This is a genomic window from Isoptericola sp. MSGPD8_1_ISO-PGPR-S23-394 (genome assembly GCF_058072785.1).
The window spans coordinates 1,369,334-1,424,728 of record NZ_CM176517.1 but is presented as its reverse complement, the minus strand read 5'-3'; the positions used below and the strand labels follow the sequence as shown (position 1 = coordinate 1,424,728).

The 55,395-nt window shown below is 73.6% G+C and carries 56 protein-coding genes and 1 tRNA gene (2 of these 57 only partly in view); 19 read left to right on the top strand and 38 right to left on the bottom strand.

Annotated features, from left to right (window positions below):
- Positions 1-682: the 5' end (the start) of a Re/Si-specific NAD(P)(+) transhydrogenase subunit beta gene (gene pntB / locus AC3RJ8_RS06320; protein WP_489715059.1), read on the bottom strand. The gene continues 722 nt to the left of window position 1, outside the view; only the first 682 of its 1,404 coding nucleotides appear in the window; it begins with the start codon at positions 680-682; the stop codon falls past the left edge of the window.
- Positions 679-2,262, bottom strand: a complete 1,584-nt coding sequence (locus AC3RJ8_RS06315; RefSeq protein ID WP_489715058.1) for a Re/Si-specific NAD(P)(+) transhydrogenase subunit alpha — start codon at positions 2,260-2,262, stop codon at positions 679-681. Before AC3RJ8_RS06315 ends, pntB begins: the two co-directional genes overlap by 4 nt.
- A 153-nt stretch (positions 2,263-2,415) precedes the next feature.
- Between AC3RJ8_RS06315 and AC3RJ8_RS06310 the strand changes: the two genes are divergently transcribed.
- Entirely contained in the window at positions 2,416-2,745 is a 330-nt protein-coding gene (locus AC3RJ8_RS06310; protein ID WP_489715057.1) for a cupin domain-containing protein, read from the top strand.
- 36 nt (positions 2,746-2,781) lie between these two features.
- Here AC3RJ8_RS06310 and AC3RJ8_RS06305 read toward each other — a convergent pair whose 3' ends face one another.
- Genes AC3RJ8_RS06305 through AC3RJ8_RS06295 form a run of 3 tightly spaced genes read right to left on the bottom strand, consistent with a single transcriptional unit; the run spans position 2,782 to position 6,689 of the window.
- Positions 2,782-4,164, bottom strand: coding sequence for an aldehyde dehydrogenase family protein (locus AC3RJ8_RS06305; protein WP_489715056.1), 1,383 nt, complete (start codon positions 4,162-4,164; stop codon positions 2,782-2,784).
- A gap of 11 nt (positions 4,165-4,175) precedes the next feature.
- A complete protein-coding gene (gene doeA / locus AC3RJ8_RS06300) occupies positions 4,176-5,423 on the bottom strand; it encodes an ectoine hydrolase (RefSeq protein ID WP_489715055.1) in 1,248 nt (415 codons plus the stop codon).
- Between the two features lie 21 nt (positions 5,424-5,444).
- Positions 5,445-6,689 (bottom strand): aspartate aminotransferase family protein, encoded by a 1,245-nt coding sequence (locus AC3RJ8_RS06295; RefSeq protein WP_489715054.1) that lies wholly within the window; start codon positions 6,687-6,689, stop codon positions 5,445-5,447.
- Between the two features lie 165 nt (positions 6,690-6,854).
- Here AC3RJ8_RS06295 and AC3RJ8_RS06290 point away from each other — a divergent pair, with 165 nt between their 5' ends.
- Together AC3RJ8_RS06290 and AC3RJ8_RS06285 are read left to right on the top strand one after the other, a co-directional pair.
- Positions 6,855-7,184 carry a nuclear transport factor 2 family protein gene (locus tag AC3RJ8_RS06290; protein ID WP_489715053.1) on the top strand — a complete coding sequence of 110 codons (330 nt, stop codon included), beginning with the start codon at positions 6,855-6,857 and terminating at the stop codon, positions 7,182-7,184.
- A 256-nt stretch (positions 7,185-7,440) separates the two neighbouring features.
- A complete protein-coding gene (locus tag AC3RJ8_RS06285) occupies positions 7,441-7,647 on the top strand; it encodes a PEP-utilizing enzyme (protein ID WP_489715052.1) in 207 nt (68 codons plus the stop codon).
- Between the two features lie 473 nt (positions 7,648-8,120).
- On the opposite strand, the gene AC3RJ8_RS06280 is transcribed toward AC3RJ8_RS06285, so the two are convergent.
- The 11 genes from AC3RJ8_RS06280 to rplU all read right to left on the bottom strand — a co-directional run bounded on the left by AC3RJ8_RS06280 (position 8,121) and on the right by rplU (position 16,201).
- Positions 8,121-8,193, bottom strand: a tRNA-Ala gene (locus tag AC3RJ8_RS06280).
- Between the two features lie 78 nt (positions 8,194-8,271).
- The gene (locus AC3RJ8_RS06275; RefSeq protein ID WP_489715051.1) at positions 8,272-8,958 is read right to left on the bottom strand and encodes a histidine phosphatase family protein; all 687 of its coding nucleotides are present in this window, start codon (positions 8,956-8,958) and stop codon (positions 8,272-8,274) included.
- Between the two features lie 7 nt (positions 8,959-8,965).
- Positions 8,966-9,406: a ribosome silencing factor gene (gene rsfS, locus AC3RJ8_RS06270; protein WP_407317285.1), complete on the bottom strand. Its 441-nt coding sequence runs from the start codon at positions 9,404-9,406 to the stop codon at positions 8,966-8,968.
- A complete protein-coding gene (locus AC3RJ8_RS06265) occupies positions 9,403-10,545 on the bottom strand; it encodes a hypothetical protein (RefSeq protein ID WP_489715050.1) in 1,143 nt (380 codons plus the stop codon). Before AC3RJ8_RS06265 ends, rsfS begins: the two co-directional genes overlap by 4 nt.
- Entirely contained in the window at positions 10,538-11,143 is a 606-nt protein-coding gene (gene nadD / locus AC3RJ8_RS06260; protein WP_489715049.1) for a nicotinate-nucleotide adenylyltransferase, read from the bottom strand. Before nadD ends, AC3RJ8_RS06265 begins: the two co-directional genes overlap by 8 nt.
- Positions 11,144-11,158: 15 nt before the next feature.
- Positions 11,159-11,311, bottom strand: coding sequence for a hypothetical protein (locus tag AC3RJ8_RS06255; protein ID WP_489715048.1), 153 nt, complete (start codon positions 11,309-11,311; stop codon positions 11,159-11,161).
- Positions 11,312-11,373: 62 nt separating this feature from the next.
- Positions 11,374-12,702: a glutamate-5-semialdehyde dehydrogenase gene (locus AC3RJ8_RS06250; protein WP_489715047.1), complete on the bottom strand. Its 1,329-nt coding sequence runs from the start codon at positions 12,700-12,702 to the stop codon at positions 11,374-11,376.
- A gap of 10 nt (positions 12,703-12,712) precedes the next feature.
- On the bottom strand, positions 12,713-13,867 hold the full coding sequence (proB, locus tag AC3RJ8_RS06245; protein ID WP_489715046.1) for a glutamate 5-kinase: 1,155 nt from the start codon (positions 13,865-13,867) through the stop codon (positions 12,713-12,715).
- 25 nt (positions 13,868-13,892) lie between these two features.
- On the bottom strand, positions 13,893-15,416 hold the full coding sequence (gene obgE, locus AC3RJ8_RS06240) for a GTPase ObgE (RefSeq protein WP_489715045.1): 1,524 nt from the start codon (positions 15,414-15,416) through the stop codon (positions 13,893-13,895).
- 154 nt (positions 15,417-15,570) lie between these two features.
- Positions 15,571-15,831, bottom strand: coding sequence for a 50S ribosomal protein L27 (rpmA, locus tag AC3RJ8_RS06235; protein WP_106268511.1), 261 nt, complete (start codon positions 15,829-15,831; stop codon positions 15,571-15,573).
- Positions 15,832-15,892: 61 nt separating this feature from the next.
- Complete coding sequence (gene rplU, locus AC3RJ8_RS06230; protein WP_489715595.1) at positions 15,893-16,201, bottom strand: 50S ribosomal protein L21; 309 nt, start codon at positions 16,199-16,201, stop codon at positions 15,893-15,895.
- A gap of 304 nt (positions 16,202-16,505) precedes the next feature.
- Here rplU and AC3RJ8_RS06225 point away from each other — a divergent pair, with 304 nt between their 5' ends.
- Positions 16,506-17,123: a protein-L-isoaspartate O-methyltransferase family protein gene (locus AC3RJ8_RS06225; protein ID WP_489715044.1), complete on the top strand. Its 618-nt coding sequence runs from the start codon at positions 16,506-16,508 to the stop codon at positions 17,121-17,123.
- A gap of 141 nt (positions 17,124-17,264) precedes the next feature.
- Complete coding sequence (locus AC3RJ8_RS06220) at positions 17,265-18,365, top strand: fatty acid desaturase family protein (RefSeq protein WP_489715043.1); 1,101 nt, start codon at positions 17,265-17,267, stop codon at positions 18,363-18,365.
- A gap of 15 nt (positions 18,366-18,380) precedes the next feature.
- Here AC3RJ8_RS06220 and AC3RJ8_RS06215 read toward each other — a convergent pair whose 3' ends face one another.
- A complete protein-coding gene (locus tag AC3RJ8_RS06215; RefSeq protein ID WP_489715042.1) occupies positions 18,381-18,962 on the bottom strand; it encodes a thymidine kinase in 582 nt (193 codons plus the stop codon).
- A gap of 34 nt (positions 18,963-18,996) precedes the next feature.
- A complete protein-coding gene (locus tag AC3RJ8_RS06210) occupies positions 18,997-22,500 on the bottom strand; it encodes an Rne/Rng family ribonuclease (protein ID WP_489715041.1) in 3,504 nt (1,167 codons plus the stop codon).
- Between the two features lie 388 nt (positions 22,501-22,888).
- On the opposite strand from AC3RJ8_RS06210, the gene AC3RJ8_RS06205 reads away from it, so the two are divergent.
- Genes AC3RJ8_RS06205 through AC3RJ8_RS06180 form a run of 6 tightly spaced genes read left to right on the top strand, consistent with a single transcriptional unit; the run spans position 22,889 to position 30,758 of the window.
- Positions 22,889-24,388, top strand: a complete 1,500-nt coding sequence (locus AC3RJ8_RS06205) for a cytochrome ubiquinol oxidase subunit I (protein ID WP_489715040.1) — start codon at positions 22,889-22,891, stop codon at positions 24,386-24,388.
- A 32-nt stretch (positions 24,389-24,420) separates the two neighbouring features.
- Complete coding sequence (gene cydB / locus AC3RJ8_RS06200) at positions 24,421-25,470, top strand: cytochrome d ubiquinol oxidase subunit II (RefSeq protein ID WP_489715039.1); 1,050 nt, start codon at positions 24,421-24,423, stop codon at positions 25,468-25,470.
- Between the two features lies 1 nt (position 25,471).
- Positions 25,472-27,247, top strand: a complete 1,776-nt coding sequence (cydD, locus tag AC3RJ8_RS06195) for a thiol reductant ABC exporter subunit CydD (RefSeq protein WP_489715038.1) — start codon at positions 25,472-25,474, stop codon at positions 27,245-27,247.
- Positions 27,244-28,989, top strand: coding sequence for a thiol reductant ABC exporter subunit CydC (gene cydC / locus AC3RJ8_RS06190; RefSeq protein ID WP_489715037.1), 1,746 nt, complete (start codon positions 27,244-27,246; stop codon positions 28,987-28,989). Before cydD ends, cydC begins: the two co-directional genes overlap by 4 nt.
- Positions 28,990-29,025: 36 nt before the next feature.
- A complete protein-coding gene (locus tag AC3RJ8_RS06185; RefSeq protein ID WP_489715036.1) occupies positions 29,026-29,955 on the top strand; it encodes an ABC transporter ATP-binding protein in 930 nt (309 codons plus the stop codon).
- On the top strand, positions 29,952-30,758 hold the full coding sequence (locus AC3RJ8_RS06180; RefSeq protein ID WP_489715035.1) for a hypothetical protein: 807 nt from the start codon (positions 29,952-29,954) through the stop codon (positions 30,756-30,758). The genes AC3RJ8_RS06185 and AC3RJ8_RS06180 overlap by 4 nt, the downstream gene beginning before the upstream one ends.
- Positions 30,759-30,764: 6 nt before the next feature.
- Here the strand turns inward: AC3RJ8_RS06180 and AC3RJ8_RS06175 are convergent, their stop codons facing one another.
- Genes AC3RJ8_RS06175 through AC3RJ8_RS06165 form a run of 3 tightly spaced genes read right to left on the bottom strand, consistent with a single transcriptional unit; the run spans position 30,765 to position 33,556 of the window.
- Entirely contained in the window at positions 30,765-31,937 is a 1,173-nt protein-coding gene (locus tag AC3RJ8_RS06175; protein WP_489715034.1) for an outer membrane protein assembly factor BamB family protein, read from the bottom strand.
- Complete coding sequence (locus tag AC3RJ8_RS06170; RefSeq protein ID WP_489715033.1) at positions 31,937-32,800, bottom strand: cytochrome c biogenesis CcdA family protein; 864 nt, start codon at positions 32,798-32,800, stop codon at positions 31,937-31,939. Before AC3RJ8_RS06170 ends, AC3RJ8_RS06175 begins: the two co-directional genes overlap by 1 nt.
- A 3-nt stretch (positions 32,801-32,803) precedes the next feature.
- Entirely contained in the window at positions 32,804-33,556 is a 753-nt protein-coding gene (locus AC3RJ8_RS06165) for a DsbA family protein (protein ID WP_489715032.1), read from the bottom strand.
- Positions 33,557-33,698: 142 nt separating this feature from the next.
- Here AC3RJ8_RS06165 and AC3RJ8_RS06160 point away from each other — a divergent pair, with 142 nt between their 5' ends.
- Positions 33,699-34,082, top strand: coding sequence for a BlaI/MecI/CopY family transcriptional regulator (locus AC3RJ8_RS06160; RefSeq protein ID WP_489715031.1), 384 nt, complete (start codon positions 33,699-33,701; stop codon positions 34,080-34,082).
- A complete protein-coding gene (locus tag AC3RJ8_RS06155) occupies positions 34,079-35,050 on the top strand; it encodes a M56 family metallopeptidase (protein ID WP_489715030.1) in 972 nt (323 codons plus the stop codon). The genes AC3RJ8_RS06160 and AC3RJ8_RS06155 overlap by 4 nt, the downstream gene beginning before the upstream one ends.
- Positions 35,051-35,065: 15 nt before the next feature.
- On the opposite strand, the gene AC3RJ8_RS06150 is transcribed toward AC3RJ8_RS06155, so the two are convergent.
- A complete protein-coding gene (locus tag AC3RJ8_RS06150) occupies positions 35,066-36,703 on the bottom strand; it encodes a phytoene desaturase family protein (protein WP_489715029.1) in 1,638 nt (545 codons plus the stop codon).
- 41 nt (positions 36,704-36,744) lie between these two features.
- On the opposite strand from AC3RJ8_RS06150, the gene AC3RJ8_RS06145 reads away from it, so the two are divergent.
- A complete protein-coding gene (locus tag AC3RJ8_RS06145) occupies positions 36,745-37,689 on the top strand; it encodes an NAD(P)-dependent oxidoreductase (RefSeq protein ID WP_489715028.1) in 945 nt (314 codons plus the stop codon).
- Positions 37,690-37,716: 27 nt separating this feature from the next.
- Here AC3RJ8_RS06145 and AC3RJ8_RS06140 read toward each other — a convergent pair whose 3' ends face one another.
- Entirely contained in the window at positions 37,717-38,001 is a 285-nt protein-coding gene (locus AC3RJ8_RS06140; RefSeq protein WP_489715027.1) for a hypothetical protein, read from the bottom strand.
- A 56-nt stretch (positions 38,002-38,057) separates the two neighbouring features.
- On the bottom strand, positions 38,058-38,822 hold the full coding sequence (locus AC3RJ8_RS06135; RefSeq protein ID WP_489715026.1) for a DUF3995 domain-containing protein: 765 nt from the start codon (positions 38,820-38,822) through the stop codon (positions 38,058-38,060).
- Positions 38,823-38,881: 59 nt separating this feature from the next.
- Between AC3RJ8_RS06135 and AC3RJ8_RS06130 the strand changes: the two genes are divergently transcribed.
- The gene (locus tag AC3RJ8_RS06130; RefSeq protein WP_489715025.1) at positions 38,882-39,472 is read left to right on the top strand and encodes a TetR/AcrR family transcriptional regulator; all 591 of its coding nucleotides are present in this window, start codon (positions 38,882-38,884) and stop codon (positions 39,470-39,472) included.
- On the opposite strand, the gene mutM is transcribed toward AC3RJ8_RS06130, so the two are convergent.
- The 10 genes from mutM to AC3RJ8_RS06080 form a co-directional block, all read right to left on the bottom strand.
- Positions 39,426-40,355, bottom strand: coding sequence for a bifunctional DNA-formamidopyrimidine glycosylase/DNA-(apurinic or apyrimidinic site) lyase (gene mutM, locus AC3RJ8_RS06125; protein ID WP_489715024.1), 930 nt, complete (start codon positions 40,353-40,355; stop codon positions 39,426-39,428). The two genes, AC3RJ8_RS06130 and mutM, sit on opposite strands and share 47 nt — an antisense overlap.
- Positions 40,348-41,091, bottom strand: a complete 744-nt coding sequence (rnc, locus tag AC3RJ8_RS06120; protein WP_489715023.1) for a ribonuclease III — start codon at positions 41,089-41,091, stop codon at positions 40,348-40,350. Before rnc ends, mutM begins: the two co-directional genes overlap by 8 nt.
- 1 nt (position 41,092) lies before the next feature.
- Complete coding sequence (gene rpmF / locus AC3RJ8_RS06115; RefSeq protein ID WP_106268541.1) at positions 41,093-41,287, bottom strand: 50S ribosomal protein L32; 195 nt, start codon at positions 41,285-41,287, stop codon at positions 41,093-41,095.
- Positions 41,288-41,289: 2 nt separating this feature from the next.
- Positions 41,290-41,841 carry a YceD family protein gene (locus tag AC3RJ8_RS06110; RefSeq protein WP_489715022.1) on the bottom strand — a complete coding sequence of 184 codons (552 nt, stop codon included), beginning with the start codon at positions 41,839-41,841 and terminating at the stop codon, positions 41,290-41,292.
- A gap of 195 nt (positions 41,842-42,036) precedes the next feature.
- Positions 42,037-42,627, bottom strand: coding sequence for a hypothetical protein (locus tag AC3RJ8_RS06105; protein ID WP_489715021.1), 591 nt, complete (start codon positions 42,625-42,627; stop codon positions 42,037-42,039).
- Between the two features lie 15 nt (positions 42,628-42,642).
- Complete coding sequence (gene coaD, locus AC3RJ8_RS06100) at positions 42,643-43,134, bottom strand: pantetheine-phosphate adenylyltransferase (RefSeq protein ID WP_489715020.1); 492 nt, start codon at positions 43,132-43,134, stop codon at positions 42,643-42,645.
- Between the two features lie 173 nt (positions 43,135-43,307).
- Positions 43,308-43,889 carry a 16S rRNA (guanine(966)-N(2))-methyltransferase RsmD gene (gene rsmD, locus AC3RJ8_RS06095; protein WP_489715019.1) on the bottom strand — a complete coding sequence of 194 codons (582 nt, stop codon included), beginning with the start codon at positions 43,887-43,889 and terminating at the stop codon, positions 43,308-43,310.
- 24 nt (positions 43,890-43,913) lie between these two features.
- Positions 43,914-44,810: an endonuclease/exonuclease/phosphatase family protein gene (locus tag AC3RJ8_RS06090; RefSeq protein ID WP_489715018.1), complete on the bottom strand. Its 897-nt coding sequence runs from the start codon at positions 44,808-44,810 to the stop codon at positions 43,914-43,916.
- A 237-nt stretch (positions 44,811-45,047) separates the two neighbouring features.
- The gene (locus AC3RJ8_RS06085; protein ID WP_489715017.1) at positions 45,048-47,303 is read right to left on the bottom strand and encodes an ATP-dependent DNA helicase RecG; all 2,256 of its coding nucleotides are present in this window, start codon (positions 47,301-47,303) and stop codon (positions 45,048-45,050) included.
- Positions 47,300-49,057 carry a DAK2 domain-containing protein gene (locus AC3RJ8_RS06080; protein WP_489715016.1) on the bottom strand — a complete coding sequence of 586 codons (1,758 nt, stop codon included), beginning with the start codon at positions 49,055-49,057 and terminating at the stop codon, positions 47,300-47,302. The genes AC3RJ8_RS06085 and AC3RJ8_RS06080 overlap by 4 nt, the downstream gene beginning before the upstream one ends.
- 166 nt (positions 49,058-49,223) lie before the next feature.
- Here AC3RJ8_RS06080 and rpmB point away from each other — a divergent pair, with 166 nt between their 5' ends.
- Together rpmB and AC3RJ8_RS06070 are read left to right on the top strand one after the other, a co-directional pair.
- A complete protein-coding gene (rpmB, locus tag AC3RJ8_RS06075) occupies positions 49,224-49,415 on the top strand; it encodes a 50S ribosomal protein L28 (protein WP_407317240.1) in 192 nt (63 codons plus the stop codon).
- A gap of 151 nt (positions 49,416-49,566) precedes the next feature.
- Entirely contained in the window at positions 49,567-50,094 is a 528-nt protein-coding gene (locus tag AC3RJ8_RS06070; RefSeq protein WP_489715015.1) for a GNAT family N-acetyltransferase, read from the top strand.
- 293 nt (positions 50,095-50,387) lie between these two features.
- Here AC3RJ8_RS06070 and AC3RJ8_RS06065 read toward each other — a convergent pair whose 3' ends face one another.
- Positions 50,388-51,428, bottom strand: a complete 1,041-nt coding sequence (locus AC3RJ8_RS06065; protein ID WP_489715014.1) for a thiamine-phosphate kinase — start codon at positions 51,426-51,428, stop codon at positions 50,388-50,390.
- Positions 51,429-51,480: 52 nt separating this feature from the next.
- Here AC3RJ8_RS06065 and AC3RJ8_RS06060 point away from each other — a divergent pair, with 52 nt between their 5' ends.
- Positions 51,481-51,948 carry a DUF3515 family protein gene (locus tag AC3RJ8_RS06060; protein WP_489715013.1) on the top strand — a complete coding sequence of 156 codons (468 nt, stop codon included), beginning with the start codon at positions 51,481-51,483 and terminating at the stop codon, positions 51,946-51,948.
- Positions 51,949-51,954: 6 nt separating this feature from the next.
- Here the strand turns inward: AC3RJ8_RS06060 and AC3RJ8_RS06055 are convergent, their stop codons facing one another.
- From AC3RJ8_RS06055 to AC3RJ8_RS06045, 3 genes are all read right to left on the bottom strand, one after another.
- Entirely contained in the window at positions 51,955-52,368 is a 414-nt protein-coding gene (locus AC3RJ8_RS06055; protein ID WP_489715012.1) for a VOC family protein, read from the bottom strand.
- A 52-nt stretch (positions 52,369-52,420) separates the two neighbouring features.
- On the bottom strand, positions 52,421-53,557 hold the full coding sequence (locus AC3RJ8_RS06050) for a D-alanine--D-alanine ligase family protein (protein ID WP_489715011.1): 1,137 nt from the start codon (positions 53,555-53,557) through the stop codon (positions 52,421-52,423).
- Positions 53,558-53,622: 65 nt separating this feature from the next.
- Complete coding sequence (locus AC3RJ8_RS06045; protein ID WP_489715010.1) at positions 53,623-55,176, bottom strand: AMP-binding protein; 1,554 nt, start codon at positions 55,174-55,176, stop codon at positions 53,623-53,625.
- 151 nt (positions 55,177-55,327) lie between these two features.
- Between AC3RJ8_RS06045 and AC3RJ8_RS06040 the strand changes: the two genes are divergently transcribed.
- Positions 55,328-55,395 carry the 5' portion of an acyl-CoA dehydrogenase family protein gene (locus AC3RJ8_RS06040; RefSeq protein ID WP_489715009.1) on the top strand. Its footprint extends 1,123 nt past the window's final position, so only the first 68 of its 1,191 coding nucleotides appear in the window; it begins with the start codon at positions 55,328-55,330; its stop codon lies beyond the right edge, outside the window.

Here is a 55,395-nt window from a genome sequence, read left to right as displayed (position 1 = left end):
TGAGCATCGAGACCACGACCGGCATGTCACCGCCGCCGATGGAGGCCACCAGGTGCCAGCCCAGCGCCAGCGCCACGACGGCTACGAGCACCAGCGCGGTGAGCGCCTGGGCGTCCGACCCCGTGCCCGAGGCGGTCAGGAACCAGGCGAGCAGGGCCGCCGCCGCGAGGACCAGGCCGAGGTTGACGAGGTTGCGGCCGGGCAGCCGCAGCGGCGCGGAGCGGATCCGTGCCGCCAGCTTGAGGTTCGCGACGATCGACCCGGTGAAGGTCACGGCGCCGATGAGGATCCCCAGGAAGACCTCGACCAGGTGCACCGTGTCCGAGGCCGGCTCCGTGAGGTACGACCCGAACCCGACCAGCACCGCCGCCAGGCCGACGAAGGAGTGCAGGAGCGCGATGAGCTCCGGCATCTGCGTCATCTCGACCTTGCGCACGCGCCACGTGCCCACGGTCGCGCCGACGACGAGCACCACGAGGATCAGACCGGCCGTGACCTGCCACGGACGCTCGGACCGCTCGAGGGCCAGGGCCACGGTGGCCACCAGCGCCAGGGTCATGCCGAGCATGCCCAGCACGTTGCCGCGCCGGGCGGACTCCTGGCGGGACAGGCCGGCGAGCGAACCGATGAACAGGATCCCGGAGATCACGTAGGTGGCCTGCACGACCGACAGCACCGTCATCGGGCCACCTCCCCCGTGGCCACGACACCGGCCGCGTCCTTGCGGAACATGCGGATCATGCGGTTCGCGACGAGGAACCCGCCGAACACGTTGATCGACGCCAGCGTGGCGGCGACGACGGCCAGGGACGTGACCAGCCAGTCGTCGACGCCGATCTGCAGCAGCGCGCCGACCAGGATGATGCCGCTGATCGCGTTCGTCTGGGCCATCAGCGGTGTGTGCAGCGCGTGCGTGACTGCGGAGATGACGTAGAAACCCACCACGACGGCGAGGGCGAACACCGTGACGTGGCCGACGGCGTCGGGCGGCGAGGCCGCGATCGCGAGCCCGGCCAGGACCGCGGCGACGACGGTGAGCACACCGCGGCGGCGAGACCGCGCCCGCTGCGCGACAGCCAGCTCCTCCGGGCTCGGCCCGGGTGACGGCGGCTCGGGCGCGGGTGCGGGCGGCGCGGCCGAGACCTGGACCGGCGGCGGCGGCCAGAGCACCTCGCCGTCCCGGGTGAGCGTCATGCCCCGCACGACGGCGTCGTCGAGGTCGATCACCAGGTGACCGTCCCCCGCCGGTGTCAGGAGCGTGACGAGGTTGACGACGTTCGTGCCGAAGAGCTGGGACGTGTGCTGCGGCATGCGCCCCGGCAGGTCCGTGTAGCCGAGCACGACGACGCCGTTGTCGCTCACCACCCGTTCGCCCGGCACCGTGAGCTCGCAGTTCCCGCCTCCTGGCGCCGCGAGGTCCACGATCACGGACCCGGGCCGCATCGCGGCGACCATCTCGGCGGTGATCGTCGTCGGTGCGGTGCCCCGTACCAGGGCAGTGGTGATGACGACGTCCGCCGCGGCCGACTCCACGGCGTAGGTCCGGCGCGTCGCGACCTCCTGGTCCTCGCTCAGCACGCTCGCGTACCCGTCGGCACTGACCTCCTGGGCCGCGCCCGCCGCCTGGACCGGCGTGGCGCCGAGGGACTCGATCTGCTCGGCCACCTCGGGGCGCACGTCGAAGGCCCGGACCCGGGCACCGAGCGACGACGCGGTGCCGATCGCCGCGAGCCCCGCCACCCCCGCACCGATGACGAAGACCGTCGCCGGGGTCGTCGTCCCGGCCGCTGTCACCTGACCGGTGAACATGCCTCCGTACTCCTCCGCCGCCTCCACCACGGCGCGGTATCCCGCCACGTTGGACTGCGCGGACAGGACGTCGAGCGCCTGCGCCCGGGAGATGCGGGGCACGGCGTCGAGCGCGAGCGCCGTCACGTGGCGCTCGGCCAGGGCGTCCGTCAGCTCGGGTCGCGCCGCCGGCGCGAGCTGGGAGACCAGCACCGCACCGGGGCGCAGGAGGTCCAGCTCGTCGCCCGACGGCGCGTTGACGCAGGTGACGACGTCGGCGGCCCAGACCTGGCCGCGATCGCCGAGGCGCGCACCCGCCGCGACGTACGCCTCGTCCGGCCAGCTCGCGCGCTCCCCCGCGCCCTGTTCGACGACGACGTCGTACCCCCGGGCGACGAGCTTCTCGACGGTGGCGGGGGTGCCGGCGACGAGCCGCTCACCGGGACGTGACTCGCGTGGGACACCGATCAGCACGGGCTCGGACCTCCTGTGGTCGAAACTCCTGCAACCTACCCGGTGTCTCCCGGCAGGACGAGGCCGACACGGCTCCCGAGACACGGTCTCGCCCGGCTGCCGCGTCCGGCGGAAGGCGGATAGCATCCAAGGGCGGCGACGAACGGAGGGACCATGTCCAACCTCGAGGCCCTGACCTCGGTCCACCTCGCGAAGGCCCGTGCCGCCGAGAACGGGCGCAGCGCCGAGGTCCTGGTCCACGACGGCACGCTCCGCCAGACCGTCCTGGCCCTGGCGGAGAGCACGGAGCTCGGCGCGCACAACGCGCCGCCGGCAGCCTCGGTGCTCGTGCTCCGCGGCCGGCTGCGCGTCACCGTGGCCGACGGGCACGACGAGATCTCGGCCGGCGAGCTGCGCGTCCTCACCCACGACCGGCATGCCGTGCTGGCGCTCGAGGACTCCGTGTTCCTGCTGACCACCGTGACGAGCGTGCCCAAGCCCTGACCGCCGTGGGTTCCGTGCCGGTTCAGCCGTGCCCGTTCAGCCGCGCCGAGGCCCGACCCACACCTGCTGGGCGTTGACGAACTCACGGATCCCGTGCGGCCCGAGCTCGCGGCCGTAGCCGGACCCCTTGATCCCGCCGCTCGGCAGACGCGGATCGGTCTTGACGATGCCGTTCACCGCGACCTGTCCGGCGGCGATCCGGCCGGCCATCGCCTCACCCCGCTCCGGTGTCGACCAGACCGACGCCGCCAGGCCGTAGTCGGTCCGGTTCGCCATCGCGAGCGCCGCCTCGTCGTCCGCCGCCTGCATCACGACCATCACCGGCCCGAACGTCTCCTCGCGGCACGCCGTCATGGACTCGGTGACGTCAGCCAGCAGCGTCACGGGGTAGTAGTAGCCGGGACCCTCCGGCAGCTCTCCACCCAGCAGCAGGCGGGCCCCGGCGTCGACGGTCTCGGTGACCTGCCGGTGCAGCCCCTCGCGCAGGTCGGCGCGCGCGATCGGCCCGACGTCGGTGCCCTCCGAGCGCGGGTCGCCCACGGTCAGCTTCTCGAGCCGCAGCCGCAGACGTTCGACCAGCTCGTCGTAGACCGACGACTCGACGATGATGCGCTTGGCGGCGATGCACGACTGCCCGGCGTTGATGATGCGGGACAGCGTGATGGTGTCGGCCGCGGCGTCCAGGTCGGCGTCGGCGAGCACGATGCACGGGTCGGAGCCGCCGAGCTCGAGGACCGTCGGCTTGATCTCGCCGGCCGCCACGCTCGCGACCGCGGCGCCGCCCTTCGCCGACCCCGTGAACGAGACCGCGTCGATGCGGCGGTCCCGGATGACGTCGGCCACCGCCGGGGTCTCCAGCGGCAGGTCCGCGAACACCCCCGCCGGCGCCCCCGCCGCCGCCAGCTCGGCGGCGACCACCTCGGCGATCGCCCGGGCGCACCCCGGGACGTGCGGGTCGTGCTTCATCACGCAGGTGTTGCCCGCCATCAGCGCCGGTGCGGCGAACCGGGCCGCCAGCCAGAACGGTGCGTTCCACGGCAGCACGCCCAGCACCGTCCCGAGCGGCAGGTGCTGCACGTAGCTGTGGGTCGCGTCGGACTCGATCGTCTGCGGTGCGAGGTACCCGGCACCGTGGTCCGCGTAGTGCTCGAAGCACCAGGCCGCCTTCTCGACCTCCCCGCGCGCCTCGCGGACGGGCTTGCCCATCTCCTCGGTCATCAGCGGTGCCAGGTCCTCCACCTGCGCGCGCAGGCGGGCGGCGACCGCACGGAGCACCTCCCCGCGACCGTCGAGGCCCCGGGCCGCCCAGCCGCTCCGGGCGGACTCGGCCGCCTCGAGCACCGCCTCCGTCCGGGCGGCGTCGGCCGGCTCCACCTCGCGGACGACCTCGCCGGTGCTGGGGTCGATCACAGTGAGCATGGGTGCTCCTCTCAGGCGACTTCGGGACGGATGGGCGTGGCGCCCTCGTGCTCGTGCTCGTGCTCGTGCTCCTGCGACACCGAGGCGGCGGCGTGCTCCGGCTTGACGGTGAAGTCCTTGTCGAGCGTGAAGAAGGACTGGCAGCCGTCGGCCGTGACGTGGACGGTGTCGGAGATCCCGACCGTCTTGTCCCCGTCGACGCCCCACATCCACGGCAGGATGTGGAAGGTCATGCCCTCGCGCAGGATCGCCGGGTTCCCCTGGTTCAGGCTGACGATGTAGCCCTCGTCCCAGCTCGGCGGGAACGCGATCCCGATCGAGTATCCGGACCGCGTGACCAGCCGGGCGCCCACCCGGTTGTCGCTGATGATGCTGCGCACGATGTTGTCCGCGTCAGAGACGGTCAGGCCGGGGCGGATCGCCGCCTCGACCTCGGTGAGCGCCAGCTTCATCCGCTCCTGCGCCTCGAGCATCGAGTCGGAGAGGTCGTCGAGGACGGCGGTACGCATCATGGCGGTGTGGTAGCGGCGGAAGCACCCACCCACCTCCAGGAAGACGTGCTCGCCCGGCTGCACCGTCCGGCCCTCCCAGGTCGCGTGCCCGATCATGCTGCGCGGCCCGGAGGTCACGTACGGCATGACGGCCGGGAACTCGCCGCCCGCACGGAACATCGCCGAGCTGATCTCCGCGGCGATGTCGTTCTCCGTCACCCCGGCCGCGCACGCCTCGAGACCCGCGCGCATGCCGGCCTCCGTCGCCTGGGCCGCCTTGCGCATGATCGCGATCTCGGCGGGCGACTTGCACACCCGCCCCTCCTCGACGATGCCGAAGCAGTCGAGCAGGCGCCCCTCGGTGAACGTCGCGTGGATGTAGTCCTGGTGGTAGGCCGGGAAGTAGTAGCTGTTGCGCTCGTACCCGACCTCCTTGGTGTGCAACCCGAACTCACGCATCGCCTGGACGAGGCCCTGGATGGCGTCCCCGGTGTCGGGGTAGGGCCGGGTCTTCTCGACCCAGGTACGGGCGTGGACGTTCGACTCCTCCATCGCCCGCGTGATCATGAACGGTTCGGCGTCCAGCGGGACGACCAGCGCCTGGAAGAACGAGTACCCCGTCGTCTGGTAGTCGGTGAGGTACATGAGGTTCTCGGGGTCGGTGATCACCACCGCGTCCAGGAGCCGGTCGGCCATGCGTCGACGCAGGTCGCCGACCCGCCGCTCATACTCCTCGAACGGGAACGTCATGTCGTCGCGTGGGTTCATCCCGGCCTCCCGGCGGTCAGGTCAGAGAGCGTGTCGTACTGCCTTGTCGAGGATCTGGAGGCCCTCGTCGAGGTCCTCGTCGGAGATCGTCAGCGGCGGGATGAGCTTGAGCACCCGACCGCCGCTGCCGCACGCACCGATGAGCATGCCGGCGGCGAAGCAGTCGGCCACCACGGCCTTCGCCACGGCCCCGTCGACCACGTCGAGACCCTGGATCATGCCGCGGCCGCGCACGTCGACACCGGCGCCGACGTCGTCCGCGAGCGAGCGCAGCGCGCTCTCCATGCGGGCACCCTTGGCCCGGACCTCGTCCATGAGCACGTCGTCGTCGAAGTACGTCAGCGCCTCGCGCCCGGCCACGAACGACAGCCCCTGGCCACGGAAGGTGCCGGTGTGCTCCCCGGGCGACCAGTGCGCGTCGTGCTCGGGCTTGGCCAGGTTCATCGCCAGCGGAGTCCCGAACCCGCCGATCCCCTTCGCCAGGCACACGATGTCGGGGTCCAGACCCATGCCGTCGAAGCTGAAGTAGCTGCCGGTGCGGCCGCACCCCACCTGGATGTCGTCGATGATGAACAGCGCGCCGACCTCGTGCGCCAGGTCCTGGACGGCCCGCAACCACTCGGCGCTCGCGACGTTGACGCCGCCCTCGGCCTGGATCGTCTCGACGAGGAACGCCGCCGGTGGGACGAAGCCGCTGGACGCGTCGGTGAGCAGCGCCCGGAAGTCCGCCAGCTGCGACACGCCCCCGCCGGGCGCCGTGTCGAACGGCAGCCGCACCACGTGGTCCAGCGGCACGCCCGCCGCGTTGCGGAAGTAGTCGTTGGCGGTGGCGGCCAGCGCGCCCAGCGTCATCCCGTGGAACCCGTGCGTGAACGCCACCACGTCGCGGCGGCCGGTGACCCGCCGGGCGAGCTTCAGCGCCGCCTCCACGGCGTTCGTGCCCGTGGGCCCCATGAACTGCATCTTCATCGTCATGTCGCGCGGGACCAGCACGGTCTCGACGAACTTCTCGATGAAGTCGCGCTTGGTCGTGGTTGCCATGTCCAGGCTGTGCGCCACGCCGTCGGCCTCGAGGAACTCGATCATCGCGCGCTTCATGCGCGGGTTGTTGTGACCGAAGTTCAGGACTCCCGCGCCGGCGAAGAAGTCCAGATAGCTGCGTCCGGCCTCATCGACCTGCCGGGCGTTGGATGCCGACGCGAAGACCGTCGGGTACGTGCGGCTGTAGCCGCGGATCTCGGATTCCCACTTCTCGAACGCCTCCATTGACCACTTCTACGTGTCCCCCTCAGGGCTGTCAACAGATACGACCCAGGATTTACCGCGCCGACATCCCGCGCCGCCGCGGTCCCGCCGAAGGAGCGGGCGGACGGGCCGGGTCCGGCGCCTGGCGGTACCGTCGGCACCACGCCCACGACCGCAGGAGGCACGATGACCGAGCTGCAGATCCCCGCACCCGTCGCGTCGTTCATCGACGCCGTCAACCATCACGACGAGGACGGTTTCCTCGACGCGTTCACACCGGAGGGAGCGGTGGACGACTGGGGGCGCGTCTTCACCGGACGCGCAGCCATCAAGGAATGGAGCGACGAGGAGTTCATCGGCGCCCGCGGCATCCTCACCCCGGAGGAGATCTCGGAGGACGGCGACGTCGTCACTGTCGTCGGCGACTGGCGCAGCAACCACGCCAACGGGCGCAGCAGCTTCACCTTCGACGTCGACGGAGACCGCATCACCAGGATGACCATCCGCGAGGGCTGACCGCCCCTGCTCGGGCCGACCGGACGCGGCTCAGGTGTCGTCGTGCCGATCGATGCCCAGCGTGGCGAGCAGGTCCTCGTGCAGTTGGCACCAGACGCGGTGGCAGGAGTCGATACCGGTGCCGTCGACCCACTCGCTCCGGCCAACCGCAGGACATCGAGTGGGCTCGCGCGGGCACCACGCTCTGGGTGCTCCAGGCCAGACCGATCACCGCACCACTCCCCCCTTGGCACACCGCCGTCCCTGATCCGCCGGGGTGCCTCCTGGTCGGCACACCCGGTTCCGGGTCGCGGCGGGCGTCGTCACCGAGGTCGGCGGAGCGCTCAGCCATGCCGCGATCGTCGCGCGTGAGCAGGGCATCCCTGCAGCCCTGGGGGTCCGCGACGTCACCACCACGATCCCCGACGGACGTCCCGTCACCGTCGACGGCACGGTGGGCACCGTGCTCCTCGAGCTGTCCTGACACCCAGGGCGGAACCACGCACCACGCGAGCAGGAGGCCGGGCGGTCCGCAGTCGCTCCCGGACGACCATGGCGACACGATCCGTCGACATCGCGCGGCACGATCGCGCGGCACGGCCAGCCTGACGCCCTCGGTGAGCTTACGGACGTCGGGGGCGAGCAGGCTCGCCTCCTCGGCTGCAGGCGCGCGCACGTGCCGGTCGATGCCGTCTGACACTCGCCGTTGCCCCGCGCGGCCGCCAGCGCCCGGGAGGTCGCCGCCGGGGACCGGCTCGGCGCTGACCGTCATCGAGGTCCGACCCGGCCAGCCACCCGCCCTGGAGATGTTCAACGACATGGGCCACCTGCCCGCCGCGCTCCGCTGGACAGGGTTTCCCGCGTCGGGCCGGCCTGAGCCCGGGGGGCCCGCTCCGCCGCGGCCGAGACACGACGAAGGCCCCGCCTTGCGGCAGGGCCTTCGTCGTTCTTCTTCGGTGGAGCTGAGGGGACTCGAACCCCTGACCCTCTGCATGCCATGCAGATGCGCTACCAGCTGCGCCACAGCCCCGTGAACCTGACGCGAGCGTCGGATTCGGGATGTTCGTGCACTTCCTGCGGGCTTGCGCCCCTCGGGAACGGAGATATCTTAGGCAGACTTCGGTTCAGGCTCCAAATCCGCGTGCGGTCCCGCCTGCCAGCGGTCCAAGGGGTAGCCGGCACCCACGTTGTGGGCCACGAGCCGCCACTCGGGCACCGCGCCTCGAGCGGATCGGTGCAGGTGGGACCAGTGCACGTTGTTCATCCCGGAGATGCCGCGCCAGCCGGCGGCGTCCAGCCCGAGCAGCCCCGTGATGGCCAACGAGATCGCCGCGCCGTGGGAGACCACCACGAGACACTCGTCACTGCTGAGATCCTCCGCGTGCTCGAGGACGGCGTCGACCATGCGGGCGGCCACCTCGACCTTGGTCTCCGCCCCGATGCCGCGCGGCTCGCCGCCGCGGCGCCACTCGTCCCGCTCGGCGGGCCACCCGGCCGCCATCTCCTCGGGCGTGAGCCCTTCCCACTGCCCGAACGACCGCTCGCGCAGCCGCGGGTCCGTGGCCACCGGCGCGCCCACGAGCGCCGCGTAGGCGCTGGCGGTGTCCACCGCACGGACCAGGTCGGAGGACACGATCCGCGCCGCGCGGTGCGAAGCGATGAGCGCTGCGGCCCCCTCGGCGGCCTGCCAGCGGCCCACCTCGTCCAACGGGATGTCGATCTGCCCCTGCAACCGCATCGCCGCGTTGTACGCGGTGCGGCCATGGCGCAGCAGCACGATGGTTCCAGCCGTCATGCTCGCCTCACATCCCACCGAGGTGGATCGTGCCGTCCGACGAGCTCTCGCCGAACTCGGCACGGGCCGCGGCACCGTCACCGCCCCGCGCGTCCTCGGGAAGCTCGACGGCCGGGCAGTCCTTCCAGAGGCGCTCGAGGGCGTAGTAGACGCGGTCCTCCGCGTGCTGGACGTGCACGACGACGTCACCGAAGTCGAGCAGCACCCACCGCCCCTCGGCCTTGCCCTCCCGACGGATCGCCTTGGCGCCGGCAGCGAGCATGGCCTCCTCGACGGCGTCGACGACGGCCACCACCTGGCGCTCGTTGGTCCCGGAGGCGATGAGGAAGACGTCCGTGAGGACGAGCTGCTCGCTGACGTCGAGGGCGATGATCTCTTGCGCCTTGCGGCCCGAGGCGGCACGCGCCGCGACGATCGCGAGGTCGACGGCCCGTTCCGTCGCGGTCATCGCGGTCCTCCCGGGTCGGACGCCGCGGTGGACGTCGCGACGGGTGCGGCGGCCTCCTCGGTGGCGAAGTCCTCGTCACCCGGCCCGTCGAGGAGCAGGTTCCACAGCAGCAGGCCCAGCACGAACGCCACGACGACCAGCACGATGTAGTGCAGCCAGGTGTAGGACGGCTCCGCCTCGTCCCATTCCTCGTCCTCGTCGGCGTCGGGGGCGAGATCGATCCGCGCGGACTGCCCCTGACCGACGACGGCGGCGAACGGCGACGCTCCGGCCTCGTGGTGCGACGGCGCCGGCTCAGGAGCCGCCGGTCCGGGTGCGGCAGCGCCCGGACCTGTGGTGCCCCAGGGCAGCGCCGGAGCCACAGCCGTCGCGTCGGGGTCTGCCGCCGACGCCGAGCCGCCTGCCGACGGACTCGGGGCACCGGGCCACGCCGGCGCGCTCCGTGACGGCGTCGGCGGGGCGGGGGCCGGCGTCGCCGGCGACCTCGTCGGTGCCGGAGCGCCGGAGGCGTAGGCCGAGCGGCGACTGGGGCTCGCACCGTCGAACGGTGAGGGGACGGGTTCGGCGCCCGACGGTCCGGCCGGGGGCGAGCCGGCGCGTGAGGACGACGCACCACCGAACGGCGGGCGCGGCGGTTGGCCCCCCGGACCGGCCGCGGGACGCGACGACGTCGGGGAGCCGCTCTCGGCCGGCGAGAACGGTGACGACGGTCGCATCGAGGTGCGCGTCGGCGTCCTCGGCGGTGCCGGCGGAGCGGAGGCCGACGGGGCCGAGGAGGCGCTCGACTCGCTGCCGGTGCGGCGGACGGGTGCCAGCCGGCCGGTCTCGTCGAGCCCGCGGACACCACCGGACGTCGACGGGGGCCGGACGGTCGGTGCCGAGGGAGCTGCCGGGGCGGGCGGCGGCCCCTGCTGCTCTCGCATGGACCGCCGCGAGGGCGCCGCGCCGGTACCGGGTCCCGGCGGCGCGGCCGGCGGCGAGGACGCGCTGGGCGCACCGCGGCCGAAGGCGGCCGGCCCCGCGCCGGGGACAGGTGCCGAGGCACCGGGGGAAGCCTGCCGGGCCGCTGCCTCGGCGGCGGCCTGCTCGCGTTCGCGGATCTCCCGGCGCGTCAGCGGCCGGGACGTGTTGTCACTCATCGAGACCTCGATACAGACCGTGCTTGGCGATGTACTGAACGACGCCGTCCGGCACCAGGTACCAGACCGGCTGGCCCGCCTCCGCGCGTCGACGGCAGTCCGTGGACGAGATCGCGAGCGCCGGCACCTCGAGCGTCGTGACGCCCTCCGGCGGCAGTCCGTCGACCGTGAGCCGGTGGCCGGGCCGGGTGACGGCCACGAAGTGGGCCATCTCCCACAGCGACCCCGCGTCCTTCCAGGTCAGGAGCTGTTCGATCGCGTCCGCACCCGTGATGAAGTACAGGTCGGCGTCCGGACGATCCTGACGCAGATCCCGCAGCGTGTCGACCGTGTAGGTCAGTCCCGGCCGGTCGATGTCCACCCGGCTCACGGTGAACCGCGGGTTCGACGCCGTGGCGATCACCGTCATGAGGTAGCGGTGCTCGGCCGGGGACACGCGGGTCTCCTGCTTGAAGCTGGGCTTGCCCGTCGGGACGAAGACCACCTCGTCGAGGCCGAGCAGCGCGGCCGCCTCGCTCGCCGCCACGAGGTGACCGTGGTGGATGGGGTCGAAGGTCCCACCCATCACCCCGATGCGGGGACGACGCTGCTGGCTCACCGGTCGGCGGACCGCTCAGTGCTTGTTGCTGGCGTTGCGGAATGCGAACGTCGCGAGCAGCGCCACGACGAAGCCACCGAAGGCGAGCACGCCCAGCACGATGGGCGAGATCCCGGTCGACGCGTGCTCGGCGGCTTCCTCGGCAACCTGGACGGCGGTGTGCAGCACGGTGGCTCCTCAAGGGTGGTCGGGTCGGGTCGGGTCGGGGCACAGTCTCTCACGACGGACGATCAGGGCCGTACGTGACCGTCACCGTGCACCACCCACTTGGTGGTGGTGAGCTCGGCCAGCCCCATCGGCCCCCGCGCGTGCAGCTTCTGGGTGGAGATGCCGATCTCCGCGCCCATGCCGAGCTGGTTGCCGTCGGTGAACCGGGTCGAGGCGTTCACCATGACGGCGGCCGAGTCGACCTCGGCCACGAAGCGCTCGGACGCGGCGAGGTCCTGTGTGACGATCGCCTCGGTGTGCCCGGAGCTCCACGTGCGGATGTGCTCGATCGCCTCGTCCAACGAACCCACCACCCGTACCGCGAGCTCGGCCGCGAGGTACTCGGTGGCCCAGTCCTCGTCGGTCGCCGGAGTGATCTCGACGCTCTCGGGAGCCTGGGCGCGCGTCCCCTCGTCGCCGTGCAAGACGACACCGGCGCCGCTGAGCGCAGCCAGCGCGGCGGGCAGGAACCTCTCGGCGACGTCGGCGTGCACGAGCAGCGTCTCCGCCGCGTTGCACACCCCGACGCGCTGCGTCTTGGCGTTCATCACGATCTCGACCGCCGTGGGTACGTCCGCCGTGGCATCGACGTAGACGTGCACGTTGCCCGTGCCGGTCTCGATGACCGGCACGGTCGACTGCTCCACGACGGTCCGGATGAGGTCCGCACCCCCGCGCGGCACGAGGAGGTCGACGAGTCCTCGTGCCTGCATGAGGGCCACTCCGCCGGGCCGGCCGAACCGGTCGATCGACTGCACGAGGTCCGCCGGCAGCCCTCGCGCCTCCAGCGCCCGGCGCATCACGTCCACGATCACCGTGTTGGACGACGCCGCCGCGCTGCCGCCGCGCAGGATGACCGCGTTGCCGGACTTCAGCGCGAGGCCCGCGGCGTCCACGGTCACGTTCGGACGCGCCTCGTAGATCATGCCGACCACCCCCATGGGTACCCGGAGCTGACGCATCCGCAGCCCGTTGGGCAACGTACTGCCGCGCACCACCTCTCCCACCGGGTCGGGCAGCCCCGCGAGCTCGCGCAGGGCGTCGGCGATCGCCACGACGCGCTCGCCGGTGAGGGCGAGGCGGTCGAGCAGGCCGTCGCTCATGCCGTTCTCGCGGCCGCGCGTCACGTCCTCGGCGTTGGCCGCCACGATCTCCGCCGACGCCGCCACGAGCGCGTCGGCGACCGCGTGGAGCGTCGCGTCCTTCTCGGCGCGGGTGGCGACGGCCAGCGCCCGCGACGCGGTCTGCGCACGACGGGCGACGTCCTGGACGGCCGCTGCGACCTCGGCGTCCGGCTGCAGTCGCGCGGAGCCGGGCGTCGTGGGCGGTGTGGTGTCGAACGTCGTGGTCATGCCCCCGAGACTACGACGCCGGGCCGGGCGAGGACAGGCCGTTCCGCCCTTCGAGCACGAGATCGTCCCGGTGCACCACCTCGCGGTCGTAGCCCTCGCCCAGGTCGTCGCGCAGCTCGTAGGTGGACCGTCCCAGCAGCGGCGGGAGCTCGGCGGCGTCGTACGCGACGAGGCCTCGGGCGACCACCGCGCCGTCCGGGCCGACCAGCTCGACCGGGTCGCCGGCCTCGAACTGGCCCTCGACGCGCGTGATCCCTGCGGGCAGCAGCGAGGCCCGCCCGCCGAGCACGGCACGGGTGGCACCGGCGTCCAGGTGCAGCACCCCGGCCGCGCGGGCCGCGTGCGCGATCCACAGCCGGCGGGCCGTCGTGCGCTTGCGGCCCGCCGCGAAGAACGTGCCGACGTCGTCCCCGGCCAGCGCGGCGGCGACGTTCCGCGCGGCGGTGAGGACCACGGGGACCCCGGCCTGGGTGGCGATCCGCACCGACTCCAGCTTCGTGACCATCCCCCCGGTGCCGACGGTGCTCCCCCGTGCGGTCACCTCGACGCCCGCGACGTCGCCCAGGTCGGCCACCTGGGCGATCCGTCGGGCGCCCGGGCGGCTCGGCGGGGCGTCGTGCAGGCCGTCGACGTCGGTGAGCAGCACCATCGCGTCGGCGCGCACCAGGTGCGACACGAGGGCGGCGAGCCGGTCGTTGTCGCCGAAGCGCAGCTCGTCGATCGTCACGGCGTCGTTCTCGTTGACGACCGGCACCACACCCAGGGCGAGCAGCTTCTCCAGCGAGCGCTGCGCGTTGCGGTACCGCACGCGGCGCACCGTGTCCTCGGCCGTCAGCAGCGCCTGACCGACCCGGATCCCGTGCGCGGCGAAGGCCTCGCTGTAACGGGCCACGAGCTGCCCCTGGCCGAGCATCGCGCAGGCCTGCATGGTGGCCAGGTCGCGCGGCCGAGTCGTCAGCCCCGCCGGCCCGATGCCCGCGGCGATCGCCCCCGAGGTGACGAGCACGACCTCCTGCCCCTGCGACCGACGGGCGGCGAGCACGTCCACCAGGGCGCGCAGCGCCGTCACGTCGAGGTGCCCGTCCGGTCGTGTCAGTGACGACGAGCCGATCTTGACGACGATCCGGCGGGCGGCCGGCAGAGCGGAGCGGGTCAGGGCGTTCACGGGGCCATCATCCCCGCATCGGACGTCAGTCGTCGCTGGGGTCCGCCCAGTGGCCCGACTCCCGCTCGGTCCACAGCTCCTCGCGCGCCGCCGTCTTGGCGTCCATGCGTTCGCTGTGCTCCTGGCGCTTGCTGGCGCGCGTCGGCCGCGAGGGCTCGTCGAAGCGCAGGTCGGTGCCGCGCGCCCCGAGGAGCTCCGCGCCCGTGCTCATCGTGGGCTCCCAGTCGAACACGACGGCGTCGCGGTCGGTGCCGATGCGCACCTCGTCGCCCGCCACCGCACCCGCCTTGAGGAGCCGGTCCTCGACGCCGAGCTTGGCCAGCCGGTCCGCGAGGAACCCGACGGCCTCGTCGTTGTTGAAGTCGGTCTGGCGCACCCACCGGTAGGGCTTGCGGCCCTCGACCAGGAAGTACACGTGCCCCGTGGAGCCGTCGGTGCGGCGGGTGACCGTGAACCCGGCGTCGTCGACGGCGCGCGGCCGCAGGACGACGCGCGCGGGCTCCGGCGGCGGCGCGGCGGCACGCGCCTGGGCGACCAGCTCGCCGAGCGCGAACGTCAGCGGCCGCAGCCCTTCGTGGGAGGCGGTCGAGACCTCGAAGACGCGCAGCCCGCGCTCCTCGAGGTCCGGGCGGACGAACTCCGCGAGCTCGCGCGCCTCGGGGACGTCGATCTTGTTGAGCACGACGAGCTGCGGGCGCTCGGTCAGCGGTACGCGGCCACCTTCGATGCCCAGGTCGCCCGCGTAGGCCGCGAGCTCCGCCTCGAGCAGCTCGAGGTCGCTGATCGGGTCGCGGCCCGGCTCCAGCGTCGCGCAGTCGAGGACGTGCACGATGACGGCCGTCCGCTCGATGTGGCGCAGGAACTCCAGCCCCAGCCCCTTGCCCTCGCTGGCGCCCGGGATCAGCCCCGGCACGTCGGCGATCGTGTAGCGGGTGTCGCCCGCCTGCACCACGCCGAGGTTCGGCACCAGCGTCGTGAACGGGTAGTCGGCGATCTTGGGGCGGGCCGCCGAGACCGCGGCGATCAACGACGACTTGCCGGCGCTCGGGAAACCGACCAGCGCGACGTCGGCGATCGACTTGAGCTCGAGGACGACGTCGCGCTCCTCCCCCGGCTCGCCGAGCAGCGCGAACCCGGGCGCCTTGCGCTTCGGCGAGGCGAGCGCACGGTTGCCGAGGCCGCCGCGTCCGCCCTCGGCGATGACGTACTCGGTGCCGTCGCCCACGAGATCGGCGAGCACGTCGCCGTCGCGGTCCTTGACCACGGTGCCGTCCGGCACCCGCAGGACCAGGTCGGCGCCCTTGGCACCGTCCTTGTCGTCACCCATGCCCTGTCCGCCCTTGGACGCGCGCCGGTGAGGCGAGTGGTGATACTCGAGCAGCGTGGTGGTCTGCGCGTCCACGACGAGGCGGACGCTGCCGCCGTCGCCGCCGTTGCCGCCGTCGGGCCCGCCGAGCGGCTTGAACTTCTCGCGGTGCACGGAGGCGACCCCGTGCCCGCCGTCACCGCCGGCGGCGTGCAGCACCACTCGATCGACGAAGCTGGCCATGGGTAGATCCTCTCAGGAGGGTGGGAACAGCACGAGGGGCGCACCCGAGATGGTGCGCCCCTCGTGGGAAGTGCGGCAGCGGTTCGCTGCGCTCTGGCTCAGGCCTGAGTCGTCCGCCAGGCCTGCGCCGACACTTGCTTCGCTGCGCTCTGGCTCAGGCCTGGGCGGCGGCGACGATGTCGACGACCTTGCGGCCGCGGCGCGTCGCGAAGGCGACCTCGCCGGCAGCGAGCGCGAACAGCGTGTCGTCCCCACCGCGGCCGACGTTCTCGCCGGGGTGGAAGTGGGTGCCGCGCTGGCGCACGATGATCTCGCCGGCGTTGACGGCCTGGCCGCCGTAGCGCTTCACACCGAGCGACTTCGCGTTGGAGTCACGACCGTTGCGCGAGGAGCTCGCGCCCTTCTTGTGTGCCATGTCAGTCCTGCTTTCTGGGAGTACGAAGAGGGTGGGACCGGGCGGCCGAGGCCGCCGGACGTCACTTGATGCCGGTGACCTTCAGGCGGGTCAGCTGCTGACGGTGACCCTGGCGCTTCTTGTAACCGGTCTTGTTCTTGTACTTCTGGATCGAGATCTTCGGGCCCTTGACGTCCCGGACGACCTCGGCGGTGACCGTGACCTTCGCGAGCTTCTCCGCGTCGGTGGTCACCTTCTCCCCGTCCACGAGCAGGATCGCGGGCAGCTCGACGGAGTCGCCGGCCGAAGCCTCGATACGGTCCATGACGACGATGTCCCCGACGGACACCTTCTCCTGACGGCCACCGGCCTTGACGATCGCGTACACCATGCTGATGCTCATCTCTCCTGGTCTTGGCGTGCTCGCCCGACGTCGGTCACCGGCTTGATCTGGAACTCTGGCCGCCGCGGCGGTCGAGTGCGGTGCGCCGAGGGCACACGGGACAGGCGCACTGAGGGCGCGCCGACGCACTACTCTACGTGACGCCACCTGCTGCGATCAACCGGCCCGGGGCGGCGGCGGGCGTGACCTCAGGCACGTCGCGGCCAGGACCGGTGCTCGAGGAGGCACGCTCGCTGGGTCCGGTCGCAGGGGCCCGCTCGCGACGGGACCGCCACCGGCCGATCATGGCACGGTGAGGCCCACACCTCCGCCTGCCTGCGGCCCACCCAACGACGACGGCACCGACGACGCCGTCGCAGGGGCGTTGCGCGCCGTCGACCGGCGTGGCTTCCTCCCCCGGGCCCAGCGCGCCGCCGCCGCGCAGGACCGGCCCCTGCCCATCGGCCACGAGCAGACGTGCTCGCAGCCGTCGACCGTCGCCGCCATGCTGACGCTCCTGCGGGTCCCGCGAGGCGGCGCGGTCCTGGACGTGGGCTCCGGCTCGGGGTGGACGACGGCGCTGCTCGCGCACCTGGTCGGCCCCGGCGGCGAGGTGCTCGGCGTCGAGCTCGTCCCCGAGATCGCGACCTGGGGCGCCGCGAACCTGGCCCGGCAGGAGATGCCGTGGGCCACGATCGTGCCGGCGACGAGCGATACGCTCGGGTCGCCTCGCGAGGGTGGGTGGCAGCGGATCCTCGTCTCGGCGTCGCCCGACCAGCTGCCGGCCGAGCTGGTCGACCAGCTCGCTCCCGGCGGCCGGATGGTCATCCCCGTGCGCCACGCCATGCTGCTGGTCGAACGGGCCGACGACGGCACGGTGCGCACCTCGGAGCACGGCACCTACAGCTTCGTACCACTCGTCCAGGGCTGAGCCGGTTCGGTAGGACCTGCGCGAGACCTTCACTTCCGTGTCGCGACCTCGGAACCTACGGTCCCGTAGGCTCGGCCCATCGCCGGGCACCTGCCCACCATCTCGGCTGGGAAGTCGACACCGACCAACTGCGAGGCATGCATGGCCCCCTCCGCATCGTCCGTCCTCGACGACACACGCCCCCCGCCCCGCGCCGCCGAGCGCTTCACCAGCAGCTACAGCGACCTTGCCCGCCAGGTGCGCGAGGCCGGCCTGCTGCGCCGGGCCTACGGGTACTACCTCGCCATCGGGATCGGGGTGACGCTGGCGCTGGGCGGCATCGTGACCGGGATCGTGCTGCTCGGGGACTCGTGGTTCCAGCTGCTCATGGCCGGTGCGCTCGGCATCGTGCTCACCCAGATCGCGTTTTTGACCCACGAGGCCGCCCACCGCCAGGTCTTCGCGAGCGGGCCGGTCAACGACCGCGTCGGGCGCTGGCTCGCCAACGCCGTCGTCGGCATCAGCTACTCGTGGTGGATGACCAAGCACACCCGCCACCACGCCAACCCCAACCAGGTCGGCAAGGACCCGGACATCGCGCCGGACACGATCCGGTTCACCCCGGACGACGCCGCCGAAGTCCGCGGCCCGCTGCGCCACATCACGCGACGCCAGGGCTGGCTGTTCTTCCCCCTGCTGACCCTCGAGGGACTCAACCTGCACGTCACCTCGATCCGGTCCCTGCTCACGGGTCCGCCCAAGACCCTCGCCGCGCGCCGTCGTGAGATCGTCACCATCGCCGTCCGACTCACGCTCTACGTCGGCGTGATCGTCTGGTTCATGCCGCTCGGACTCGCCGCCGCGTTCATCGGCGTCCAGCTCGCCGTGTTCGGCGTCTACATGGGGGCGTCCTTCGCCCCGAACCACAAGGGCATGAAGCTGGTGCCGGCAGGCACCAAGATGGACTTCCTGTCCAAGCAGGTGCTCACCTCCCGCAACATCCGCGGCGGCTGGTTCATGAACGTCCTGATGGGCGGCCTCAACCACCAGGTCGAGCACCACCTGTTCCCGAGCATGCCGCGCCCGAGCCTGGCGAAGGCCCGCCTCCTGGTGCGCGACCACTGCGCCCGCCATGGTCTGCCCTACACCGAGACCAGCCTCGTCGCGTCGTACGCGATCGTCGTGCGCTACCTGAACCAGGTCGGGCTGGCCGCCCGCGACCCGTTCGACTGCCCCCTGCGGCAGGAGCTGCGGGGCAACTGACCACCGGCCCCGGGCCTACCGGGGCGTCCGGTGCGCACGGCAGCGCGCCTGGTAGGACTCCGTCCCTCCGACGTGCGCGGCGACGGGCACGACGGCGTCGTCCACCGGTGAGCCGTCGTCGGACGCCCGCACGTGGTAGGCGGCGTCCCGGCCGCACACGCTGCACACCGCCGTCAGCTTGACCACCGACTCCGCGAGGGCCATGAGCGCCGGGACGGGGTCGAACGGCCGCCCGTCGTAGGTGACGGAGAGCCCCGCGACGACGACGTCGAGCCCCGCGTCGAGCAGGTCGAGGACGACCGGCACGAGACCGGGACCGAAGAACTGCGCCTCGTCGACCGCGACGAGGCGGACGTCCGGCGTCACCATCCCTGCGACGGCACCGGCGTCTTCCACGGCCCGGGACTCCGCCACGACGCCGGAGTGGGAGGCCACCCTGCCCGCGCCGTACCGCGTGTCGAGCACATGCGTGACCACGAGGGTCCCCCGGCCGGCGATCTGGGCGCGGTGCACGCGACGGACGAGCTCCTCCGTCTTGCCGGCGAACATGGGTCCGCCGACGACCGTGAGATGACCGGGGGCTCGACCGTCGTCCATGCGGACCAGTCAAGCACCCCGGTCACCCGGCTGCTCAGGGCGTGTCGGTCAGCGCCGAAGCCTCGCCATCAGCCTGCTCAGGAGCCTCTGCGGCTCCGGCTCCTTTGGCCGGCTCGGCCGGGTCGACCGACGGTCCGGCCGGGTCGCCCGACGGCGCCGGTTCGGACGCTGCCGGCAGCTCGGCGGGGGCGCCCGCGGGCTCGGGCTCGGGCTCGGGCTCGGGCTCGGGCTCGGGCTCGGGCAGCACGATCGCGTCGACCGCCGCCTCCACCGCCGCACCGGCCTCGGCCGCCGTGCCCTCGGTGACCGGCTTCGCCGACTCCCCCGGCTCGTTCGCCTCAGCCGTCGCGGGACCTCCGGCCGACGGACCGCCGTGCTCCTCGTCGTGGTCGTGGTCGTGCGCGTGCGCGGCCGCCGCGGCGATCGTGGCGAGGGTGGCCTTGACCGCCTCCCGCGCCTCGGACTTGTCGTCCGGCAGCTTGGCCATGTCGGCAGCAGGCTGCTGCGGCTCGTCCTTCTTGCCGGTCCGCTTGCGGCGCGACCGCTTCGACCCGCCGTCGTCGCCCGCCCCGGAGGACGCCGCGCCGCCGCGCTCGATCGGCTCGCTGTGCACGATGAAGCCGCGCCCCTTGCAGTGCTCGCACGTGGAGGAGAACGCCTCGACGAGGCCCTGACCGACACGCTTGCGCGTCATCTGGACCAGACCCAGCGAGGTGACCTCCGCCACCTGGTGCTTCGTGCGGTCCCGGCCGAGGCACTCCACGAGACGCCGCAGCACCAGGTCGCGGTTCGACTCGAGAACCATGTCGACGAAGTCGATGACGATGATCCCGCCGATGTCACGCAGCCGGAGCTGGCGGACGATCTCCTCCGCGGCCTCCAGGTTGTTGCGCGTGACCGTCTCCTCGAGGGTGCCGCCCGACCCGGTGAACTTGCCCGTGTTGACGTCGACGACGGTCATCGCCTCGGTCCGGTCGATGACGAGGGAACCCCCCGAGGGCAGCCAGACCTTGCGGTCCATGCCCTTGGCGAGCTGCTCGTCGACGCGGTGCTTGGCGAAGACGTCGCCGGGCTCGTTCCACTTGCTCACGCGCTCGCGCAGGTCGGGCGCCAGCTCCGCGACGTACGACGAGATCTCGGACCAGGCGTGCTGACCCTGCACGACGAGCGACGTGAAGTCGTCGTTGAAGATGTCCCGCACCACGCGGATGGCCATGTCCGGCTCACCCTGGAGCAGGCTGGGGGCGCTGGTCGACGCCTTGGCCGCGCCGTCGCTGATCGCCTGCCACTGCGACTGCAGGCGCTCGACGTCGGCGCGCAGCTCCTCCTCCGAGGCGCCCTCGGCGGCCGTGCGCACGATGACGCCAGCACCCTCCGGCACGACGTCGCGCAGGATCTTCTTCAGGCGGCTGCGCTCGGTGTCCGGCAGCTTGCGGCTGATGCCGGTCATGCCGCCGCCCGGCACGAAGACGAGGTACCGGCCCGCGAGCGTGATCTGCGACGTCAGGCGAGCGCCCTTGTGACCGATCGGGTCCTTGGTCACCTGGACCAGCACGGAGTCGCCCGACTTGAGCGCCTCCTCGATCCGGCGCGGCTGCCCCTCGATCCCCGCAGCGTCCCAGTTCACCTCGCCGGCGTACAGCACGGCGTTGCGGCCCTTGCCGACGTCGACGAAGGCGGCCTCCATCGACGGGAGCACGTTCTGCACCCGGCCGAGGTAGACGTTGCCCACCATCGAGGCCTGCTCCTGCTGGGAGACGTAGTGCTCGACGAGCACGCCGTCCTCGAGCACGGCGATCTGCGTGCGGCCGTTCTCCTCGCGGACGAACATGGACCGCTCGACCGACTCACGGCGCGCCAGGAACTCGGCCTCGGTGATGACCTGGCGACGACGGCCCGCGTCGCGCCCGTCACGGCGCCGCTGGCGCTTCGCCTCCAGCCGGGTCGAACCCTTGAGCGCCGTGACCTCGTCCTCGGCACGCTCCTTGCGGCCCCCGTCGCGCTCACCGCTGCGTGCGCCACGGCGACGGCGGCGACGACGACGGCTCGAGCCGGACGAGTCGTCGTCCGGGCGGTCGCCGTCCTCCGTGCGCCCCGCCCCCTGGCCACGCTGCTCGTCGTTGCCGGTGCCGGCGTCGGTGGCGTCCGCAGAGGCCGCGGACTCCTCGGCGTCGGACGAGTCGGTGCCCTCGTCGTCGTCGGTGCCGTCGTCGTCCCGCTGGTCGATCTTGCGCCCGCCACGACGGCCGCGGCCGCCACGACGGCGGCGGCGACGCGGCCGGATGTCGGTCTCGTCGCCGTCCTCGACGAAGTCCTCGGGGCGCAGCTCAGGCAGCGCGACGCCCTCCGCCTCGAGCTCCGTCTCGATGACCTCGAGCTCGGAGACGGCGGCCTCCTCGGCCTGGCTCAGCGAGATCGGCTCGACGGGCGCCGGCGCTGCCTCGGCGGCGTCGTCGGAGGCGTCCGGCGTCGGCTCCTCCAGGGCGGACTGCTCGCTCGATGCGTCGGCGGCCTTGGCCGCGCGGGTGCTGCGCCGCGACCCGGACCTGCGCGACGGCTTCTTCTCGTCCTTCGCGGCGCCGGTGCCGGCCTCGGCGACCGGTGCCGAGGGCGCGACGCTCCCGGTGTCCTCGACGGCCCCGGTCGCTGCTTCCGCCGCGGTGCCTCCGTCGACGTCGTCGCGGTGGGTCGGCGGTCCGGCCGGTGCCTGCGCACGGCGGGACCGGCGCGGCCCGGAGATCTCGGGCGCCTGGAACAGCAACGCCGTCGTGGCCAGGCGCGGCGTGCCGGAGTCCCCGCCGGCGCGAGTGGTCGCGGGCTCGGCCGGCTGCTCGGGCTGGGTCGGCTGCTCGGGCTGGGTCGGCTGCTCGGGCTGGGCCGGCTGCTCGGCCTCGGCGGGCTGCGGCGGCGCGGCGGCCTCGGCGGCGCTCTTCTTCGGCGCCCGGGAGCGCGACCTCTTCGCCGGCTTCTCGGCCTTCTCCTCGACCTTCTCCTCGGCGGGCTGCGCGGCCTTGCTCCGCGAGGACCGCTTCTTGGCCGGCGCGGGCGACGCCTCGGGTGCCGGCTCCACGGCCGGGGCACCGGGCAGCACGATGTCGTCCAGGGAGAAGGAACCGCCCGGGGTCGTGGGTGCGGCAGGTTCCGCCGCCTTCGGCAGCGAGACGGCGGCGGGCTCCGTGGGACGGTCGGCGGGGGCGGCTTCCGGCTCCGGGGCGGCTTCCGGCTTCGGGGCAGCTTCCGAGGCCGGTCCCGCGGTGCGTCGCACCGCACGGCGTGGCCGCCGGGCGGATGCGGACGAGGACCCGGTGGAGGACTCGGTGCGGGCGGCCTCCTCCGGAGCCGTCGTCGCCGCGTCGGTCGGCGCTGCGTCAGGTGCCGGCGCGGGCTCGGGCGCAGACGAGGGGACCACGATGGGCGCCGGGCCGGAGGCCTGGGGCGCCGAGGTGGGACGGGTGACCCGACGGCGGGTCGCGCGCCGGGGGCCGCTGCTCGCGCCCTCGCTGGTCGCCTGGTCGCCGGTCGGGATGTCGGACGTCACGAAATACGCTCCTGCTCCCGGGTGCCGGCCCACACCTACCGGCCGCCGGGTGGTCGCCGCCCCGGGTGGCAGCGCTGCTCAGCGCGCCGCCCGGACGGAAGTCTCGGTCTCGGCTGCGTCACCCCCGTCTTCGCGGCCGCCGGCTGCCGGGCCCCTTCACGCCCGGCCGCGGCACCGCGTGCGGGACGCGGGAGCTGCAAGCTTGTCGACCGTCCGGGGGATGTGGCCCCGGCGGTCTGCCGTCCAGTATCGCACCCCTCGGTGCTGCCGCCGACCGAGGTCCGGCCGTCGGCGTGGCGCCGCTCACATCGAGCCCCTACGGCTTGACTTGTGAAGATCTTCACGAGAGCGTTCGTGAAGGTCTTCACAAACTTTGAGGAGTCGCTCCGTGGAAGCTCTGGATCTGGCTCGATGGCAGTTCGCCATCACGACCGTTTACCACTTCATCTTCGTGCCCCTGACCATCGGGCTCGCGCCCATCGTGGCCGGCATGCAGACCGCGTGGGTCGTCACGAAGAACGAGCGCTGGCTGCGCCTGACGAAGTTCTTCGGCAAGCTCCTGCTGATCAACTTCGCGCTGGGGGTCGTCACGGGGATCTGGCAGGAGTTCCAGTTCGGGATGGCCTGGAGCGAGTACTCGCGGTTCGTCGGTGACGTCTTCGGTGCACCGCTCGCCATGGAGGCGCTGGCCGCGTTCTTCGTCGAGTCGGTCTTCCTGGGTGTGTGGATCTTCGGCTGGGACCGGGTCTCCAAGAAGATCCACCTCGCCTCGATCTGGCTGTTCGCCCTGGCGACCAACCTCTCGGCGTTCTTCATCCTCGCCGCGAACTCGTGGATGCAGCACCCCGTCGGGACGGTCTACAACCCCGAGACGGGCCGCGCCGAGATGGAGTCCGTCTGGGCCGTGCTGACCAACAACACGTTGCTGGCGGCCTTTCCACACACCATCACCGCGGCGTTCCTGACCGCGGGCACCTTCGTCACCGGGATCGCCACCTGGTGGATGGTGCGGCTGGTCCGCAGCAAGCGGCCCGAGCACGTCGAGACAGCACGGAACGTGTACCGCCCCGCCGTCCTCGTGGGCGTGTGGGTGATGATCGTCGCCGGGATCGGGGTGATCTGGTCCGGCGACGTCCAGGGAAAGCTGATGTACGAGCAGCAACCCGGCAAGATGTCGTCGGCCGAGGCGCTGTGCGAGGGCACCGAGTCCGCCGAGTTCTCCATCCTGGCCGTGGGGCCCTTGTACGCCGGGTGCGAGGACGTCGAGCACCTCATCTCCCTGCCGGGGCTGACCAGCTACCTGGGCACCGGGCACTTCTCCGGCGAGGAGTCCTACCTGCCGGGCGTCTACGACGTCCAGGAGGAGTACACCGAGCGGTACGGCGACGTCACCGCCGACGGCGAGGAGGTGACCTACACCCCGCACCTCGCGATCACCTACTGGTCCTTCCGCCTGATGATCGGTCTCGCCGTGTTCTCCGTCGCGCTCGCACTGGCTGCCCTGTGGTTCACGCGCAAGGGGAGGGTCAGCGACAACGTCTGGCTCGGGCGTCTCGGCATCCTCGCCATCCCCATGCCGTTCGCCGCCTGCTCGTTCGGCTGGATCTTCACCGAGGTCGGGCGCCAGCCCTGGGCCGTGGTCCCCAACCCCACGGGCATCGACCAGGTCCGGCTGCTCACCGAGCGCGGCGTGTCCACGGCCGTCCCGCCCGGCGTCATCCTCACCTCGATGATCGTCCTCACCGTCATCTACGCGGTCCTCGCCGTCGTCTGGTACCGCCTCATGCACCGCTACACGATCGAGGGCGTGCCCGACACCGTGCGGGACGAGTCGCCGGAGGCGCAGGACCCCGACGACTCCGACCGCCCGCTGTCGTTCGCGTACTGAGCGCCCGCACCTGAAGAGACTGGAGACCTGACGTGGACCTCGCGATCCTCTGGTTCGTCATCATCGCCGTGCTGTGGACCGGCTACCTCGTGCTCGAGGGCTTCGACTTCGGCGTGGGCATGCTGCTCTCGATCCTGCCCCGGGGCGACAAGGAGCACCGGGAGAAGGAGCGCCGCGTGCTGGTCAACACCATCGGCCCCGTCTGGGACGGCAACGAGGTGTGGCTGCTCACCGCCGGCGGGGCGACCTTCGCCGCGTTCCCCGAGTGGTACGCGACGATGTTCTCGGGCTTCTACCTCCCGCTGCTGATCATCCTCGTCGGGCTCGTGGCCCGTGGCGTCGCTTTCGAGTACCGGGGCAAGATCGCCGACGCAGCCTGGGCCCGGCGGTGCGACCTGGCGATCCAGGCGGGCTCCTGGATCCCGGCCGTGATGTGGGGGGTGGCCTTCGGCAACCTGGTCCGGGGTCTGCTGCTCGACGCCGACCACCAGTACGTCGGAGGGTTCTGGGCGCTGCTCAACCCGTTCGCCCTGCTCGGCGGCCTCACCACGGTGTCGCTGTTCCTGCTGCACGGGGCCGTCTTCGTCGCGCTGAAGACGGACGGGGACATCCGTGCCCGCGCCGCACGCCTCGCCTCCGGGCTGTCGGTCGGTGCCCTCGCCGTGGCCGGCGGCTGGGCCCTCTGGGCGCAGCTCGCCTACTCGACCCCGTGGACGTGGGCCGCCGTCGGGGTGGCCGCGGCCAGCCTGGCCGGTGTGGTCGTGACCACCCGTGCGCGCCGCGAAGGAGCCGCCTTCACCCTGTCGGCGGTGACGATCGTCGCGGCCGTCGTGCTGATCTTCGGCTCCATGTACCCGGACGTCATCCCGGCGCTCGACGGAGGGGAATCTCTCACGGTCGCCGAGGCCTCCTCGACGGACTACACGCTGACCATCATGAGCTGGGTGGCGGTCGTCCTCACCCCGCTGGTGATCGCCTACCAGGCCTGGACGTACTGGGTCTTCCGCCGCCGGCTGAGCACCCGGGACATCCCGGCCCCGGCGGGCCTGACGTGGCAGAAGATCAAGGACGCGGCGTTCTGACGTGAGACCGCTCGATCCTCGCTTGCTCCGACAGGCACGAGCCGCCCGCTCCTACGTGCTGCTGACCGCCGTGCTGGGGGCCGTCTCGGCCGCGCTGGTGGTGGTGCAGGCCTTCGCGATCGCGCACGCGCTCGCCCCGGTCGTCGTCGCCACCAGCCCCGGCGACAACCCCGCGACCGGGGCCGGCGAGGTGACCGGATGGCTCGCGGTGCTGGCGGGCACCGCCGTCGGACGATCCCTGGTCGCCTGGGCCCAGGAACGCTTCGGCCGACGTGCCGCCACGCAGGTCGTCGCGGACCTCCGCGAACAGGTAGTGACGCACGCCGTCGGGCTCGGGCCCCGGCCGCCCGCAGGAGCCGCACCCGCCGACGTCGCGACCCTCGCCACCCGCGGGCTCGCGGACCTGGAGCCCTACCTCGTGCGGTTCCTGCCGCAGCTGTTGCTCACCGCCCTCGTCACCCCGGCCACGGTGCTGGTCGTACTCGGTCTGGACTGGGTCTCGGCGGTGATCGCCGTCGCGACGCTGCCGCTCGTCCCGTTCTTCATGTGGCTGATCGGCACCATGACAGCCGGGACCTCCGAACGACGCCTCGCGGCCGTCGAACGCCTCGGCGCGCAGGTCCTCGACCTGATCGCCGGTCTGCCCACCCTGCGCGCCTTCGGCCGGCAGGTCGGTCCCGGGACGCGGGTACGGGCGCTCGGCGAAGCCTCCCGGCGGGCGACGACGAGCACCCTGCGCGTCGCGTTCCTCTCCGGTGCGGTGCTCGAGCTCCTCACGACCCTGTGCGTCGCGATCATCGCCGTCGGGGTGGGGCTGCGGCTCGTGCACGGCGGCATCGAGCTCGTGCCCGCGCTGGCGGTCCTCGTGCTCGCCCCGGAGATCTTCCTGCCGCTGCGTCGTGTCGGCGCGGAGTTCCACGCCTCCACCGACGGGCTCGCGGCGACGCGGCGGGCGTTCGCCCTGCTCGACCTCCCGGCCCCGGGCGCGGCGGCTCCGGCGAGCACGCACCCGGACGCCCCGGGGGCGGCGGCACCGATGCCCGTCGCCGCCGGGGCCACGCTGGTCCTCGACGACGTCACCGTCCGGGCACCCGGGCGGCACGTCGACGCGCCCGCCGGCCTGTCGGCCCGCATCCCGCTCGGCACCGGCGAGCCCGGCGGTGGCCGCGTGGTGGCCCTCCGCGGCCCGAGCGGCGCCGGGAAGTCGACGGTCGTGCTGCTCCTGCTCGGCCTGCTGCGCCCCGACACGGGCACGGTCACCCTCGAGCTGTCAGAACGTGGTCCGGGTGTAGCGGCGCCAGGACTTGACAGCTCGAGGGGATGGTGGGAGCAGGTCGTCTGGGTGCCCCAGCGTCCCGCCATCGGGCCCGGCACCGTGCGCGACGTCGTCACCGACGGCTGTGAGGTTCCGGCCGGCGCGCTCGCCTCCGCCGCGCGAACGACCGGCCTCGACGCCGTCCTGGCCGCGCTGCCGTCCGGCTGGGACACCCCTGTCGGGCTCGACGGCGTCGGGCTCAGCGTCGGTCAGCGGCAGCGGGTCGCCCTGGCGCGGGCGTTGGTCGGGGCCGCCGACCGCCCGGTGGTCGTGCTCGACGAGCCGACCGCCCACCTGGACGCCCGCGGCGAGCAGGTGGTGCTCGACACGGTCCGCGCGTGGCGCGACGCCGGACGCACCGTCGTCGTGGTCGCCCATCGCTCCTCCCTGCTGTCGGTCGCCGACCAGGTCGTCGACGTCGAGGCCCGGGAGACCGTCGGGCGAGAGGTGGTGGAGTCGTGACCGATCCCCTGGTCCGCGTGCTGCCGATGCTCGAGGTGCGCTGGGGCCGGGTGGCGCGCGCCGTCGTGCTCGGCACGCTGACCCTCGTGTGCGCGATCGGCCTCGCCGCCGCCGCCGCGTGGCTCGTCGCCCGCGCCTCCCAGATGCCGCCCGTGCTGGTGCTCTCCGTCGCGGCGGTGGCGGTCCGCGCCTTCGGCACCGGACGGGCGTTCTTCCGCTACCTCGAACGCCTCGCCTCCCACGACGTGGCGCTGCGCGGGATGGCCGCGCTGCGTGCGAACCTGTACGACCGGCTCGCCCGCGGCGGGGCCGACGTCGTGGCCCTGCGCCGGGGCGACCTGCTCGCCCGGGTCGGGGGCGACGTCGACGACGTGGGCGACGTCGTCGTGCGCGCGCTGGTGCCCGGTGCCGTCGCCGTCGTCGCGGGGACCGGCGCCGTGGTGCTGGTGGGCGTGTTCCTGCCGGCCGCCGGGCTGGTGCTGCTGGCGTGCCTGCTGCTGACCGGCGTGCTGGCCCCGTGGCTGGCGTCGCGGGCATCGGCGTCGGTCGAGACCCGAGGCGCGGCGGCACGCGGCGAGGTCGCCGCCCGCGTGCTGGAGCTGGTGGAGCACGGCCAGCAGCTGCGCGTCGCGGGCCAGGTCGACGACCGCCGTGCCGGCCTGCGGGCCGCGGACGCCCGCCTGGCCGGAGCGACCGACGACGGCGCGCGCGTCGCCGGCGTGTCGGCGGCCATCGAGGCCGGCGCCCAGACGCTCGCCGTGCTCGGCTGCCTGCTCGTCGGCATCCCCGCGGCCCTCGCCGGGGACCTGGCCGCGACCGAGCTCGCCGTCGTCGTCCTCACTCCCCTGGCCGTGTTCGAGGTCACGGCCGCCCTGCCCGCCGCCGCCGTGCAGCTGCGGCGGTCGCGCGCGGCCGCCTCCCGGCTGCTCGACCTGCTCCCGCCGGAGCTGTCAGAACCTGGACCCGCTCGGCCCGCGCCACGTCCTGACACGTCCGGCGGGTTGACGCTGGAGGCCGTCAGCGCAGGGTGGGAAGGCCCGCACGGCACGACGGTGGTCGAGGGGGTCGGCCTCGTGCTGAGACCCGGCGCGGTCGTGGGGCTGGCCGGGCCGTCCGGTGTCGGCAAGACGACGCTGCTCCTGACCGCGGCGGGCCTCCTGCCGCCGACGGCCGGGCACGTCGAGGGCCACGGGCTCTTCGTCGCCGAGGACGGGCACGTCTTCGGGACCACGGTGCTCGAGAACCTCCGGGTCGCCCGCGCCGACGTGACCGCGGCCGAGGCCCGCGACGCTCTCGACGCCGTCGGGCTGACCGGGTGGCTGACCGGGCTGCCCGACGGCCTCGAGACCTTGCTCGGCACCGGCGCCACCGACGTCTCCGGCGGTGAGCGGCGCCGGCTGCTCGTCGCCCGGGCGCTCCTCGCGCCGCACCGGGTCCTACTCGTGGACGAACCGGCAGAGCACCTGGACCCGGCCGCGGCCGACGCCCTGGTGGAGGTGCTCGCCGGGGTGGCCCGGACCACGGGCCGGGCCGTCGTCGTCGCGTCCCACCGGCTCACGCCGCTCGCCGCCGCTGACGAGGTGCTGCTGCTCGGCCACGACGACGCCGCTCCGGACGCCCCGGCGCGCGTCGTGGCGCGAGGCCCGCACGACGCGCTGCTGCGGGACCTCCCCGACTACCGGTGGGCTGCCGACCAGGAGGGTGCCGGGGCCGTTCAGGGTCACGACCAGGGCTCTCCCTGATGCCCGGGGCGGACGGCCGTCCGTAGCGTCACCACCATGATCAGGATCGACTCGCTCACCCAGCGCTACGGCGACCTCACCGCCGTCGACGACGTCTCCTTCACTGCGTTCCCCGGTCGCGTGACCGGGTTCCTCGGGCCGAACGGTGCCGGCAAGTCCACCACCCTGCGGGCGCTCACCGGCCTGTCCACCCCGACGGCGGGGCGCACGACCGTCCTGGGACACCGCTTCACGGACCTGCCCAACCCCGGCCTGGACGTCGGCGTCCTGCTCGACGCCTCGGCGCAGCACGGCGGACGCACCGGCCGCGAGACGCTGGCGCTGGCGCAGCGCACCATGGGCCTGCCGCCCATCCGCGTCGACGAGATGCTCGACCTCGTGGGGCTCACCTGGGCGGAGGGCAAGCGCCGCGTGCGGGACTACTCCCTGGGCATGCGGCAGCGGCTCGGCATCGCGACCGCGCTGATGGGTGACCCGTCGGTGCTCGTCCTCGACGAGCCGGCGAACGGTCTGGACCCGGCGGGGATCCGCTGGATGCGCGACCTGCTGCGCGGTTTCGCGGACGACGGCGGGACCGTCCTGCTGTCCAGCCACCTGCTGTCCGAGATCGAGATGATCGCGGACGACATCGTCATGATCGGTCGTGGCCGCATCGTCGCGTCGGGGCCCACCGACGAGCTGCTCGCCGGCGTGGGGACCCTCGTCCGGTCCTCCGACGACGTGCAGCTCGCCGCCGCCCTGACGTCCGCGGGATTCCAGGCGGCTGCCCGCCCGGACGGCGCGGTCGCCACCGACGCCGACCTCGAGACGGCCGGCCAGGTCGCCTTCCGGGCCGGTCTGCCGGTCACCGAGCTGCGCACGGCCGACGGCCACGGCCTGGAGGACATGTTCCTCGAGCTCACCTCCGCCGACCAGCGCGAGGGGCCCCCCGCGCGCACCTCTCTCGCGAACGGAGCACCAGCATGAGCGCCCCCGCCCTGGACACCCGCGCGGTCGCGCCGCGCCTGGCGACCGGACGTCCGCCGATCCCGCTCTCCCGGCTCGTCGACGTCGAGGTCCGCAAGCTCGTCGACACCCTGGCCAGCCGCTGGTTGCTCGCCGCGGTGCCGCTGCTGACGCTCGTCGTCGTCACCGGCGTCACCCTGTGGGGTCGCGACGAAGAGGTCACGTTCGGCATGCACACCACGACCAACATGATGCCGCTGGAGTTCCTGCTGCCCCTGGTGGCGGTCCTGGCGGTGGCCGGCGAGTGGAGCCAGCGCGCCGCGCTGACGACGTTCGCACTGGTCCCCCGGCGCGGGCGCATCGTCGCGGCCAAGGCAGCGGCCCTGCTGGTCGTCACCCTCGCCGCGACGGCGACGGTCGTCGCCCTCAGCGCGGTCGGCACCGTGGTGGCCGCGCAGGTGCGGGGCATCGAGGCGGTGTGGGACCTGCCGCTCGAGCTGGCCCTGCGCCTGGCCCTCGCCAACGTCGTCGTGGTCGCGTTCGGGTTCCTCGTCGGCGTCGCCATCCGCAGCACGGCGCCCGCCATGGTCGCCTACCTCGCCTTCATGTTCGTCGTGCCGTTCGTCTCCAGCACCATCGCCGGCGTGTGGACCTGGTGGGCCGCCAACGGCGCCTGGTACGACCTGAGCTGGTCGACGAGCTTCATCACGGCGCCCGCGATGACCGGCGAGCAGTGGGCGCAGGTCGGCACCTCGGCGCTGATCTGGATCGCGGTCCCGATGGTGGTCGCCGTGCGGCGGCTGCTCCGGGTCGAGATCCGCTGACTCGGGTCACCGGGCTCCGGTCCCGTCGGGTTCGGTCGTCGCCAGATAGTGGTGCTCGAAGTCTCCGAGCACGACGGACCCGCCGCCGGTGACCGTGGTGGGCACGACGATCTCTCCGCTGCCCTCCGGGTCGTAGGCCTCGGCGACATCGCCCGTGACCACGTTGTGCGCGCGGATGCTGTCCCCCTCCCGCAGGAAGACCAGCGCACCGCTCACCCCCACGATCGTCGTCCCGGGCGCGATCGAGAAGGACCACAGCTCCTCGCCGTCGGGGCCGGATCCGGTGAGCCGAGCGTCCTCCAGGGTCACGACGGTGCCGGTCGTCTGGTCGGACACCACGTCCACGACGTTCTCGGCGAGCACGGAGCCGTCGTGGAGGTCGACGAGCGTTGTCGCGTCGTCGCCGACCTGCCAGACGGCGAGCCCTGGGACGGGGGACGTGTCCGGGGCCGCGACGACCGCGTCGGGGTCCCAGTCCCGTTCCCCGGGGTCCACGCGCCACTGCTCGCTGCCGTCGTGGACGTCCGTGGCGACGAGCGCCCCGGGCTCCCGTTGGACCAGCACGTCGTCGTAGGTGCCGACGACGGTGCTGTCGTCGTCCTTCGCGGCCACCTCTCCGGTGGACGGGTCGAGCGCGACGCGCGGCCCCGTGGCACCCATGGCCTCGGTGGACGGCTCGGCGAACACCAGACCCGGTCCTTGCAGCGGACCGGGTACGTCGACGGGACCCCAGACCGGCTCACCGGTCGCCAGGTCGTACGCCGAGGCGGTGGTGGCCGCGAGGGAGTCCTCGGTCGTCGAGGTGTCGGTCAGCACCGCGAGCGCACGGCCGCCCGCTGAGGTGACCAGGTAGCCGGTGCAGCTCGCAGGCCGCTCGACGGACCACAGCGCTTCGCCGTCGGGAGCGACCGCGGTGAACCGGAGCACACCGCCGTCCTCGGCGAAGCCGAGCGCGACCCCCTCGGCAGCCTGCGGGGCGACGTCCCACCCCGGGTCCGCGACCCGCACCCCTTCGACCTGGATCGGCAGCCGCAGGTCGGTCGTGTCGAGCTCGGGCAGCGGATCGCCGCCCGAGATGGGTACCCGGTCGATCTCGACGGGCGCGGGCGCGGGGGTCCCGGAGCAGCCGGCGACCAGGAGCGCCGACACCACCACCACGGAGAGCCTGCGGGCCCGCATCAGACCTCCTCACGGGTCACGGTGGCCGTGCGCTCCGCGGCGCGCCGGGCACGACGGCGGGTCCACACGACGGCCACGACGACGGCGACGAGCACGACGGCGACGGCGTCGAGCGCGGGGTTCGCCAGGACGACGCCCTGGCCCTGCAGCCACGCCTGGGTGCTCAGGGGGACGATCTCCGGGACGCCGACCAGGCCGTTGGTCGTCCAGAACACCGCCCCGACAGCGACGAGCAGCAGCCCGGTGACCACCGAGGTGGTGTGCAGCTCACGGCCCAGCAGCGTGAACGTCCGTCCGCGCAGCGCGGAGCGGCCGCGGTCGCCGATCCGGCCCCAGAGCGCCGCGAGGGCCAGCAGCGGCAGGACCATGCCCGCACCGTAGACGGCGAGCAGCACCCCCGAGGCCAGGACGTCGCCCTGGGCGGCGGCGAGGGTCAGCACGGCCCCGAGGATCGGTCCGGCGCAGAACCCGGCGACCCCGCTCGTCGCACCCAGCAGGAAGGTCTTGACCCATCCGGTCCGGGAGGCGGACGAGTTCTGGGCGGCGCGGGCGCCGGGGAGCAGCCGTGCCGGGTCGAAGCCCAGGCCGAGCATCTGGACGACGCCGAGGACGACCAGCAGGACGGAGGCGACGGCGATGACGAGGTCGCGTCGGGTGGCGAACAAACCGCCGAGCGCGCCGGCGCCGACACCGAGCGGCACGAGGACGACGAGCAGGCCGCCGTAGAAGACGGCACCGTGCGCCCACAGCCGTGGTCCGGTGCCGAGCGTGGAGGCGAAGAACGCAGGCAGCAGCAAGGCACCGCAGGGACTCAGCAGTGCCAGCATGCCCCCGAGGAACGCGGTGAGGAGACCGATCTCCACGCCTCAGCTCCCGTCCGCGAGCGCCGCGTCGTAGGCGTCGCGGAAGACCTGGGCAGGCTGGGCCCCCACGATCGGCTCGCCGCCGAGCAGGAACGCAGGGGTCGAGTAGGCACCGAGGTCGAGGCCGAGCTGCTGGTTCGCCCTGACCTGCTCGACCGTCTCGACGGCGTTCAGGTCGGTGGTGAACTGCTCGGTGTCGAGGCCGAGCTCCCCGGCCAGGTCGGTCAGCGCCTGCTCGGACAGCTCGCTCTCCGTCCGGGTCTCCCCCTCGGGGTAGAGGGCGTCGTGGTAGGCCCAGTACTCGTCCTGCAGGGCGGCGGCGTAGGACGCACGGGCGGCGCGCTCGGAGGCCTCGCCGAAGACGTTGACGTCGCGGTACTCGATGCGCAGGTCGCCTGCCTCGGCGTGCTCCATCATCTCCGGCAGCGTCTCGTGGCTCCACCGCGCGCAGTACGGGCACTGGTAGTCGGAGAAGACGACGAGCACCACGGGGGCGTCGGCCGGCCCGGCGGCGAGCAGGTCCTCGGGGTCCCGCCGCTCGACGGCGGCCGAGTCGATGTCGGCCGGGCCCTGCACCTCCGTGGGTGCGTCGTCCGCCGCCGGCTCCGTGGGTCCCGCCGTCGCGGGCCGGGCCTCCGGTCCGCGGTCGTCGGACCACCAGACGACGACGGCGAGGAGCAGCGCTGCCAGGACCGTGACGACGACGGCGGGCACGACCCACGGGCGCGGGCTGGGCGATGTGCGGTGGTCGGCCAAGGTTCCTCCTGAGGTGCTGCTCGATGCAGATCGACTATGCACCATAGTCGACTATGCGTGGTAGTCAACTACGCCCGGTAGTCGGCTATCGTGCCCCGAGGCACTGATCACGTCCACGCCGGCACCAGGAGGAACACCGCCGATGAGCGAACGGCACACCGAGGCCCCCGCACGGCTGGGCGCCCTCGAGGCACGGGTCATGGACGTGCTGTGGGACTGCGGCGGCTGCAGCATCCGGCACGTCATCGACCGCCTCGACGGACGCCCGGCCTACACCACGATCGCGACCGTCCTCGGCAACCTGGAGCGCAAGGGATTCGTCGAGCATGTCCGGCAGGGCCGCGCCGCCCGGTACCTGCCGGTCTCCAGCCGCGAGGAGCACGCCGCCCAGGTGATGGGGCACGTGCTCGACAGCGCCGGCGACCGGGCAGCGTCGATCCTGCACTTCGTCGAGTCCATGCCGGAGAGCGACCGGGTGCTGCTGCGCGACTACCTCACCCGGCAGGAGGGGGCGGGACCCCGATGAGCGCCGTCGTCGCGCTGTCCGTCGCGCTGGTCGCCGCTGCGCTCGGCGGCCCGCACCTGGTCCGCCGAGCGTCTCCCGCCCTGGTGCGGACCCCTCTGCTCGCCGCGACGACCCTCGTCGCGGGGGTAGTGGCGTGGCTGGCCGCCCTCCTGGCCGTCGGACCGATGCTCGCCTGGATGCTCTCCGGACCCGCCGTCCTGACCGGCACGGCGGGCGAGGTGTGCCAGCGGTGCCTCGACGCGGCGAGCCCGTTCGGCGGCGTGCTGTCCGCCACCCCCGTGCCGGTGGTCCTCCTGCTGGCCGTGCCCGGGGTGGTGGCAGCCCTCCTCGTCGCGACGCTCGGCCGCGAGATCCGCCGACGACGTCGCACGGCCCGCCGCACCGCGCACGACCTTCGCCGGTTCGCCGACCCCCGCATCGTGCACGGTCACCGCGTGCTGACCGTCCCGGACGTGTCCTCCTACGCCTTCGTCCTGCCCGGCCGGCACGGCGGAATCGTCGTCTCGACCGGCGCGCTCCGCACCCTGGACGATCGCGAGCTCGCCGCCGTGCTCGCGCACGAGGACGCTCACCTGCGCCAGCACCACCACCTGGTCTCCCTGCTCACCACGGCACTGGCGACCCACCTGCGCTGGATCCCGCTCGTCGCCGCCGTCACCGACGCGGTACCCACCTACCTGGAGATCGCCGCCGACGACGTCGCACGCCGCCGCGTCGGCACCCCCGCGCTCGCCGCTGCGCTCCTCGCGCTCGGCGAGCCCGTCCACCCCGTCGCGCTGACGGCAGCCGGGGCCGGAGCGCTCCACGCGACCGGCCCGGACCGCGTGCGGCACCTGGTCACCCGCGCCGAGGGACGGGCCGGCGCCGGGCCCGCACTCGCGATCGGCGTGCACCTCGGGTTGCTCGGCGCCGTCGCCTCGGCCGTCTACCTGCCGTACGCCGGCGCGGTGCTGTCCGGGTGCGCCTGATCCGGTCGGAACCGTTCAGGCGCCGAGCAGCGCCATCGCGGCGGCGCGGCCGGGGATCGCGCTGACCCCGCCGCCCCGCCGCGCGCCGGCACCGGCCACCAGCACCCGCGGATGGACCGTCTCGACGCCCCACGTGCCCGGCGCGTCGAGACCGGCACGGTGCCCGGCATCGTTGCCGGACGTGCTGCCCGGCTCGGCCCACGGCCACGACAGGTCGCGGTGGAAGATGTGCCCGCCCGGCAGCCCGACGTCGCGCTCCAGGTCCACGGGCGATCGCGCCTCCAGGCAGACGGCACCGTCAGGACCGCGCCACAGGACGTCGTCGAGCGGCTCGGCGAGCACCGAGTTCACCGAGCGCAGCGTCGCCGCGAGCGCCGTCTGCCGCGACACGTCCAGGTCGTCCCGGAAGAGCCGCGCCGGCATGTGCAGCCCGAACAGCGTGAGCGTGTGTGCGCCGACGGCCCGCAGGTCCGGGCCGAGGATCGAGTCGTCCGTCAGCGAGTGGCAGTAGATCTCGCACGGCGGCAGCTCCGGGACCTGCCCCTGCGCAGCCTGCCGGAAGGCCGCCTGCAGCTGGGCGTACGACTCGTTGACGTGGAAGGTGCCGGAGAACGCGGCCACGGGGTCGACGCCGTCGCGCAGGCGCGGCAGGCGGCGCAGCAGCATGTTGACCTTGAGCTGGGCGCCCTCGGGCGCTCGGGCGGTCGCGCGGCCCGACGCCTCGGCGCCGGTGGCGGCGAGCAACGCGTCCAGCGTGGCCGGGGCCGCACCGCTGACCACCGCACCGGCGCGCACGGCCCGGGCCCCGCCGTCGGCGTCGGTCCACGACACCTCGGCGTCCCGGTGCGCCGTCCCGGGGTCGACGGCGGTGACCTGCGCCCCGGTGACGAGGGTGGCCCCGGCTGCCCGGGCGGCGTCGCGCAGAGCACCGGAGACGGCGCCCATGCCGCCGACCGGCACGTCCCAGTCCCCGGTGCCGCCCCCGATCACGTGGTAGAGGAAGCACCGGTTCTGCCGGAGGGAGTCGTCGTCCAGGTCGGCGAACGTCCCGATGAGCCCGTCGGTGGCCGCGACGCCCCGCACGACGTCGGAGGCGAAGGTCGCGCGCAACGTCTCCCCGAGCGGTCGCTCGACCACGGCGCGCCAGGTCTCGTCGTCGTCGACCAGCGCGCGGGCCTCCTCGCGCGGCAGGAGCGGGGCCGTGACCGTGGGGAACAGCCGTCGCGCCAGCCGGCCCACGCGCGCGGAGAACGCCTGCCAGGACTCGTGGTCGCGACCGGCACCCTGGGCCTCGAACGAGGCGCGCGTGGCATCGGCGGACCCGGTGTCGACCAGCAGCCCCCCGTCACCGACCGGGGTGTACGAGGAGAAGCGGCGGCGCCGGAGCGTCAGGCGCAGCCCGAGCTCGTCGACGACCTGGCGCGGCATGAGGGAGACGAGGTAGGAGTACCGCGAGAGCCGGGCGTCGACCCCGTCGAAGACCTGCGCGGAGACCGATGCCCCGCCGACGTGGTCGAGGCGTTCGAGCACCAGGACCGACCACCCGGCCCGGGCGAGGTACGCGGCGGTGGTCAGACCGTTGTGCCCGCCACCGACCACCACGACGTCGTGGCGGGCAGCGCCGTGCGAGGCGTCGTGGGACGAAGCGCTCATGCGCCTCATCGTGGCACGTCGTCTCGGGTAACGTCCGGGAGGTGAAGATCCTGGTTCCCGCCAACGTCCCGTTCGACCTGACCCTCGACGTCGAGGGCGTCGACGTCGCTCCCTACGTCATGCGGGAGGAGGTCCCGGACGAGCACCTGGACGCCGAGGCGATCGTCACGTGGGCCAGCCCACAGCGGGTGTTGGACGACGCGGCCCGCCGGCTCTCCCGGCTGCGCTGGGTGCAGACCCTCAACGCCGGCCCGGACCAGGCGCTCGCCACCGAGTTCGCCCCGGACGTCGTGATCACCTCCGGGCGAGGGCTGCACGACGCGACGGTGGCGGAGCACACGCTCGCCCTGCTGCTCGCCTCGGTGCGTCGCCTCGACCGCACCCTCGACGCCCAGCGCCAGCACCGGTGGGACCGGGACCTGGGCCGCGAGCAGGCCCGCTCGGAACAGGAGTTCACGCTGCGCGGCGCACACGTCGTCGTCTGGGGATTCGGCTCGATCGCCGCGGTCCTCGCTCCGCTGCTGACCGCCCTCGGCGCCCGCGTGACGGGCGTGGCCTCGTCCGACGGGGAGCGCCACGGCCACCCGGTCGTGGCGTCGTCGCGGCTCACGGAGGTGCTGCCGACCGCGGACGTGCTCGTCTCCCTGCTCCCGGCGACGCCGGAGACCCACCACGCCCTGGACGCCACGGTGCTGGCGATGCTGCCGCCGCACGCACGGTTCGTCAACGCCGGCCGTGGCGCCACGGTCCACGAGGAGGCCCTGGTCGCCGCCCTGCGCTCGGGTGCGCTGGCCGGCGCCGCGCTGGACGTCACCGAGACCGAACCGCTGCCCGAGGACTCTCCGCTGTGGGACGCCCCGGGACTGATCCTCACCCCGCACGTCGCGGGCGGGCGGCCGCAGGGAGCCGCGGAGCTCGTCGCGGCGCAGGTGCGCCGCTGGCTGGCCGGCGGTGCGGAGGCGCTCGAGAACGTCGTCCCCCGCTGAGCGGCCGGGCGGATGCGGCGCGCGGCCTCAGGAGCTGCGCGCGCGCTGGCGCACATGGCGACGTTCCTGGAGGTAGGTGGCCACGATCGTCACGACGAAGAAGAGCCCGACACCCTTGAGCCGGTCGTCGGGCTCGGTGGTCCCCAGCACCACGCCGAGCAGGGCCAGCACGACGGCCACGTAGAGCACGAACCAGGCGAACCGGCGCGGGTCGCCCTCGTCGTGCGCCAGCCAGTAGCGCGTCGTGAGGAACGACGCCGCGACCGGTCCCGCGAACGTCACGACGGAGGTCAGGTCGGCGGCGTCCAGCACGGGTGCTCCTTGTCGGTGGGTCGGTCGGGTGCGTGGCCCGACGACCGAGCCTAGTGCTACGCGCCGAGCGCCAGCGACGCCCCCATGCCCGTCGCCAGCAGGGCGACGGCGGGCGTCCAGCGCCGGTCGTCCGCGCGGGCGAAGCTCGTGTCGCGGACGCGCTTGAGGACGCCGACGTACCGTCCCTCGCCGACGACGCGTGCGACGAGGATCACCAGCGCTACGACGCCGCACCAGGTCCACCACCAGCCGTCGGCCCCGAGAGCGAGCGCGAGGACCACCACCACGTAGGCCGACAGCGCCACGGCGACCGCGAGCGTGGGCAGCGGACCGGGCTCGCCGAGCCGTTCGCGCGAGCCGGCTCGCTGCGGGAGGACGTCCGCGGCGCCCAGGGTGGACCCGGCGGCCCAGGAGGCGTGGAACCCGGCGGCGACCGCCGCCGCCAGAACGGCAAGGCCGATCACGACCCACCAGGCCTGCGCCGGCACCGCGCCGGCCGCCGCGAGCGACAGCAGACCAGCGGCCGTGAACAGCGGCCAGGCCAGGTGCCAGCGGACGATCGCGAAGCACAGCGCCGCCGATGCCAGGCACATGACGCCCATGACGACCGGCGCGGACCCGCCGAGCAGCACGCCGGCTGCCGCCCACCAGGCGATCGAGGTCAGGTGCCACGCACCACGCAGCAGTCCCTCCGCATGCTGACGTGGCAGCCGGACGCGCCAGCCGGACGCGGCGAGGAGCGGCCGCAGGACGAACAGCTCGCCGAGGACGGAGTGCAGCACCCCGACGACGATCAGCAGCACAGCAGCGGTGAGCAGCATCTTTCCTCCATACGGTGGCGTATGGTCACGGTAGCCATACGGTGGCGTATGGTCAAGGGATGGCTTCGCTCTCCGCCTCCGACTGGGTCCGCGCCGCCGCACGCCGGCTCGCCACCGACGGGGTCGACGGCGTGCGCGTCGAACCTCTGGCGGCCGGCCTCGGCGTGTCCAAGGGGAGCTTCTACTGGCACTTCGCGAACCGGGACGCGCTCCTCGAGGCGGTGCTCGACCACTGGCAGCGAGCAGGTGTCGCCGGCGTCATCGCCGCGGTGGAGGACACCGGGACCGACCCCGAGACCCGCCTGCGAGAGCTGCTGCGCCGGTCGTTCGACCATGCCGACCACGGGTTCGACGTCGGCGTCCGCGCGTGGGCCGCCCGGGACGAGCGAGCCCGCACCGCAGCCGGTGCCGTCGACACCGCCCGCACCGACTACCTGACCAGGCTGCTCGACGAGGCCGGTTCACCGGATCCCCACCGTCGGGCAGCCGTCGTCTACCGCACGCTCCTGGGCGAGTACGCCCTGCGGCAGGCCGGAGCACCCGGGCTCGACGAGGCCGCGGTCGCCGCCCTGGTGGGCTGGAGCCTCGGCGCGAGCGAGCCGGCTACCAGCGACCCTGCCGCGGGCGCGGCTGGCACCGCGGGCACGTGAACGAGGACCGGTTCATGAACTCGTCGCGACGCACCGGTGTCCCGCACCGCGGGCACGGCTTCCCCACCTGCCCGTAGACCGCCAACGAGCGGGAGAAGTACCCGGACTCCCCGTTGACGTTGACGTAGAGCGCGTCGAAGCTGGTGCCGCCCTTCCCCAGCGCCGCGGTCATGACCTCGGTGGCGGCGTCCAGGACCCGGCGCACCACCGGGCGCGTCATCGTGTCGGTCGCCCGCGCGAAGTGCACCCGCGCCCGCCACAGCGCCTCGTCGGCGTAGATGTTCCCGACGCCCGAGACCGTCGTCTGGTCCAGCAGCGCGCGCTTGATCCCGGTCCGACGACGGCGCACTCGCTCGACCAGCACGTCCCGGTCGAGCGCGGGGTCGAGCAGGTCGCGGGCGACGTGCGCCACCGGTGCGGGGACCGCGGCCAGCGGCGAGCCGAAACCGCCCGGCCGGCCGGCCGCCGTCGGCGCCAGGTCCGTCACCGCGAGATGACCGAAGGTGCGCTGGTCGACGAAGTCCAGGTACCGCGCACCCGACGGCGCGGACTCCAGGTGGAGGCGCGCGCGCAGGTGCGGGTGCGCCCACTCCCCCGCGACCGACGGGTCACGGACCAGGAGCTGGCCGGACATCCCCAGGTGGGCCAGCATCGCCGCGGACCCCCCGCCCCCGGGGGCCTCCAGCACCAGCCACAGATACTTGCCACGGCGGGCCGCCGCCACCAGCCGCTGCCCGCGGAGCTGGTCCGCAAAGCTCAGGGGTCCGCCGTCGTGCCGCCGCACCGAGTAGTCGCGAAAGACCTCCGCGCTCGTGACCCGGGCGCCCACGACGAGTCGGTCGAGCCCGTCGCGGACGGTCTCGACCTCCGGGAGCTCAGGCACCGGCGGGCTGCTCCTCACCCGTGACAGGCAACGCCACGACCGCCCGGTAGGCCTGCTCCGCGGCGGCCTGCTCGGCGTGCTTCTTCGCGGTGCCGCGCCCCATGCCCACGACGGGGCCGGCGGTCACCTGCGCCTCGAACCGGCGGGCGTGCTCGGGCCCCTCGCCCAGCACGGAGTAAACGGGAGCGTCGAAACCACGCTCGGCGACGGCCTCCTGCAGGGACGTCTTCCAGTCCAGACCCGCCCCGAGGTCCGCTGCGTGGTCCATCGTGGCGTCGACCAGGCGGTGCACCAGGTCGCGCGACACCTCGAGACCGTGAGAGAGGTACGTCGCGCCCAGCAGGGCCTCGACGGTGTCCGACAGGATCGAGTCCTTGTCGAACCCGCGGGTACGCATCTCACCCTTGCCGAGCAGCACGTAGGCGCCCAGGTCGAGGCGGCGGGCGACGGCGGCCAGCGAACGCTGCGAGACCGTGGCGGCTCGCATCTTCGCCAGCTCACCCTCGGACTTGTCCGGGTGACGGCGGTACAGCGCCTCCGTCACGACCAGACCCAGGACGGTGTCGCCGAGGAATTCGAGCCGCTCGTTCGTGGGGATGCCGCCGGCCTCGTGCGCGAACGAACGGTGAGTCAGGGCAAGCACGAGAAGCTCGGGATCCAGACGGACCCCGAGCTTCTCGAGGAGCTCACGCGGCTCCGGCCTCCCGGAAGAAGATGCGGGGCCGGTTGCAGGCATCTCAGCCGGCGTGCTCGGTACGGAGTGCCTCCGCGTACTGACGACCCTTGTACGCGCCGCAGGTCGGGCACGCAGTGTGGGACAGCTTCTGCCCCTTGCAGCTCGGGCACGTGGTGAGGGTCGCCGCGGTGGTCTTCCACTGCGAACGACGCGCACGGGTGTTGCTGCGCGACATCTTGCGCTTCGGAACAGCCACGGTCAGCTCTCTTTCGTCTCGTCGGACACGCTCGACTCCTCGAGCATGGTCTGCAGCGCCGCCCAGCGAGGGTCGACGACGTCATGGTGGTGCTCGGGGTCGTCCTCAAGCCGCGCTCCGCACTCGGAGCACAGGCCAGGGCAGTCCTGCCGGCACAGCGGTTGAAATGGTAGTGCAGTCACGAGCGAATCCCGAACCACGGGTTCGATGTCCGCCAGGTCGTCGGTCAGCTCGGGCTCGTCGTCGGCCTCGTCGTCGCCCGACTCGTCGGCCGCCTGGGCGCGCTCCGGGTACACGAACAGCTCCTGGACGCGCACCGTCACCTCGTCACGCACCTCGTCGAGGCAGCGGACGCACTCCCCGACGGCGGTCCCGCGGACCACGCCGGACACGAGCACCCCTTCCATCACGGACTCGAGGCGCAGCCCGAGCGTGAGGTCGGCGCCCTCGGGCACACCGATGACCGCCGTGCCCAGGTCGGCAGGTGCGGCGACGACGGTCGCGACCTCCCGCATGGTGCCGGGACGTCGCGACAGCTCGTGCGTGTCGAGCACGAGCGGCGAACGCTTGTCGGTCGTGATGAGGCTCTCCTGTGGGTGGGTGCGCCGGAGGCGCGGCAAGGCACCGTGTCGGCACATCGGCGAACGGGGTGCGGGATGACCGGTCCGAGCGGACCAGCGCCCAAGTCTACGCGATCGCGAGGCCTCGGCCAACGGGCCGCCGGCGTGACCTGCGCAACGGTCGCACGCTCACGCGCTGCGCTCGGCACCGCGGCCGGCACCACGCTGGGCACGCTCGGCGCCGCGGGACCCCTCCTGGGGCCACTCCGGGTCGTCGACCGCGTCCCACCGGACCCGCGGCGTGCCCGTGCCCAGCCGCTCGGCGAGCTTGGCACGGCCCGCCTGGACCTGGGCGCCCAGCGTTTCCAGGTCCGCCTCGAAGTCCGCCAGCCGGCTGTCGCAGTACTCGTCGGCGTCGGTGCGCAGCCTCTCGGCCTGCCGCTCCGCCTCGGCGACGATCTCGGCGGCGCGCGACTCGGCCTGGACGACGACCTGCTCCGACTGCACGAGCTCGATGGCGCGGGCGCGTGCCGTCGCCAGCACCTCCTCGGCCTGCCGGTGGGCGCCCGCGAGCGTCCGCTCGGCCTCCGCGAGGACGTCGTCGGCACGCGCCACCTGAGTGGGCAGCGAGTCGCGCAGCTCCTCGACGAGCCCGAGCGCCTGATCGCGGTCGATCTTGACGTTGGTCGACAGCGGCGACGTCCGCGCGTTCTCGACGAGCGCCGCCAGGTCGTCGATGATCTCCAGCAGCCCGGCGGTGGGGTTCTGTGTCTCGGTCATGTGGTGCTCCTCACCTCACGCGCGGTGCGCGACGGCGGCGCGCACCGCCTCGGCCGCACCGGGCGGCACGAGGTCCTCGATCGGCCCGCCGTGACGGGCGATGTCCTTGACCAGCGACGACGCCACGTGGGCGTAGCGCTGCTCGGCCGGCAGAAAGACGGTCTCCACGCCGCTCAGGTGTCTGTTCATCAGGGCCATGGGCTGCTCCCCGTCGAAGTCCGCCCCGCCGCGCAGCCCCTTGACGACGGCGGAGGCGCCCACCTGCCGGCAGAAGTCCACCAGCAGGCCCGGGACCTCCTCGACCCGCACGGACGCCAGGTCGGCGTCCTCGGCGAGGGCGCCGCGGACCAGATCGACCCGCTCCTGCGGCGTCAGCAGGGCGGACTTGGAGGCGTTGCGGGCGACACCGACCACGACGCCGTCGAACAGCCGTGCGGCCCGCCGCACGACGTCGAGGTGGCCCAGCGTGATGGGGTCGAAGGACCCGGGACAGACAGCGATGCTCACGCCCCGACGCTAGCGCGCCCCCGGCCGGATCGTGCCGAGGCGCCCCGGAGTGGTCGGCACGTCGTCTGCCGTGGCTGTCAGGATCTGGCCGTCGGGCCTGGCCGTCGGGACCTCGCCGTCGGGACCTCGCCGTCGGGACCTCGCCGTCGGGACCTCGCCGTCGGGACCGGCGGTCAGGACCCGGCGGGCTCCGCGTAGTGCACGGCGGTGTCGCCGTAGGTCTTGGTCGTGACCGGGTCGAGCCCGTCGGGCCAGTCCGGGGCGCCGCTGCGTCGCGCTCGTTCGACGACCACGACGGCGTCCGCGGCGAGGACCCCGGGCTCTGCCAGGTTCGCGAGCAGGTCCGCCAACGCCGTCGCCGGCAGGTCGTACGGCGGGTCGACGAGGACCAGGTCGAGCGCCTCTCCCCCGGGCGTCCCGTCCGCCGCGAGGCGGGCCACGTACCGCTCGGCCGGTTCCGCGAGGACGCGCACCGTGCCCTCCAGCCCGAGCGTCGCCACGTTGCGCCGGGCGATCTCGGCCGCCTTGCGCGCCGACTCCACGAGCGTGACGGCCGCCGCGCCACGACTGGCGGCCTCGATGCCGAGCGCTCCGGACCCGGCGAACAGGTCGAGCACGCGACCGCCGTCGATCACGCCGTCATGCTCCAGCCGGGAGAACAGGGCTTCGCGGACACGTTCGCTGGTGGGTCGGGTGCCCGACGGCGGCACCACGAGGGTGCGCCCGCCGACGGTCCCGGCGACGATCCTGGTCATGGCGTCGAGCGTAGCCGCCGTCGCTCAGCCCGGTGGCAGGCGGACGTCCGCGACGACGGGCACGTGGTCGCTGCCCGTGCGCCCGAGGGTGGCGACCCGCGTGACCTCGGCGCCCCGGGCCAGCACGTGGTCGATGCGCACGACGGGCAAGGGCGCCGGGAACGTTGCCCCGAGGACCGCGCGTGGCGTCGTCAGGTGGGCCAGCACGGGGCCGAGCGCCCGGTCGTCGAGGGTCGCGTTGAGGTCTCCGCCGACGACGACGGCGCTCGCGTCGTCGTCGGCGAGCACGTCACCCAGGATGCCGAGGGCGTGGTCCCGCGCCTCGGACTCGAACCCGCTCGGACCGAGCCGCACCGAGGGGGCGTGCACGGCGTACACCCGCGGGTCCGCCCCGCCGGGGACGTCCACGACGACGCGCATGCCGCGGTCCCACGAGGCGTCGGCGCCCGGCGGACGCAGGTCCACGGGTTCGGGCCCGAGCAGCGGGTAGCGGGACCACACGCCGACGGTGCCGCGGACCTCCCGGTAGGGCAGGGCCCCGCCGAGGGCCTGCGTGAGCGCCCGGTCGAGCGGCGCGGTGACCTCGACCAGCGTCACGACGTCCGGGTCCGCCTCGAGCAGCACGGCTGCCGTCCGTCCGGGGTCGCTGTTGGTGTCCGCCACGTTGTGCTGGACCACGACGAGGTCCGGCCCGGGCGCCGAGGCGGGGGCCGGCAGCGGCCAGAAGAGCCACAGCCACGCCCCGGCCGAGAAGAGGACGGCGAGGGCCCCACCAGCGGCACGCCGCAGCACCGCGACGACGCCCAGCGCCAGCAGCACGAGACCGCTCCAGGGCAGGAAGGTCTCGACCAGGCTGCCGAGGCCCGCGGCGTCCGGGAGCAGGTCGTGCAGGACGAGCAGCCACCCGGTCGCCAGTGCCACCGCGGCCAGGGCCACGTCGCCCCGGCGGCCCGGTCGGCCGGGCGGCTCGGGGCTCCCGGGCCGCTTCCCCGGGCGGGCACGGTCGTGTCGCCGGTCCGGTCGTCGCGCGCCCTGCCGTCGAGGGGCGGGCGTTCGGCGCCGGGGCCGAGGGCCGCGCCGGGGCCGAGGGCCGGGCGACGCGACGGTGTTCACGCCCCGACCGTAGCCAGTGCCCGCGACAGGGGCCCGCCGCCACGCTCAGGCCCGTTCGAGGAACTCCTCCTGCTCGGCGTCGAGCTGGGCGGCGATGGCCTCGGCGAGCACCGGGTGCGCAACGAGGCCGGGGTCGCCGGCGACGGTCGCGGTGGCCTCGGTCCGCGCCTCGGCGATGAGGTCGGCGTCCTTGACCACGCGCAGCAGCCGCAGCGAGCTCGACCGGCCGGACTGGGCGGCACCCAGCACGTCGCCCTCCGACCGCAGCTCGAGGTCGAGCGTCGCCAGCTCGAACCCGTCGGTCGTGCCCGCGAGCGCCTCCACCCGTGCGGCCGCCGGCGTGCCGGGCTGGGCGTTCGACACCAGCAGGCACAGACCCGGGTCGCCGCCGCGGCCGATGCGGCCACGCAGCTGGTGGAGCTGGGAGATGCCGAAGCGGTCGGCGTCGAACACGACCATGACGGTGGCCTCCGGGACGTCCACCCCGACCTCGACCACCGTGGTCGACACGAGCACCGGCGCCTCGCCCGAGGCGAAGCGTGCCATGGCGGCGTCCTTCTCCGCCGGCGGGAGCTGCCCGTGCAGCACCCCGACCTCGACGCCGTCGAGCCGCGGCGTCGAACGCAGCATGTCCGCGACCTCGAGCACCGCCCGCAGGGGCGGCCCGTCCGACCCCTCGCCCCCGGCCGGCTCGAGCAGGTCGGCGATCTCGTCGGGCTCGGGCGCGCCCTGCGTGCTCGCGACGCCCGCTGGCGCGTCGTCGTCCGGATGGATCCGGGGGCACACCACGTAGGCGCGGCGGCCCGCGTCGACCTCCTCGCGGACCTTCTCCCACATGCGCTCGTTCCACCGCGCGTTGGCGGCGGGGACGACGTGGGAGGTGATGCCCGCGCGACCCGACGGCAGCTCGGTGAGCGTCGACGTCTCCAGGTCGCCGAACACGGTCATCGCCACCGTGCGCGGGATCGGGGTGGCAGTCATGACCAGCAGGTGCGGGGCGACGCGCCCCTTGGCCCGCAGCGCGTCACGCTGCTCGACCCCGAACCGGTGCTGCTCGTCGACCACGACGAGGCCGAGGTCGGCGAACTGGACCTGGTCGCCGAGCAGCGCGTGGGTGCCGACGACGATGCCCGCCTCCCCGCCGGCGGCCTGCAGGAGGGCCTCCTTGCGGGCGGCCGCCCCCAGGGAACCGGTGAGCAGGGCCACCCGGGTGCCGTTCGCGGCTCCGCCGAGGAGCCCACCCTCGGCGAGCGGGCCGAGCATGGTGCGCAGCGTGCGAGCGTGCTGGGCAGCGAGCACCTCGGTCGGGGCGAGCAGCGCGGCCTGCCCACCGGCGTCGACCACCTGGAGCATGGCGCGCAGGGCGACCACCGTCTTGCCGGACCCGACCTCCCCCTGCAGCAACCGTTGCATCGGCCGGGGGCGGGCGAGCTCGTCGGCGATCTGCTCACCGACGCGTCGCTGTCCCTCGGTGAGGGTGAACGGCAGCGCGGCGTCGAAGTCCTCCAGCACCCCGCCGGCGCCGGCTTCCCGCGGCGGACGCGCCGTGGCCTCCTCGGACGCGGTCCGGGCACGGCGTTGCGCGAGGGCGGCCTGGAGGACGAAGGCCTCCTCGAACCGCAGCCGGCGGCGGCCCTGTCGCCAGTGCTCGGCGGAGTCCGGCACGTGCACGGCGCGCAGGGCGTCCAGCCGGGTGGCCAGCCCGAGGCGGGCACGAACCTCGACCGGGAGCGGGTCGACCACGTCGTCCTCGGTCAACGGGTCCAGGACGGTGCGCACGGCCCGCTGGATGCGCCAGGTCGGCACCGAGGCCGACGCCGGGTAGATCGGGATGGGTCGTGACGCCTCGACCATCGCTTCCTCGTCGTCGTCGGCGTCGACCCCCACCAGCACGTAGTCCGGGTGCGTGAGCTGACGGGTGCCCCGGTACTCCGAGACGACCCCCGTGAAGAGTCCGGAGCGGCCGGGACGGAGCTTGTCCTCGTGGGGGCGCAGGGCTCCGGCCCGCTTGGCGAAGAACGTCAGGCTCAGCTCGTGTCGACCGTCGGTGACGGTGGCCTGCAGCAGCGCCCCGCCGCGGCTGCGCATCGGGCGCACCGTGGCCCGGGCGACGCGCGCCATGACGGTCACGTGCTCGCCGAGCTGCAGGCGGTCCATGTCGGTCAGGCGACCCGGGTCGCCGTAGCGTCGCGGGTAGTGCCGCAGCAGGTCGTCGACGGTCTCCAGGCCCAGCTTCGCGAGGGGCCCCGCGGCACGCTTGCCGAGCGTGGTGGCGAGCGGCTCGGCCAGCCGGGCGGTCACCACGCTTCTCCGCTGAGCGCCCCGATCGCCGTCTCGTCGCCGGGATCGTCCAGCGGTTCGACGCCGATACCCACCTGTCCGCCGACCCGGCCGGTGGGCAGGACGACGACGTCGGCACCGGCGGCGACGGTCGTCGCCTGCGCCACGAGCGCGTCCACGGCGTCGGCCGGCACGTCCAGGTCCGGCAGCAGGGCGACGATCCCCGGGGTGGCGGCGAGGTCCGTGGTCAGGCGGCCGAGCTCGCCGACCGCCTCCCCCGCCGGCACACGGGCCGCGCGCAGCCTGGTGAGCGCCTCGCGGACGACCCCGGGGACGTCGGCCCCCGCCGGGCCGGCCGCGTCCACCGCGCCCGCGAGCGCCGAGACCGCCGTGACCAGGTGCACGTCCTCCTGCGCGGGGACGACCACGACGTCCGGGGGCTCGACGGCGTCCTCGGCCACGCCGTCGCGTCCGGCGAGCCCGGCGATCACGTCGCGCAGGCCCGTCCCGTCGAGCACGGAGGACGGGGCCAGGACGAGCACATGGGGGGTGCCCGCACCCAGCGCGCTGTGGGCCAGGTCCTCCACGGTGGGTGGGACGTCCAGGTCGAGCAGGACGACCGCCCCGCCGGACGCGAGCTCGACCGCGAGCGCCGGGGCCGACGTCGAGGCCACCACGGCCCAGTCGGTCGGCGGCACCGCCAGGTGGCGCACGTGGACGCGCGAGACCGCGCCGCGGCCGGACCACCGCCGCGTCACCTCGAGCGCCGCGTCGAGGTCCTGGGTGTGCACGTGCGCCTGCCAGAGCGACTCCACGTCCTCCCCCGACGCGTCCCCCGCACCTCCGCCGACGACGACGACGGAGTTGCCCACCTCGTCGAGGTCGGCCCGCAGGGCGTCGGCCACCGCGCCCGGCCGGAACCCCGCGGCGTCGGCCGCGCGGTGCAGCACGAACATGAGCTCCAGCTCGTCGCTCGGAACGCCGGCGTGCTCGTGGTCGTGCGTGGGCGGGCCCGTCCGCAGGCCGGCGGAGTCACCGTCCGCGGAGTCGTCGGCGGTGTCGGCGGCCGGCGTGTAGCCGCGCAGGTCGAGGTCGAGCAGCACGGGTCCGATCGTGCCGTCCGCCTCCGACACGGGCGCGCTCGTCGCGTGCCGCTGGGCCTCGGCGAGCGACGTGAGCACGAGCAGCAGCCCGCAGGCCCCGGCATCGAGCACACCGGCGGCCCGCAAGGGCGCGAGCGTGCCGACGCTGCGCAGCGCGGCCTCGCGGGCACCTCGGCGGGCGGCCTCGAGGACCGTGAGCCGCGCGGGAGCGCCGAGGGGGCCGACCATGCCACCGGCCTCAGCGTGCCGGGCCGCGGCCGCGGCCGAGTCCGCCGCCGTGAGGATGGTGCCGGCCGCCGGGTGCGCGACCGCCTGGCGCGCCGACCGCGCGGCGACGTCGAGCCCGACCGCGAGGCTGTCGCGACGGCTGGCTGCGAGGGCCAGGCCCCGCAGCCACTCGCTGAGGATCACCCCCGAGTTGCCGCGTGCCTGGAGCAGCGCCGCCCGGGCGCCAAGCCGCAGCAGGCGTGCCCCGCCCGCGCCGGCGTCGGCGTCGTGGATCGCGGCGCCCGCCTCCCGCACGGTGAGGTACATGTTGGTGCCGGTGTCGCCGTCGGCCACGGGGAAGACGTTGACGCCGTCCAGCTCCGCGCGCGCGGCGGCCAGGGCGTCGGTGGCGACACGGGCCCACGCACGGACGACGGAGGCGTCGAGGAGCTCGGGCTGATCCACTGCACCACCGTAGCGGTGACGCACCCGACGCCGGCGCTGTTGAGGCGGACCCCGCTCATCGGCTATCCTCGTGTGGTTGCCCGGAGTTCCGGGCGCCCCCAGACCATCAAGAACCTCACGTCCTGCTGCCGTGGCACGGGACGTGCACGACGATTCAGGAGAAACCGTGGCTGCCAACTGCGACGTCTGCGGCAAGGGCCCGGGCTTCGGGCACAGCGTCTCGCACTCCCACATCCGGACCAAGCGGCGCTGGAACCCGAACATCCAGCGCGTGCGTGCCGTCGTCGCGGGCACCCCCAAGCGCGTGAACGTGTGCACCTCGTGCCTCAAGGCCGGCAAGGTCCAGCGCAAGGCCTGATCCTGCGCCCTGTGGCGCACGACTGACGAACGCCCGTCGGGTTCTCCCGGCGGGCGTCTTGTCGTGCCCGCCACCCGGAGGAAGCAAAGTGTTCGTGAAGCGTTCACCAATACCTCTGGTCGATCCGTCGTGGACGTGGCAGGCTGACAGCATGATGGTCGAGACCGACAACGACGTGGTGATCCGGTCGGCGACGACGGACGACGCCGCCACGATCGCGCAGGTGCACGTCACGTCCTGGCGTGGCGCCTACTCCCACGTGCTGCCCGCGTCGTACCTCGACACGTTGGACGTCGGCGAGCGGACCGAGCGCTGGGAGAAGATCCTCACGGCCGGACGCGGCACGACGATCGTGGCCGAGGCTGACGGTCGCACCCTCGGGTTCGCCAGCTACGGTCCGTCCCGTGACGAGGACGCCGACGACGGCTGCCTGGAGCTCTACGCCATCTACCTCGACCCCGAGGCGTGGGGCCGCGGTGTCGCCCGCGATCTCATGCGCACCGTGCTCGCCGACGTCCCGCCGACCGTCCGCATGACGCTGTGGGTGCTGAACGAGAACGGCCGCGCGCACCACTTCTACCGGCGCCACGGGTTCCAGCCCGACGGTATCGAGCGCATCGAGGACTACGACGACGTCCCGGTGACGGAGGTCCGCTTCACCCGCGCGCCCGAGCGCTGACCCGGAGCGAGCCTGCGAGTGCAGGGGCAGCGCGACCGCAAGCCCGAGCGCTGACCCGGAGCGAGCCTGCGAGTGCAGGGGCAGCGCGACCGCAAGCCCGAGCGCTGACCCGGAGCGAGCCTGCGAGTGCAGGGGCAGCGCGACCGCAAGCCCGAGCGCTGACCCGGAGCGAGCCTGCGAGTGCAGGGGCAGCGCGACCGCAAGCCCGAGCGCTGACCCCCGCCTCGTTGTGGGTATGAATTATCCCGCCGCGGACTGTCCGCGGCGGGATATCTCATACCCACAGCAACGGATCAGGGCCGGAAGTGGTCCCAGCCCGGTGGGACGTCGGGCTCGTCGCCATCCAGCAGAACGCGCGCACCGCTCTCTCCTGCCGCCGTGACCTCACCGATCAGCCGGAACCCCGGGGGCAGGCCCCGCTCGGCCACCTGCGGACCGAATGTCGCCAGGAGGCCGTGGTCCTCTCCCCCGGACAGCACCCAGCCGTGCGGCCGCTGCGCGCCGGCCGGGTCGTCGGTCGCGACCGCGAGCTCGACCGCGGCGGGCACCAGGGCGGTGACGTCGCGGGACAGCAGCCCGCTGGACAGGTCGACGGTCACGTCGCTGGCCCGCGCGAGCCGACCGGCGTCCCGCAGGAGCCCGTCCGAGACGTCCAGCATGGCGGTGGCGCCGGCCTCGACGGCCGCGGGGCCGGCCGTGAGCGGGGACTCCGGTCGCAGGTAGGCGGCGACGTACGGCGCGAGAGCCCCGGGAGCTCCTGGCGCGCCGTCGGCGGGCGAGGCAGCTCCCGCCCTCAGCAGGTCGAGGCCCGCCGCCGACGCCCCCAGCACTCCGGCGTGCGCGACGACGTCGCCGGGCCGCGCCCCGGAGCGCAGGGCCGGAGCACGGCCCTGCAGGTCGCCGTGCACGGTCACGGCCGCGACGACCGCGTCGCCCCCGGACAGGTCCCCGCCGACGACGACGGCCCCGACCGGCGTCGTCGCGTCGGCCAGGCCACGGGCGAACCCGGTGACCCAGTCGACGGGCAGGTCGTCCGGCACGACGAGAGAGACCACCAGGGAGGTGGGCCTCGCGCCCATCGCGGCGATGTCCGCGAGGTTCTGCACGGCGGCACGGTGCCCGACGTCGTATCCCGTCGACCAGTCCCGCCGGAAGTGCCGGCCCTCGACGAGCACGTCGGTGGAGACGACGACGCGCCCGTCGTCGGCGCGCACGACCGCGGCGTCGTCACCGGGCCCGACGTCGACCCCGGCACCGGTCGGCAGGAGCGGGAAGATGCGGGCGAGGAGCTCGGACTCGTCGAGATCGCACACGCGCAGGGTGGGGTCGGTCACGGACCGAACCCTAACCGGCCGGACGCCACAGCCGGGCGGGTAGCGTGGGCCTGTGCCCCTTCGTCGACTCCGCGCGGTGCTCTGCCTGCCTGCCGTCGCCCTGCTGGCCGCCTGCACCCCGATGATCGGAGTCGAGGCCGGCGAGGACGCGACGGACCCGGACTGCGCCCCGGTCATGCTCGCCCTGCCGGACGTCGTCGCCGGAGACCTGGAACGGGCCGACACGAACGCCCAGGCGACCGCCGCGTGGGGCGAGCCGGGCGCCGCGGTGACGTTGCGCTGCGGGGTCGCGCCGCCCGGTCCGTCGGCGGACTGCCAGCGCATCGAGTCGGGCGACGGCACCGTGGACTGGATCGTGGCCAGCGGGGACGACGGCACCTGGCGCTTCACGACCTACGGGCGCGAGCCGGCCGTGGAGGTGACCGTGCCGCCTGCGGTCACGCAGGACCACTCGACGTCGTTCATCGCCGACCTGGCACGGGCCGTCGAGCTGGTGCCCGCCACCCAGGAGTGCACCTGACCTGGCTCAGGGCACGACGAGGTCGCCGACGGGCCCCGGCGCGTACGCGACCTCCCAGAGGAACCCGTCCGGGTCGGTGAAGTAGCCGGAGTACCCGCCCCACTCCCGCTGGACGGCGTCGCCGATCGTGGGCGCCCCGGCTCGCCGGGCGTCCTGCAGCACCGCGTCCACCTCGTCGGGCGAACCGACGTTGTGCGCCAGCAGCGCTGGCGGCGTCCCTCCCCTGGTGACGGGACCGATCTCCTCGAGAGCCGCTGCCTCGTCCCACAGGGAGAGCACGAGGTGCGGGCCCACCTGGAACATGAGCACGTCCCCGGGGACGTCCACGAAGCTCTCCCACCCGAGACCGTCGAGGTAGAAGCGACGGGTCGCGGTCAGGTCGGTGACGACGAGGGTGACGAGGCTGATTCTCTGGTCCATGCCGGCACGGTGTCACCCGGAACCGACACGGTCGCCACGACGCGCGACGGGGTCAGCGCAGTCCGGTGGGCCGCTCGAGGGCCAGCTGGATCAGCTCGTCCACCAGCTCGGGGTAGCTCATGCCGGTGGCCTGCCACATCCGCGGGTACATGGAGAACGGCGTGAACCCGGGCATCGTGTTGATCTCGTTGACGACGACCCGGTCGTCCGGGGTGACGAAGACGTCGACCCGCGACAACCCCTCGGCCTCGACGGCGTCGAAGGTGCGCACGGCGAGCTCGCGGATCTCGTCGACGACGGCGTCCGGGAGCTTCGCAGGGCAGTCGAGCTGCACGTGGGCCTCGTCGAGGTACTTGGCCTCGAAGTCGTAGAACGCGTGGGTGCCGTCGACCACGATCTCACCGGGCAGCGATGCCCGGGCGGGCGCTCCGCCGCGGCCACCGAGCACCGCGCACTCGATCTCGCGGCCGTCGATACCGGCCTCGACGACGACCTTGGGGTCGTGCTCTCGGGCGGCCTCGATCGCGGCCGGGAGATCGGCGGGGTCGTCGACCCGGGTGATGCCCAGGGACGATCCGGCGCGGGCGGGCTTGACGAACACCGGCATGCCGAGCTGTTCGATGCGCGCGATGCACGCCGCGGGGTCCCCCACCCACTGGCGGGGGGTCACCACCTCGTAGGGGCCGACGGGCAGCCCGTGGCCGGCCAGCACGAGCTTCATGAAGTGCTTGTCCATGCCCACGGCGGAGGCCAGGACGCCGGCGCCGACGTAGCGCACGTCGGCGAGCTCGAGCAGGCCCTGGACGGTGCCGTCCTCGCCGAACGGCCCGTGCAGGAGCGGGAACACGACGTCGACCTCACCGAGGAGGCTCGGCACCTGACCCGGTTCCAGCACGCGCAGCGTGCTCTCGCCGGAGGTGAGGGACAGCACGACCTCGGCACCGTCGTCGGCGGTCACCTCGGGAAGCGTGCCGTCGCTGATCTGCCACCGCTCGGCCCGGTCCTCGGCGACGACCCAGCGACCGGCACGGGTGATGCCGACCGGGACGACGTCGTACCGGTCCCGGTCGATCGCACCGAGCACGCCCGCCGCGGTGGCCGCGGAGATGGCGTGCTCGCCGGAACGCCCGCCGAACAGCAGGGCGACGCGCGGCTTGCGCGCGGGGACGGGAGGCTGCGTCTCGGACATCGGCCCGACCCTACCGGACCTCCGCCCTGCTCGGACCACCGATTCCCGTCCCCGCGCGGGCCGGCTCACGCGGCCTTGAGGTCCTTGCGCAGGATCTTGCCCGCGGCGGACTTCGGGATCGCGTGCGTGAACTCCACGATCCGGATCTTCTTGTACGGGGCGACCTCGGCGGCCACGTACTCCATGACGTCCTCGGCGGACATCTCGGCGCCCTCGGTGAGCACGACGAACGCCTTGGGGAGCTCCTCGCCCGCCCCGTCCGGCACCCCCACCACGGCGGCGTCGGCGATCTGCGGGTGGGCGATGAGCAGCGCTTCGAGCTCGGCCGGTGGCACCTGGTAGCCCTTGTACTTGATGAGCTCCTTGAGCCGGTCGACCACGTGGAAGACGCCGTCGGCGTCGACCGTGACGATGTCGCCCGTGCGCAGGAACCCGTCGGCGGTGATCGTGTCCCGGGTCTCCTGCTCGTTGCCGAGGTAGCCGACCATGACGTTCGGCCCGGCGCAGAGCAGCTCGCCGGGAGCGCTCGTCCCCTGCGCCGGCTGCTCGATCTCCTCGCCGGTGGCCGGGTCCACGATCTTGGCCTGCATGTTCGCCACGAGCAGGCCGATGGACCCGGGCGAGATGTCGGCGCGGCCCGTCGGGATGGCGTGCGAGATCGGCGACAGCTCGCTCATGCCGTAGCCCTGCCCGACGTGTGCGCCCGGCATCCGCTGCGCGACGGCGGCGGCGAGCTGGGCGTCGAACGGGGCGGCACCCGAGTTGAGCAACCGCACGCTGGTCAGGTCGGCCTCCAGGGCGAGCGGGTGCTTGGCCAGCGCCAGCGCGATCGGCGGCGCGACGAAGAGCGCCGTGGCCCGGTGCTTCTCGATGATGCCGAGGTACTCCGGCAGGTCGAACCGCGGCATGGTGACCAGTGCCGACCGCTGGTACAGGGCACCGTTCATGAGGGCCGTGACCCCGTAGATGTGGAAGAACGGCAGCACGGCGGGGATCACGTCGTCGTGGGTGAGCGGGATGTACGGCTCGGCCTGCAGCACGTTGGCGACCAGGTTGCGGTGCGTGAGCATCACCCCCTTGGGCAGGCCGGTGGTGCCGGAGGAGTACGGCAGCACGGCGAGGTGGGTGGCCGGGTCGAACGAGACCTCGAGTGCGGGTGCACCGGCGGCGAGGAGGTCGCGCAGGCTCGGATGACCGTCGGCACCGTCGAGCACGACGACGTCGTCGTCCCCGAGTCCCGCGGCGCGGGCGCCGTCGACCGCCTGCGCGAGCAGCGGCGAGACCGTGACGATCGCCTTCGCCCCGGAGGCGACGATCTGCTTGCCCACCTCCGGGCCGGAGGCGAGCGCATTGATCGTGGTGACGGTGACGCCGGCGCGCAGCAGACCGTGGAAGACGCTGACGAAGGCGGGGACGTTGGGGCTGTGCAGGGCGACCACGTCGCCCACGCCGTATCCGCGTGCGGCGACCGCACCGGCGATCGCGTCGACCTGTGCCCGCAGCGAGCCGTAGCTGGTGACGGTGCCGGTGGGGCCGTCGATCACGGCGGGCCGTTCGAGGTCCGCGCTCTCCAGGGAGGCGAACAGGAAGTCGTACAGGCTGACGTCAGGAATCTCCACGTCTGCCTGGGGGCTGCGGATGACCAACGCTGGCTCCTCTCGTCGGTGCGGTCGTCGTCGACCGCGCTGGGGCGCCAGCCTAGCGGACAAGACCGACCGGACGGTATGCCGCACTCGAGCCTTCCTGCCGCCCGGGTGGTTCAATCGACGCATGCCTGCCGTTGCCGCCTCTTCCGCCGACCGTCGACTCCTGCCCGACGACCTGCTGGCCACCGTCCG

Excerpts from the sequence above, each read along its gene's own strand:
- AC3RJ8_RS06215 (WP_489715042.1), bottom strand. The coding sequence starts at position 18,962 with ATGGACGACGGTCGAGCCCCCGGTCATCTCACGGTCGTCGGCGGACCC.
- doeA (WP_489715055.1), bottom strand. The coding sequence starts at position 5,423 with ATGAACCCACGCGACGACATGACGTTCCCGTTCGAGGAGTATGAGCGG.
- AC3RJ8_RS06150 (WP_489715029.1), bottom strand. The coding sequence starts at position 36,703 with ATGAGCGCTTCGTCCCACGACGCCTCGCACGGCGCTGCCCGCCACGAC.
- AC3RJ8_RS06275 (WP_489715051.1), bottom strand. The coding sequence starts at position 8,958 with ATGACGGCTGGAACCATCGTGCTGCTGCGCCATGGCCGCACCGCGTAC.
- AC3RJ8_RS06185 (WP_489715036.1), top strand. The coding sequence starts at position 29,026 with ATGATCAGGATCGACTCGCTCACCCAGCGCTACGGCGACCTCACCGCC.
- AC3RJ8_RS06290 (WP_489715053.1), top strand. The coding sequence starts at position 6,855 with ATGACCGAGCTGCAGATCCCCGCACCCGTCGCGTCGTTCATCGACGCC.
- obgE (WP_489715045.1), bottom strand. The coding sequence starts at position 15,416 with ATGGCCAGCTTCGTCGATCGAGTGGTGCTGCACGCCGCCGGCGGTGAC.
- AC3RJ8_RS06105 (WP_489715021.1), bottom strand. The coding sequence starts at position 42,627 with ATGACCGAGACACAGAACCCCACCGCCGGGCTGCTGGAGATCATCGAC.
- AC3RJ8_RS06175 (WP_489715034.1), bottom strand. The coding sequence starts at position 31,937 with ATGCGGGCCCGCAGGCTCTCCGTGGTGGTGGTGTCGGCGCTCCTGGTC.
- rpmA (WP_106268511.1), bottom strand. The coding sequence starts at position 15,831 with ATGGCACACAAGAAGGGCGCGAGCTCCTCGCGCAACGGTCGTGACTCC.
- AC3RJ8_RS06050 (WP_489715011.1), bottom strand. The coding sequence starts at position 53,557 with ATGTCCGAGACGCAGCCTCCCGTCCCCGCGCGCAAGCCGCGCGTCGCC.
- AC3RJ8_RS06070 (WP_489715015.1), top strand. The coding sequence starts at position 49,567 with ATGATGGTCGAGACCGACAACGACGTGGTGATCCGGTCGGCGACGACG.
- AC3RJ8_RS06055 (WP_489715012.1), bottom strand. The coding sequence starts at position 52,368 with ATGGACCAGAGAATCAGCCTCGTCACCCTCGTCGTCACCGACCTGACC.
- rsfS (WP_407317285.1), bottom strand. The coding sequence starts at position 9,406 with ATGACCGCGACGGAACGGGCCGTCGACCTCGCGATCGTCGCGGCGCGT.
- AC3RJ8_RS06310 (WP_489715057.1), top strand. The coding sequence starts at position 2,416 with ATGTCCAACCTCGAGGCCCTGACCTCGGTCCACCTCGCGAAGGCCCGT.
- AC3RJ8_RS06295 (WP_489715054.1), bottom strand. The coding sequence starts at position 6,689 with ATGGAGGCGTTCGAGAAGTGGGAATCCGAGATCCGCGGCTACAGCCGC.
- AC3RJ8_RS06180 (WP_489715035.1), top strand. The coding sequence starts at position 29,952 with ATGAGCGCCCCCGCCCTGGACACCCGCGCGGTCGCGCCGCGCCTGGCG.
- AC3RJ8_RS06135 (WP_489715026.1), bottom strand. The coding sequence starts at position 38,822 with ATGCTGCTCACCGCTGCTGTGCTGCTGATCGTCGTCGGGGTGCTGCAC.
- AC3RJ8_RS06220 (WP_489715043.1), top strand. The coding sequence starts at position 17,265 with ATGGCCCCCTCCGCATCGTCCGTCCTCGACGACACACGCCCCCCGCCC.
- AC3RJ8_RS06130 (WP_489715025.1), top strand. The coding sequence starts at position 38,882 with ATGGCTTCGCTCTCCGCCTCCGACTGGGTCCGCGCCGCCGCACGCCGG.
- AC3RJ8_RS06155 (WP_489715030.1), top strand. The coding sequence starts at position 34,079 with ATGAGCGCCGTCGTCGCGCTGTCCGTCGCGCTGGTCGCCGCTGCGCTC.
- AC3RJ8_RS06160 (WP_489715031.1), top strand. The coding sequence starts at position 33,699 with ATGAGCGAACGGCACACCGAGGCCCCCGCACGGCTGGGCGCCCTCGAG.
- rnc (WP_489715023.1), bottom strand. The coding sequence starts at position 41,091 with ATGCCTGCAACCGGCCCCGCATCTTCTTCCGGGAGGCCGGAGCCGCGT.
- AC3RJ8_RS06265 (WP_489715050.1), bottom strand. The coding sequence starts at position 10,545 with ATGAGTGACAACACGTCCCGGCCGCTGACGCGCCGGGAGATCCGCGAA.
- rplU (WP_489715595.1), bottom strand. The coding sequence starts at position 16,201 with ATGGTGTACGCGATCGTCAAGGCCGGTGGCCGTCAGGAGAAGGTGTCC.
- rsmD (WP_489715019.1), bottom strand. The coding sequence starts at position 43,889 with ATGACCAGGATCGTCGCCGGGACCGTCGGCGGGCGCACCCTCGTGGTG.
- AC3RJ8_RS06250 (WP_489715047.1), bottom strand. The coding sequence starts at position 12,702 with ATGACCACGACGTTCGACACCACACCGCCCACGACGCCCGGCTCCGCG.
- AC3RJ8_RS06305 (WP_489715056.1), bottom strand. The coding sequence starts at position 4,164 with ATGCTCACTGTGATCGACCCCAGCACCGGCGAGGTCGTCCGCGAGGTG.